The sequence below is a fragment of the Terrabacter sp. C0L_2 genome (genome assembly GCF_036352015.1).
Taxonomy (GTDB): Bacteria; Actinomycetota; Actinomycetes; order Actinomycetales; family Dermatophilaceae; genus Terrabacter; species Terrabacter tumescens.
This window is the reverse complement of record NZ_CP143557.1, coordinates 3862735-3919803: the sequence shown is the minus strand read 5'-3', so window position 1 is coordinate 3919803 and position 57069 is coordinate 3862735. Positions and strand designations below refer to the sequence as shown.

The window sequence follows — 57069 nt, the reverse complement described above, 5'->3', positions numbered from 1 at the left end:
CTGGGGTGAGTCGATGTCCCGTCAGGCCGGTGGCCGTGTCGCCGGTGGTGAGGGCATCGGCTCGCGTGGACCCGGTGAGACGAAGATCGAGCTCGACCGACGCCGCATCAACACCAAGATCGCCAAGCTGCGCCGCGACATCAAGGGCATGAAGACGAGCCGCGACACCCGTCGTCACTCCCGCCGTGCGGGCGGCGTCCCGTCGGTCGCCATCGCCGGCTACACCAACGCCGGCAAGAGCTCGCTGCTCAACCGCCTGACCGGCGCCGGTGTGCTCGTCGAGAACCAGCTCTTCGCGACCCTCGACCCGACGGTGCGCCGCACCGAGACCGAGGACGGCCGCGTCTACACGCTGGCCGACACCGTCGGCTTCGTGCGCAGCCTGCCGCACCAGCTCGTCGAGGCTTTCCGCTCGACGCTCGAGGAGGTCGGCGACTCCGATCTGCTCCTGCACGTCGTCGACGGCTCGCACCCCGACCCCGAGGGTCAGATCTCGGCCGTCCGTGAGGTGCTGGCCGAGGTCGGTGGCGACCAGATCAAGGAGATCATCGTCGTCAACAAGGCCGACATCGCCGACCCCGAGGTGCTCGACCGCCTCCAGCGGCACGAGAAGCACTGCATCACGGTCTCGGCGCGCACCGGCGCCGGGCTCGCGGAGCTGCGTGCGCTCATCGACCACGAGCTGCCCAAGCCCGACATCGAGGTCGAGGTGCTCGTGCCCTACGACCGCGGCGACCTCATCTCGCGCCTGCACGAGGAGGGCGAGATCCTCGAGAGCGAGCACGTGGCCGAGGGGACCCGGCTGCGCGCCAGGGTCACGCCGACCATGGAGCCCGACCTCGCGGCCTACGCGGTCGTCGCCAGCTGACTTCGACCGCTCGAAGGGCCCCCACCGTGGGGCCCTTCGGCATGTCGGGCCCGGGGCTGTCGGCGGTCTCGGGGAGGATGAGTGGCATGGCCCTCGAGATCCCGTGCCCCTACTGCGGCACCCAGATGTACGCCGAGCAGGCGCACAACCGCTGCCCGAAGTGCCTCTACATCGAGCCCTGCTGCGACGGCGCCCCGCTCGCCGCCTGCGAGACGCGTGCGCCCGAGCGACAGGTGCCGTGACCGCTCCTGCCGGCGAAGGCTCCGTCTGGCTGACGACCGAGCGGCTCGCGCTGCGACGCCCTCGTCCCGAGGACCTCGACGACTACGTGCGCGTGCACAACGACCCTCGCACGTACGCGCACTCGCCGGCAGGCATGCCGAGCCCGGAGCAGTGCCGCGAGCGACTGGCGGCCGACCTCGTCGACTGGCAGCGCGACGAGCTGGGGTATGCCGTCGTCGTCGACCGTGCCTCGGGTGACGTCATCGGGTGGGCGGGCTTGCGACACAAGGACTCCGACCACGAGAGCCTCAACCTCTACTACCGGCTCGAGCACGACCGACTCGGTGCGGGCCTCGGTCGGGAGATCTCCCGTGCCGTCGTCGCGTGGGCGGTCGAGCACCGGCCCGACGCCCTGGTGACGGCGATGGTCGACGAGGTCAACGCCGCCTCGCTGCGCACCGCGGCGTCCGCCGGACTGGTGCGGGTGGGCACCCGGCCCATGAGGGACGAGCCCGACGGCACGCCGATGGCGTACTTCGAGGCGCCGGGGGTCGCGTCCGTGCCACGCGGGACGGTCGCCGAGCTCCGGGACGCCGTCGTCGACCTCTGGGTGCGCGTCAACGACGCCGGCGGCTCGGTCGGCTTCCTGCCCGGTGCCGCGCGCCGGGACGTGGCGGCTGCGTGGGACCGGCACGTCGAGGACGTCCACGCCCGGCGCTCCCTGCTGTGCGTGCTGCGCGACCCCGACGGCGCCGTGCGCGGCATCGGCCTCTGGGAGCACTCCCGGGGCTTCCCCCACGAGCACGTCGCCGGCCTCAAGCGGCTCATGGTCGACCCGGACGCCCAGGGACGCAACCTCGGACGCATCCTGCTCGCCGGCATGGTCGGCATCGCGCGGCGCGAGCTGCCGTGGGTCGAGCTGCTCCGTCTCGACTACCGCGACGGCCTCGGGCTGGGGGAGTTCTACGACCGCGCAGGGTGGACAGAGGTCGGACGCGTGCCGCGCGGTCTGCGGCTCAGCGCGACGGACTACCGCGACGACGTCGCGATGGCGCGCCGTGTCGACGGGGCCCCGCTGTCGTGAGCGTCGAGCTGCCCGTCGCGGCCCTGGCGGTGACGGCGGCGCTGCACGCCGGCTTCCAGGTGACGGTCACGGCCCTCGTCTACCCGCCCCTGCTGGGGGACGGGTCGGACTGGTCCCGCCGCCACGGGCTGCACAGCCGGCGCATCGTGCCGCTCGTCGTCCTGACCTACGGAGCGGTCGTCGTGTCGATGGTCTGGGTCCTCGCGGCCGGGACGGTGCCTGCCAGCGCCTGGGTGGCCGGCGGGGCGTTCGCGCTCACCCTGCTGGTGACGGCGGCGGGCGCCGCGCCGCTGCACGGCCGTCTCGGTCGCGGCTTCGACCCCGTCGTCGCGCGTCGCCTGCTGGTCGTCGACCGGTGGCGCTGCGCCCTCGCCGTCCTGGCGTCGGTGGCGGCCGTCGTGGCACTGCTGCAGGCGTGACGCGCTCGCGGGTCACGACAGGACGGGTCACGACAGGCCGGTGACCCGGCCGTCGTCGGTGATGTCGATGCGCTCGGCGTTGGGCGAGGTCGGCAGCCCGGGCATCGTCCGCATGTCGCCGCAGATCGCGTAGACGTAGCCGGCGCCGACCGCGGCCCGCACCTCGCGCACGGGCATCCGCCACCCGCGTGGCGCGCCCCGCAGGCTCGGGTCGGAGGAGATCGACAGGTGCGTCTTGGCGATGACGACGGGCAGGCCTCCGTAGCCGAGGCGCTCGTAGTCCTTGAGCGCCCGCGCCGCCGCAGGACTGACGTCGATGCCGTCGGCGCCGTAGATCTGCGTGGCGACGGCCTCGATCTTCTGCTCGAGCGGCAGGTCGAGGGGGTAGAGGAACTCGAAGGACGTGGGCTCGTGCGCCGCCTCGACCACGACCTGGGCCAGCTCCAGCGCGCCGGCGCCGCCCTCGGCCACGTGACGGGTCACGGCCGACCGCACGCCGAGGCTGTTGCAGTACCGACGGATGACGGCGTGCTCTGACTCGTGGTCGTCGGGGAAGGCGTTGATCGCGACGACGGGCTGCACGCCGAAGCGCCGCACGATCTCGATGTGCTTGCGCAGGTTGGGCAGGCCGGCCTCGACGTCCTTGGGGCGCTCCTCGAGCAGGCCCGCGGGCAGCGGCTTCCCGGCCTTGACGGCATGTCGGCCCGAATGGGTCTTGAGCGCGCGGACCGTGGCGACGATGACGGCGACGTCGGGCTTGAGGCCACTGACGCGGCACTTGACGTCGAAGAAGCGCTCGGCGCCCATGTCGGCACCGAAGCCCGCCTCGGTGATCGCGTAGTCGCTCCCGCGCATGGCGATGAGGTCGGCCGTGACGGACGAGGTGCCGGTCGCGATGTTGCCGAAGGGGCCGCAGTGGATGATCGCGGGTCCGCCCTCGAGGGTCTGGAGGAGGTTGGGCTTGATGGCGTCCTCGAGGATCGCCGTCATGGCGCCCGCCGCGTGGAGGTCCTCGGCGGTCACGCCCTTGCCCTCGGTCGTGTAGCCGATGACGATGCGCCCGAGCCGCGCCCGCAGGTCCCGGAGAGAGGTCGCGAGGGTGAGCAGCACCATGATCTCACTCGCCGCGGTGATGTCGAAGCCGGTCTCGCGGGCCAGCCCGTCCTGACGCGCGCCGAGACCGATGACGATGTTGCGCAGGGCCCGGTCGTTGACGTCGAGCACCCGGCGCCACGTGATGTTGCGGACGTCGATGCCGAGCGCGTTGCCGTGGTGGAGGTGGTTGTCGATCATGGCGGCGAGCAGGTTGTGCGCGGACGTGACGGCGTGGAAGTCACCGGTGAGGTGCAGGTTGAGCCGCTCCATGGGCACGACCTGGCTGTAGCCGCCGCCGGCCGCTCCGCCCTTGATGCCGAAGGTCGGGCCCATGGACGGCTGGCGCAGCGCGACGACGGCGCGCTTGTCGAGGCGCTGCAGCGCCTGGGCCAGCCCGACCGAGGTCGTCGTCTTGCCCTCGCCGAGCGGGGTCGGCGTGACGGCGGTGACGACGACGTACTTCGCCGTCTGCCCCGGTGCGGGCTCGTCGAGCACCGCGAGGTCGATCTTGGCGACGTCGCGGCCGTAGGGCTCGAGGTGGTCGGGTCCGACTCCGAGGTCGGCGGCGACGTCGGAGAGCGGACGCAGGGTCGCCGCGTTCGCGATCTCGAGGTCGGTGGGCAGGGGTGCGCTCATACCCCGATCAAACTCCGGTCGGCGCGGCTGCGCCCGGCAAACGTCGTGCGACCTCGGGTGAGTTCGGTCCCACGGAGCACGCCTTCACCCGGTCCTCGACACCCGTCGTCCGCGTGCGATCCACAGGGCGGGGCCCGCGGGCGCGGAGCCCGGGCCCGGCGGCATACGCTGATCCAATGCCCCAGCGACCCGCGCTCGACGACCTCCTCCACGCCGCGGTGTCGGGGGTCGGCGGTGCCGAGCGGCCCGGACAGGTCCAGATGGCCAAGGCCGTCGCCCACGCCATCGACGACGGCGAGCACCTGCTCGTGCAGGCCGGCACCGGCACCGGCAAGTCGCTGGCCTACCTCGTGCCTGCGGTTGCCCACGCCTTCGAGGCGGGCAAGCCTGCCGTCGTGGCGACGGCGACCCTGGCCCTCCAGGCGCAGATCGTCGACCGCGACATGCCGCGCGTGGCCGACGCCCTGGCGCCGGTCCTCGGCCGGCGTCCCACCTACGCCCTCGTCAAGGGGCGCCGCAACTACGTGTGCCTCAACAAGCTCGAGGGCGGCTTCCCCGACGACGAGGACGGGCTGCTCTCGGTCGGTCAGGTCGACGCCTCTGTCGGGCGACTCGGCCAAGAGGTCGTCCGGCTCCGCGAGTGGGCGGGCGCCACGGAGTCCGGCGACCGCGACGAGCTCGTGCCCGGCGTCTCCGAGCGGGCCTGGCGCCAGGTCTCGGTCTCGGCCCACGAGTGCCTGGGCGGCAAGTGCCCGCTGGTCGCGGAGTGCTTCGTCGAGCGCGCCCGCGAGGCCGCCAAGGACGTCGACGTCATCGTCACGAACCACTCCTTCATGGCCATCGACTCGTTCGAGGGGCGCCAGATGCTGCCCGAGCACGACGTGCTCGTCGTCGACGAGGCCCACGAGCTCGTCGACCGCGTCACCGCGACGATCACCGACGAGCTGACCGGCACCATGGTCATGACGGCCGCCAAGAAGGCCGGCCGCATGTCGGAGAACACCGCCGCGATGGACGAGGCGGGGGAGCTGCTCGCGCAGGCGCTCGAGCCGCTCGAGGAGGGCCGGATGCTCGGCATCCCGGAGTCCGTCGGGATGGCCCTCGCGCGGGTGCGCGACACCGCGCGCACGGTCCAGAGCGACCTCAAGCCCCCGCCCGGGCAGGAGGTCGACGGCGCTCGCCAGATCGCCCGCGCGGCGGTCGACGAGGTGCACGAGAACGCCGAGCGCATCCTCGAGGAGCGCGAGCTCGACGTCGTGTGGCTGAACCGCGACCAGCGCCGCGGGCCGGTCCTGCGCGTCGCGCCGATGAGCGTCGCCATGCTCGTGCGCGACAAGGTCTTCGAGGAGCGCACGGTCGTGCTCACGTCGGCGACGCTCGAGCTCGGCGGCACGTTCGACTCCGTGGCCGGCACCATCGGCCTGCGGGGCGAGGGCGCACCGAAGTGGCAGGGCCTCGACGTCGGCAGCCCCTTCGACTACCCCAAGCAGGCCATCGCCTACGTCGCGGCCCACCTGCCGCCGCCCGGCCGCGACGGAGCGGGCGACGACACCCTCGACGAGATCGAGCAGCTCGTCCGTGCCGCCGGTGGCCGCACGCTCGGCCTCTTCTCGTCGATGCGTGCGGCGCAGACGGCTGCAGAGATCATGCGCGCCCGCTTCGGCGACGACATCCCCGTCCTGTGCCAGGGCGAGGACCAGATCACCACGCTCGTGCGCCAGTTCGCCCGCGACCCGCGCACCTGCCTCTTCGGCACCCTCACCCTCTGGCAGGGCGTCGACGTGCCCGGCTCGTCGTGCCAGCTCGTCATCATCGACCGCATCCCCTTCCCGCGCCCCGACGACCCGCTCGCCTCGGCGCGGTCGCAGGCCATCGCGCGGATGGGCGGCAACGGCTTCATGGCCGTCTCGGCCACCCACGCCGCGCTCCGGCTCGCCCAGGGCGCCGGCCGCCTCGTGCGCCGGGCCGACGACCGCGGCGTCGTGGCCTTCCTCGACTCCCGGATGATGACGGCGAGGTATGCCGGGTTCCTCCAGCGCTCGCTGCCGCCCTTCTACCCGACGACCGACAAGAAGATGGTGCTCGCCGCGCTCGCCCGCCTGGACGCGATGGCGCCCCCGCCCGTCGCCGTCGAGGAGCCGGCGCTGCGCTCCCTGACCGGGGCGCGCGTCGACGCCGACGGCACGGAGCACCCGAGGCCGGTCGCCGTGGCGCCTCCCGCGCCGGCCTCGTCCCGCAGCGCCGTCACCTCCGGACACGCGTGGACCGACGAGCAGGACGAGGAGCTGCGCGACGCGGCCGAGGCCGGCATGCAGCTCGACGAGCTCGTCGACCACTTCGAGCTGCCCGAGGAGACCATCGGCGCACGCGTCGAGCAGCTCGGTCTCACCATCGCCACCGGCGCCCTCTTCGACTGAGCACGGCCGGGCTCGCCCGCCGGCTCTCGGGTCCGCCCGCGCGCACCACCCGGACGCGTCGGGGTCGGGTCCTGCTGTCGGGCCCTCATGGCAGAGTTGAGCCATGACCGACCCGGCCGTCCCGCCCTTCGTGCTCGTGACCGGCCCGGAGGGTGTGCTCGTCGAGCGCGCCGTCGCCGCGGTCCTCGTCGGGGCCACGGAGGCCGACGTCGAGGTCATCCGGATCGACCCGTCGACCTACGAGGCCGGGGCGCTGCAGATGCACGCGAGCCCCTCGCTCTTCGGTGGGGCCAAGACGATCGTCGTGCGCGACCTGCACGAGTCGTCCGACGAGCTGCAGCTCGACCTGCTCTCGCTCCTCGTGGCGCCCGACCCCGACCTCGGCCTCGTCGTCGCCCACGGCGGCGGCATGAAGGGCAAGAAGATCCTCGACACGATGAAGAAGGCCGGTGCCCGGGTCATCGAGTGCCCGGCGGTCAAGACCGATCGCGACAAGACCGACTTCGTCATGAAGGAGTTCGCGGCCGCCCGACGCAAGATCACGAGCGACGGTGTCCGGGCCCTCATCGAAGCGGTCGGCAAGGACGTGCGCGAGCTGGCCGCCGCGTGCTCACAGCTCGTCTCCGACACCGAGGGCACGATCGACGACGCCGTCGTCGACACCTACCACGGGGGCAAGGTCGAGGCCACGGGCTTCCGGGTCGCCGACGCGACCGTGGCGGGACAGTCGGGGGAGGCCCTGCGCCTCCTGCGTCACGCCATCGCCACCGGCGTCGACCCGGTGCCGATCGTGGCCGTCATCGCCTCGCAGCTGCGCCAGCTCATCAAGGTCGGCGCCGCCGGTCGCGGCAGCTCGGCCCAGCTGGCCAAGAGCCTCGGCATGGCACCCTGGCAGGTCGACAAGGCACGCCGCGCCGTCGGGCACTGGAGCGCCGACGGTCTCGCCGTCGCGGTCCAGGCCGTCGCCGCCGCCGACTTCGAGGTCAAGGGCGGCGGACGCGACCCGGTCTATGCCGTCGAGCGGGCGATCCTCACCATCGCCCGGGCCCGCGCCGCCCGCTGACGCGCGTCGACCGGCGCTGACCGGCGTCTGGCCGGCAGTGTCTGTCCGGCGGCTCCACTGCCTGCGGGAGGACGCCGATCCCTCGGTCACGAGGAGGGGCGTCACGGCATACGGCCGGTTTGGTCGTGCGCGCCGGGCGCTGGTAACTTTGACCCTTGCGTGCGCGCTCAGGTCGTGCGCGCATGCATGCTCCACCCAGAGCTGTTCACGCAGGGTGTCCCCACTCCCGGTCCCGAGCAGCTTTGCCGCCCTCTAACGGCAACCATCCGACCGAACGAAAGAAACCATCAACGTGGCAAACATCAAGTCGCAGCTCAAGCGCATCAAGACCAACGCGACGCGCACCGAGCGCAACAAGGCCGTCAAGAGCGAGCTTCGCACGTGGGTCCGCAAGGTCCGCGAGGCCACGGCCTCCGGCGACAAGGACGCAGCTGCCGAGGCCCTCAAGACCGCCTCGAAGAAGCTCGACAAGGCTGTCAGCAAGGGTGTCATCCACCAGAACCAGGCCGCCAACAAGAAGTCGGCCATGGCGAAGAAGGTCGCGTCGCTCTGACGCACACCCTGCACGCGTGAGCGGGCCCGTCACCTCGTGGTGACGGGCCCGATCTGCGTCCCGGGGCGTCCCGGGGCGTCCTGGAGCGTCCCGGAGCGTCCCGGGACGCTCAGCCGTGCAGGGCGCGTGCTGCCGCGACGACCTCGTCGTACCGGTCGCGGGGGAGCACGGCGCCCTCCCGGCGCACCCCGTCCGGGTCCACCCGGACGAGGCGGTTGACGCGCACCTCGCTGGGGCGGCCCTGCCGGTCCCAGGCGCCGGAGCCGATGTCGACCCACTCGCGGCCCGAACGGCGCTCCTGCTCCTCGTCGCGGTCGTGGTCCTTGCTCGTCAGGGGCAGCGCCACGAGCCAGTCGCCCTCGTGCCCGACGACGAGCACGGGGCGGTCCTTGCCCTGGCTGTGGTCCTCCTCGTAGGGCACCCACGTCCAGACGATCTCGCCCGGGTCGGGGCGGCCGTCCCGTCGCGGGGCGTACGTCGTGTCCGGCAGGCGCGTCGCGTCACCGGGGTAGGCGCCGGCCGGCCCGCCGGCGGGGGTGGCCGGGGTCGTGGAGGTGGCGGCCCCCCGGCCGGCGCTCGTGCGCGGGGCGGGTCGCCGGTCGGTCGCGGTGGAGCCGCTGCGCACGAGGCCGCGCAGCCGGCCGAGGAGTCGCTCGAAGGTGCTGGACATGGGAATCACCGTAGCCGCGCCGCCGTTACCGTTGGAGTCCGAGACCGGGTCGACGGCGATCCGCACCATGCCACCACGCCATGCCGCCGGTGCCACCACCGCTGGACGCCGCCGCACGACCGAACCCGGAGAGACCTCTTGAGCCCCGCCAGACGTCGCACGACCCTCGCCATCCTGGCCATCGCCGTCGGCGGCTTCGCCATCGGCACGACCGAGTTCGTGACGATGGGCCTGCTGCCGCAGATCGCCGAGGGCACCGGTGTCGACATCGCGACCGCGGGTCACTACGTGTCGGCCTACGCGCTCGGCGTCGTCGTCGGCGCGCCGCTCATCGCGGTCGCCGCCGCGAAGGTCCCCCGCAAGGGCCTGCTCATGGGGCTCATGGCCTTCTTCGCCATCGCGCACCTGGCCGTCCTCGCCGCCGACACCTACCCCACCGTCATGGCCGCCCGCTTCCTGGCCGGCCTCCCGCACGGCGCCTTCTTCGGCATCGGGTCGGTCGTCGCGGCCTCCCTCGTGTCGCACCACCGGCGCACGGCCGCCGTGGCCGCCATCCTCGGTGGCCTCGGCGTCGCGAACGTCGTCGGCGTCCCGGTGGCGACGCTGCTGGGTCAGCGCTTCTCGTGGCACCTGCCCTACGTGCTCGTCGGCCTCATCGCGGTGGTCACCGTCGTCGCCATCGGCCTCTTCCTGCCGCACCAGGCGCCGAGCGGCGACGAGTCCATGCGCGCCGAGATGCAGGCCCTGCGGCGGGTGCAGGTCTGGCTGGCCCTGCTCATCGGCGTCGTCGGCTTCGGTGGCATGTTCGCGATGTACTCCTTCATCACCCCGACGATGACCGAGCTCGCCGGCCTCGACGAGCGCTACATCCCGTGGGTGCTCGCCGCCTACGGCGTCGGCATGGTCGCGGGCATGGTGCTGAGCGGCCGCGTCGCCAACCGCGTCGGTGTGCTCAAGGGCATCATCGGTGCGCTCGGCCTCATCGCCGTCCTGCTCGCCGTCTTCGGCTGGGCCGCCCAGACGCTCTGGCTCGCCGTCGTCATGGTCTTCGTCCTCGGGCTGCTGCCCTCCATCGTCGTCCCGCTGCTCCAGACGCGGCTCATGGACGTCGCGCACGAGGGTCAGTCGCTCGCGGCTGCCCTCAACCACTCGACGCTCAACACCGCGAACGCGCTCGGTGCCTGGCTCGGCTCGCTCGTGCTGGCCGCGGGCTGGGGCTACGGCGCGCCGAGCCTCGTCGGCGCCGGGCTCGCGGTGCTCGGCGTCGGGGTGGCCGTCCTGTCGGCGGTGGTCGAGCGCCGTTCGCGTGCCGCGCACCCACCCGAGGCACAGAGCCGGCCGGCGCCCGTCACGTCGGCCCGGGCCTGACAGGGCGCCGGCCCGGCCGGGCCGGTCCGGCCGTCAGGCGAGCCACTCCGTGACGAAGCGCTCGGCGGCGTGGATGTGCACGGCCTCGTAGCCGTCCGGACCGGTGCGGAAGCAGTGCGGGGTCCCGGCGGGCACGACGAGCACCTGGCCGGCGTGGCCCACGACCTCGCGTGCCTCTGCGCCGGAGCCCACGGTGAAGGTGGCCGAACCGCGCCGGATGATGAAGGTCTCGGCGTACGGGTGCCGGTGCAGGCGCGGCCCGGCGCCCTCCCGGGTCGTCGACTCGAGGATGATGCTGATGCCCGCGCCGCCGGGCAGCTCCTCGTAGTTCTCGGTCCAGTCCTCGCCGTCCTGGCGTCCGTCGGCTCGGTCGATCAGGGTCTCCATCGGTCGTCCTCCCTGGTGGGGTCGCGGTGCTCGGGTGCGGTCGGGTCGCCGCCCTCACCCTCACGTCGAAGGGGAGCACCGTCGCTCGACACCGCGTCGACGGGCGACGCGGCATACGCTCCGTAGGTCTGCTGGACGGCGGCGTAGGCCGGGGGCTCGGCCACGGACGGGGCCGCCACCTCGAGCGGGGTCGGGACGAAGCCGACCATCGCGGGCAGGGCGTAGGCACCGGGAGCGGCCGGCGTGCCCCAGAGCCAGGGCTCCTTGGGGCGCCAGAGCAGGCGACCCGGACGGCGCCGGTCACGCAGGGCGTGCATGCGCCACAGCAGCACGGGGTGGCTCGCGGCCGCGTTGGTGACCCAGACGAAGAAGCCCGGCTCGGTGACGGCGCGGTCGGCCATGGCGTCGACGTCGACCGACCGGCCGAGGTACTTGCCGCCGGCGAGCGTGGCCATGGCCGAGCGGGCGCCCTGCGGCGCGAGGGCGTGGCCGTAGTTGTCGGCGGTGTACTCCTGTGCGCGGCTGAGGGTCGAGCCGATGAACGGGATCCACTGCGAGGCGAACGTGCCGAGGATGCGCCAGTAGCTGACGTGCCCGGCGGCGATGTGCCCGACCTCGTGGGCGATGACGAAGCGCAGCGCGTCCGGCTCGCGCGCCGCGCCGCCGACCTCGAGCAGGTCGCTGTTGACGAAGACGAAGCGACGGAAGCCGTGGCCCGACGCGGCGGCGTTGATGATGCCGTTGCCGAGCACGACGTAGGCGTCGGGGACGTACGACAGGCCCGACCGAGAGGCCGCGTCGACGAGCATCCCGTAGGCCTCGGGGAACTGCTCCGGTGTCAGCTTGATGCCGCTCAGGCGCTGCTGGGCCCACAGCTGCCCGCGCGCGAACCAGACGAGCACCGGGGCGAAGACCAGCGCCAGGGCGTAGACGTCGGGCGTGCGCCGCTGGTCGATCGCGACCGACACCTCCGAGACGGCCACCACGAGCAGCAGCACCGAGGTGACGATGGCGACGACGAGCGTCACGATCTCGCGGGGGTGCCGCACGTAGCGGCGCAGCGGCAGGTGCGACCCGGGGGCCACGGGCAGGACCTGCATGGGTTGGGCGCGCATGGCGGCCATTGTGCGTCACGACGGCGACCCTCGTCGGGTGCGAGGCACGACGGCGTGAGCGGCGGACCCCCAAAGCATGGGAGACTGTGGTGGTTGTGGCGGCACCAGGGCCGCTCGAGCGAGCCGATCGCCTCGGACGCCCGGCCCCGCCGACCAGCACCATCCCCGTCACCCTGACTCTGCGAGGTTCGTCCCACGTGTCGCCCATGGCCCGATCCGCGTTGGCACCCAACGCAACGCCGCCGGACCTGATCCGCAACTTCTGCATCATCGCGCACATCGACCACGGCAAGTCCACGCTGGCCGACCGCATGCTGCAGCTGACCGGCGTCGTCGACTCGCGCGCCATGCGCGCGCAGTACCTCGACCGCATGGACATCGAGCGCGAGCGCGGCATCACGATCAAGAGCCAGGCCGTGCGCATGCCGTGGGAGCTCGACGGCACGACGTACGCCCTCAACATGATCGACACCCCGGGCCACGTCGACTTCACCTACGAGGTGTCCCGCTCGCTCGCCGCGTGCGAGGGCGCAGTGCTCCTCGTCGACGCCGCGCAGGGCATCGAGGCGCAGACGCTCGCCAACCTCTACCTCGCGATGGAGAACGACCTCACCATCGTCCCGGTGCTCAACAAGATCGACCTGCCGGCGGCCCAGCCGGAGAAGTACGCCGAGGAGCTGGCCAAGCTCATCGGCTGCGAGCCCGAGGACTGCCTCAAGGTGTCGGGCAAGACCGGTGCGGGCGTCGAGCCGCTGCTCGACACGATCGTGCGCGACCTGCCGGCCCCGGTCGGCGACCCCGCCGCTCCCGCCCGCGCGATGATCTTCGACTCGGTCTACGACACCTACCGCGGCGTCGTCACCTACGTCCGCGTCGTCGACGGCAACCTCAGCCCGCGCGAGAAGATCGTCATGATGTCGACCCGGGCGACGCACGAGCTGCTCGAGATCGGCGTCATCAGCCCCGAGCCGGTGCCCTCCAAGGGCCTCGGGGTCGGCGAGGTCGGCTACCTCATCACCGGCGTCAAGGACGTGCGCCAGTCGCGCGTCGGCGACACGGTGACCAACGCGAGCAAGCCGGCGACGAAGGACCTCGGCGGCTACCGCGACCCCAAGCCGATGGTCTTCTCCGGCCTCTATCCCATCGACGGCTCGGACTATCCCGACCTGCGCGACGCCCTCGACAAGCTCAAGCTCAACGACGCCGCTCTCGTCTACGAGCCCGAGACGTCGGCCGCGCTCGGCTTCGGCTTCCGCGTCGGCTTCCTCGGGCTGCTGCACCTCGAGATCGTCCGCGAGCGCCTCGAGCGCGAGTTCGGCCTCGACCTCATCTCGACCCAGCCCAACGTCGTCTACGACGTGACGATGGACGACGGCAAGGCCGTGCACGTCACCAACCCGAGCGAGTACCCCGACGGCAAGATCCGCGAGGTCAGCGAGCCCGTCGTGCGTGCCACGATCCTCGCGCCGAGCGAGTTCGTCGGCGCGATCATGGAGCTGTGCCAGCAGAAGCGCGGCAACCTGCGCGGCATGGACTACCTCTCCGAGGACCGCGTCGAGATGCGCTACACCCTGCCCCTCGCCGAGATCGTCTTCGACTTCTTCGACCAGCTGAAGTCGCGCACCCGCGGCTACGCCTCGCTCGACTACGAGCCCGACGGTGAGCAGGTCGCCGACCTCGTCAAGGTCGAGATCCTCCTGCAGGGCGAGACCGTCGACGCCTTCTCGGCCATCGTGCACCGCGACAAGGCGTACGCCTACGGCGTCATGATGGCGAGCAAGCTCAAGGACCTCATCCCGCGCCAGCAGTTCGAGGTGCCGATCCAGGCGGCCATCGGCTCGCGCATCATCGCCCGCGAGAACATCCGCGCCATCCGCAAGGACGTGCTCGCCAAGTGCTACGGCGGCGACATCAGCCGCAAGCGCAAGCTCCTCGAGAAGCAGAAGGAGGGCAAGAAGCGCATGAAGATGGTCGGTCGGGTCGAGGTGCCGCAGGAGGCCTTCGTCGCTGCGCTCTCGAGCGACGGCGACTCCGGCAAGAGCAAGAAGTAGCCGTCCTCGGAGGCACGCGCGGTCGTACCGTGGTGCCGTGGAGGCGGACTCCCTGGACGGTGAGCGGGCCACCCGCATCGGAGCGACGCGGGTGGAGCACCACGAGCACGTGCCCACCGCTCGGCTGTCCGGACTCGTCGAGCGTGCCGTCGGCTACCGCCTGTCGGGCTTCCCTGCGGGGATCCACGTCGGTATGCCGTCCCGCACCGTCACGCTGGTCGTGCCCCTGGGGCAGCCGCTGACGGTCGCCGACGGTGGTGGGCTGCCCCGGAGCCACAGCTCGGTCGTCGCCGGCCTGAGCGCGGCGCCGTCCCACATCCACCACGACGGCGCCCAGCACGGTGTCCAGCTGGCCCTGCGACCGGAGGCGGTCCGCGCCCTGTTCGGGATGCCGGCCGCGGAGCTGGCCTCGCGCTCCTACGACCTCTCGGACGTCGTCGGGGCGCAGGCGGAGACCCTGCGCGACCGGGTCCATGGCGCCGAGGCGTGGCCCGACCGCTTCGGGCTCGTGGACGACTGGCTGGTCGGGCTGCTCGACCGCGCACCACGTCTCGGCACGCCGGACCCCGAGGTCCTGGAGGCGTGGCGACTCATCGGCGTCTCCGGGGGATCGGTGCCGGTCCGCGACGTGGCCGCGCGGGTGGGCTGGTCGATGCGGCGGTTGCAGTCGCGGTTCCGGCACGAGTTCGGGGTCAGCCCCAAGACCGTGGCGGTGCTCCGTCGGTTCGAGCGGTCCGTGCCGCTCGTCGCCGGTCGCCGGCACGCCCTGACCGACGTCGCGCTGCGCTGCGGGTGGACCGACCACGCGCACATGGACCGGGACTGGCGCGCGCTGGCAGGCACCTCGCCGACGCGGTGGCGGACAGAGGACGTGCTCGCCGCCCACTGAGCGCCCGCGAGTGTCGCGCGCATTCGTCCAAGACAGGCCTGTCGCAGTGGCCGCAGGGTGGGGCCATGGACAACGAGATGAGCTCAGGCAGCAGGACCACCATCGGGACGGACGGCGAGGCGGCAGAGGGTGTCGGAGCGGGAACCATTGCGGCACAGGCGCGCCCGGACCACAACGTCTGGGTCGGTCTCAGCTACGAGGACCCGCTCGCCGCGCGCGAGTGGCTGCGCGCCCTCGGCTTCGTCGACGGCGTCGTCGTGCCGGGGGAGGCTCTTGGCGAGATCAGGCACAGCGAGATGCTCTGGCCGGAGGGCGGCCGCGTCATGGTCAGCAGCCGCGCGCGGACCGACCCCACCTTCGTGTCGGGACCGGGGGCGGCGACGGTCTACGTCGTCGTCGACGATCCCGACCTGGTCTGGGAGCGGGGCCGGCGCCTCGGCGCCGTCGTGCAGCGTCCGCTCGAGGAGACGGACTACGGGTCCCGCGGCTTCTCGGTGGTGGACCCGGAGGGCACGAGCTGGAGCTTCGGCACCTACGCCGGGTGAGGGCATACGACAGCGCGTGACGGGTCCCGGACGGCTCAGTCGTCGAGGAGCTTGTGGTGCATCCGGTCCGTGTCGGCCGACGTCCAGCCCTGCGTGCGGAGCCAGCCGTGCACGCCCCCGTGCCGCTCGTCGAGGGCGTCGAGGAGCAGGCGCATCGTGTCGGTCGTGGGGGACTGCTGCGCCACCGTCTTGTCGGCGAGGTTGCGGGCGTAGGCCGGCCGCGAGCGCAGGCGCTCCATGATGGCCGCGACCCGCTCCGCGGAGGCCGCGAAGTCGGCGATGACGAGATCGTCGGGCACGTCGACGACCTTGAGCGCGAGGCCCACCACGGTGCCGGTGCGGTCCTTGCCGGCGGCGCAGTGCACGACCGCGGCGCCTTCGCTCGAGGCGATGGCCTGCAGGGCTGCGACGACGGAGTCGGGACGGCTGGCGAGGTAGGAGAGGTAGTGCTCCGACCAGAACCGGTCGTGCGCACGGTCCTGGTCCGGGTCGCGCCTCGCGGCCGTGAGCTCGCGTCGCTCGTCGGTCTCCCACGGCAGGGCACGCTCGGCGGCCGGGATGCCCGACTCGTCGGTGTCCTCGCGGTAGAGCGTGTGGTGGTGGTGGGTCACGCCCTCGACCGCGCGGAGGGGGCCGTCACCCTCCTTGGCCAGCTCGACGTGGGTGCGCAGGTCGACGATGTCGGTGACGCCGTAGTCGCCCACGAGCGTCTCGACGGCGGCGGGGGAGAGGTCCTGGAGGTTGTCCGAGCGCAGCAGCCGGCGAGGGCGGACGGTGTCACCGTCGGCTGTCACCATGCCTCCGAGGTCACGCATGTTGACGACGCCGTCGATCTCGATCCAGTGGGGGAGGTACACGTCAGAAGCCTATGCGACCTCAGTAATTCCGTTGCGGCGACCTGCCTACCGTCAGATATCTTGACGTCGAGACAGATTGAGCGAGGGAGACGAGCGTGACGTCCAGCACCACTCCACCCGTGGTAGCACCCCTGACCCGGCGGGGCGTCCCGGTGGACCACGACCTGCGCATCCTCGCCGTCGGGTCGTTCGCCAACCGGTTCGGCGCCGGCGCCGTCCTCACGACGAGCGCGCTCTACTTCACCCGGCAGGTCGGCTTCAGCGCCACCGAGGTGGCGCTCGCGATGTCCGTGTCGGCGATCGTCGGCATCGTCGTCCAGGTGCCCGCCGGGCACCTCGGCGACACCCTCGGGCCGCGCCGGGTGCTCACCGCGTTCATGGTCGGCGCCGCGGTCTTCAGCGCACCGCCGGTCCTCGCGACCACCCCCTGGGCGCTCGCCCTCCTGCTCGGCGTGCTCGCCTTCTTCGAACGGGGCGCGGGCGCCGTCAACCAGGGCGTCATCGCCCAGCTCGCGACCGGCGGCCGCGGGGTGCTCTTCAAGGCCTACCTGCGCGCCGTCACCAACACCGCCCTCGGGCTCGGCTCCGTCTTCGGTGGTGCGGCCCTCATCATCGACGAGCGCTGGGCCTACGTTGGCGTCTTCGTCCTCAACGCCGTCTTCACCGGGTTCGCGGCCTGGAACACGACGCGGCTGCCCGACATGGCGCCCCACGCCCGGGCGGCCGGGGAGCCACGCCTCGCCGTCGTGCGCGACTGGCCCTACGTCGTCATCACCATCCTCACCGGGCTCTTCTCCCTCCACTTCTTCGTCATGGAGCTCGGGCTCGCGCTCTACGTCTCCGCACGCACGGCCGCGCCGACCGTCATGGTGGCGATCCTGCTCATCCTCAACACCGCTGCCGTCGCGCTCTTCCAGGTGCGTCTGTCGCGCCGCGCGGACTCGGTGGAGGCCGGTGCGCGGGCGCTCGTGCGCGGGGCCTGGTGGATCGCGGCCGGCTTCGCCGTCGTCGCGCTCGCCGACCGGGGGAGCCGCTGGCTCGCCGTCGGTGCCCTCGTCGTCGGGTCCCTCGTGCACGTCGTCGGCGAGATGATCGGCTCGGGCGGCCAGTGGGGGCTGCAGATGGGGCTCGCGCCGCACGAGCGGCAGGGGCAGTACCAAGGCTTCGCCGGGCTCGGCTTCAGCGTGCTCGCGGTCGTCGCGCCTCCGGTCGTCACCTACTTCTGCGTCGACCTCGGCGAGACGGGCTGGCTCATCCTCGCCGCCTTCATGGTCGTCATCGCGCTCGTGTCGGTCCCGGCGGCCCGGTGGGCGCTCGCGTCCCGGGCCCGCTACGGCGTCACGACGCACTCCGGCTGACGGCGGACCGACGTGGCGCGGCCCGACGCCGTCGCGTGGGTCAGCGTGGCCGGACGTCGATGCGGAGGATGCTGATCGACTGCCAGGGCGGCCCGTCGTCCCTGAAGTCCTCGCCGCCGACGGCTGCGACGTGCTCGACGACCGCGAGTCCCGAGGTGACCCGCCCGATGAGCGAGTAGACGGGCGACCCGGACGCCACGGTGAAGGCGTGGTGGACGATGAAGAACTCACCCGACGTGCTCGGGAAGCCGTCGCCGCGCGCCACGCCGACGTCACCGACCCGGTAGGTGCGATCGGCCGGGACGTTCTCGAGCGGCAGGCCGTAGCCGGGCTCGGCCGTGCTGCGCCCCGTCGGGTCGCCGCACTGCAGGAACGCCGTCGGTGCCGGTGCCGAGGTGAGCCGATGGCAGACGCTCGGGCTCCAGTAGCCGGACCGCGCCAGTGTGACGAACGAGGCCACGCTCCTCGGGGCCCGCTTCCCGTCGAGCACCAGTGACACGTCCCCGCACGTCGTGTGCAGGACGGCGCTCCACTCGGCGCCGAGCGCGACCGACGCGGGCGGTGGGGTCGCGAACGTCGGGTAGGTCGAGGGCGCGACCGGCGGAGGTGCGCACGTGCCGGCCGAGGTCCGCGCCGGAGGACCGGTCTCGCCCGGTCGGGGCTGGGAGGTCGCGGTGGAGCACGCGGCAGCCGCCAGGGCGAGCGCGGCCGACACCATGCCCGCGACGACGCGCGACGCCCTGGGTCGTGACGGCTGCCCACCAGCCATGAGGGCAGCGTACGTCGTGGACGGGACACCGCTCCGGGGCTGGGACAATGGAGGTATGCCGCCCTCCGCCCTGCCCGACGGCGACCCCGCTCCCGCCACGGGTGAGCTGCCACCCGCAGCCCTCTCCGACGTCTCGCGGACCGACCTCGGCATCTACGTCCACGTCCCGTTCTGCACGGTGCGCTGCGGCTACTGCGACTTCAACACCTACACCCTGACCGAGCTCGGCGGTCCCGGCGCCAGCATCGGCATCGACACCTACGCCGACGCGGCCGTGCGCGAGCTCGACCTCGCCCGAACCGTCCTGGGCGACGAGGCGCCGGCCGTGTCGACGGTCTTCGTCGGCGGTGGCACTCCCACGATGCTGAGGTCACGCTACCTCGTGACGGTGCTCGACGGCATACGCGACCGTTTCGGGCTGGCGCCGGACGCCGAGGTCACGACGGAGGCCAACCCCGACTCCGTGACGCCCGAGTCGCTGCGCGAGCTCGCCGACGGGGGCTTCACCCGCGTCTCCGTGGGCATGCAGTCGGCGGTGCCGCACGTGCTGCACACGCTCGAGCGCACGCACGACCCCGAGAACGTCGCGCGCGCCGTGGCGGCCACCCGCGCTGCCGGCATGCAGGTCAGCGTCGACCTCATCTACGGCACGCCGGGGGAGTCGCTCGAGGACTGGCGCCGCAGCCTCGAGGCCGCGATCGCGCTCGAGCCCGACCACGTCTCCGCCTACGCGCTCGTCGTCGAGGACGGCACGAAGCTGGCCGCTCAGGTGCGTCGTGGTGTCGTGCCCGCGCCCGAGGACGACGACGAGGCGGACAAGTACGAGCTCGCCGACGAGCTGCTGACGGCCGCGGGCTTCGGCTGGTACGAGGTGAGCAACTGGGCCCGCTCCGAGCGGCAGCGGTGCCGCCACAACGTCGCGTACTGGGCCGGCACGAACTGGTGGGGCGTCGGGCCGGGCGCGCACAGCCACGTCGGCGGTGTGCGCTGGTGGAACGTCAAGCACCCGAGCGCGTATGCCGGCCGGCTGGCTGCCGGACAGTCGCCCGCCCACGCACGTGAGACCCTCACCGACGACCAGCGCTACGACGAGCGTGTGCTGCTCGGCACACGTCTCGTCGAGGGACTGCCCGTCTCGGATCTGCGAGGATCAGGCCGCACCGCGGTGGCCGGCCTCATCGCCGACGGTCTCGTGGACGGGTCTGCGGCCCTGCGGGACTCGCGGCTCGTCCTGACCCGCCGGGGGCGGCTGCTCGCCGACACCGTGGTGCACCGGCTCCTCGCCGCCTGAGGGGCCCCGACGAAGAAGGGCGCCATGAGCGAGACCGTGTCGACGACGACCCCCGGTGAGATCCCCGACGAGACCTCCGGCGACGGGACGAGCCACCCCGAGCAGGTCGGAGCCGTCGCAGACAGCGCGCCGGCGGACCGCGTCCCGGCGGACGCGGTGGCGGCGGCACGCCGCGCCTTCGAGCAGGACGTCACCAAGCCGCGCCCGTGGCGGGTCGCCCAGCTGCGGGCGCTGCGAACCCTGCTCGTCGAGCACGAGCACGAGCTCGCGCAGGCCCTGCACGCCGACCTCGGCAAGAGCGCGACCGAGGCCTGGGTCACCGAGACCGGCTTCGTCGTGCGGGAGATCGACCACACGCTGCGCCACCTGCGGGCCTGGACCGCGCCCCGTCGGGTCCGGGTCCCCTTGTCGCTCAAGCCGGGACGGGCAAAGATCGTGCGCGAGCCGCTTGGTGTCGTGCTCGTCATCGCGCCGTGGAACTATCCCGTCCAGTTGTGCCTGGCGCCGCTCGTCGGGGCGCTCGCCGCAGGGAACGCCGTCGTGCTCAAGCCGAGCGAGGTCGCCCCGGCCACGTCCGCGCTCCTCGCGCGGCTCCTGCCGATGTACCTCGACACCTCCGCCGTGCACGTCGTCGAGGGAGGGGTCCCGGAGACGACGGAGCTTCTCGCGCAACGCTTCGACCACATCTTCTACACCGGCAACGGCGCGGTCGGGCGGATCGTGCTCGAGGCGGCGACCAAGCACCTGACGCCGGTGACGCTGGAGCTCGGGGGCAAGTCGCCGGCCTACGTCTCCGACGACGCCGACCTCCCGATCGCGGCGCAGCGTCTCGTATGGGGCAAGTTCACCAACGCGGGCCAGACCTGCGTCGCGCCGGACTACGTCATCGCGAGCCGGCAGACGCTCGAGGCGCTGAAGCCCCTGCTCGTCGACGCCATCCGCGCGGCCTTCGGCCCCGATCCGTCGACCTCGCCCGACTACGGACGCATCATCGGCGCCCGGCACTTCGACCGCCTCGCCGCACTCGTCGACCCGGCGCGGGTCGTCACCGGCGGCCGGTCCGACGCCGCGACCCGCTACCTCGAGCCGACGGTCGTCGACGTGGTGGACGCCGACGACCCGCGCGAGCTGGTGATGCGCGAGGAGATCTTCGGGCCCGTCCTCCCGCTCGTGCCCGTCGACGGGCTCGACGTCGCCATCGACTTCGTGAACCGCCGCGACAAGCCTCTCGCCCTCTACGTCTTCACCACCTCCGACGCCGTGCGACGACGCTTCGAGCGCGACACCTCCTCGGGCGCGCTCGCCTTCAACGTCCCCCTCGCGCACCTGGCCGTGCCGGGCCTTCCCTTCGGGGGCGTCGGGGCGAGCGGGACTGGCGCCTACCACGGCGAGCGGTCCATCGAGCTCTTCTCCCACGCCAAGTCGGTGCTGTCGCTGCCGACCCGGCCGGACACGACCGTGTTCGTGCGGCCGCCGTTCTCCTCTGCCAAGCAGCAGGTGATCCGTCGGGTCGCCGTGCCGGGCCGGCGTCGGGGTGGACGGGGCGCCTCCCGCGGCGCCGCACCGGGCGCTGAATGACAGCGGTGTCATTAGCACTACATTGAGCGGATCGGGGGGATTTCTCGTTCGTGTCGCGTGGGATTTCTGGGAAAGGAGTGTGCTCCTGGCGGGAATGTCCTAGATTGCGGGTGGCATTCACGGCGATCACGGGAGACTCACATGCCTCTGGCCACCGACGACCAGGCAGGTCGGGTCCCGGACCTCCCCGCCTTCCCAGCGGCCCCTGTGGGCCCGGTAGCCCCGGTCGCGCCCGCAGCGCACCGACGCGGGCGCGCTGCCACCGTCCTGCTCGGCATCGTCGCGATGCTCGTGGCCGCCGTCGGCCTGGCCGCCCCGGCCCGGTCGTCCGAGTGGACCGTCCTGTGCACCGGCTACGACGCGTGCGCCAAGGCGGGCTACTTCAACGCGGGCTACAAGGAGCACGCGAGCACGAGCTACTGGAGCCAGTCCACGGGCCACAACTGCACCAACTACGTCGCCTACCGCCTCGTGACCAACGGCCTGCCCAACAAGCGCCCGATCCAGCTGACGGGCAACGCCTACCGGTGGGGGAGCGCCTTCGCGTCCCAGACCGACGACGCGCCGGCCGTCGGCTCGGTCGCCTGGTGGGGCACGGCCTTCTCGGGCACCGGCCACATCGCCTACGTCGAGAAGGTCGTCTCGGCCAACCAGATCCTCGTCTCCGAGGACAACTGGGGCGGTGACTTCCGGTGGCGCTCGATCACCCGCTCGGGTGGCCTCTGGCCCGCAGGCTTCATCCACCTCGCCGACCAGGGCCCGAAGGTCGCCGCACCGGCCGACTACCCGACCTACCGCCCCGTGACACCGACCCGGATCGTCGACACCCGCAGCTCGCTCGGAGCCGCAGGTCCGCTCGCGGCGGGCAGCGACACGAGCATCCTCGTCGGCGGCCGTGCCGGGCTGCCGAAGACGGCCGTGGGAGCCGTCGTCGTCAACGTCACGGCCGTGCGTCCGCAGGCGGCGGGCTGGATGCTGACCTACCCGTCGGGCACCTCACCTGCCGCCTCGTCGACCCTCAACTACGACGCCGGGTCCACCGTGGCCAACCAGGCCGTCGTCGGCGTCGGCAGCGACGGCCGCATCCGGCTCAAGGTGAGCCAGCGCACCGACGTCCTCGTCGACGTCGTCGGGTGGTACCCCGCCTTCGGCAACCTCTCCACGACGACGCCGACGCGCATCCTCGACACCCGCTCCGGCCTGGGAGCGCCCACAGGCCGACTCGTGCCGGGTGGCCGCATCGACCTCGCGGTCACGGGCAGCGACGTGGTCCCGGCGGCGGGCGTCGACTCCGTGCTGCTCAACGTCACGGCCGCGCGGCCCACCAAGGACGGCAACCTCGCGGTCTGGCCGACGGGCACCACGATGCCCAACTCGTCCTCTCTCAACTTCTCGACCGGGTCGTCCGTCTCCGGGCTCGTCGTCGCCAAGGTCGGCAGCAACGGCCGGGTGAGCATCCGCACGTCGGCCGCCACCGACGTCGTCGCGGACGTCGTCGGGTGGTACCCGTCCGGGACCGACTACGAGGGCCTGACGCCGGCCCGGCTCCTCGACACGAGGAACGGCACCGGTGCCGCGTCGGCCGGCGCGCTCGCCGCGGGCAGCGTGCAGCGCCTCAAGGTGACCGGGCGCGGAGGCGTCCCGACGACCGGGGTCAAGGCCGTGGTGCTGACCGTCGTCGTGACCGGGCCCCAGCAGCCGGGCTACCTCACGGCATACCCCTCGGGGACGAGCCGGCCCACGACCTCGAACATCAACTACGTCGCCGGCCAGACCATCGCCAACACCGCGGTCGTCACCCCGAGCGCCGACGGCTACGTCGACCTCTACGTCTTCGCGTCCACCCAGGTCGTCGCGGACGTCCAGGGCTACCTCAGCCGCTAGGTCGGCGGCTACGCCCCGGGTTCGGTGACGAAGTCGATGAGCTCCTCGACGCTCGCGAGGAGCGTGGGCTCGAGGTCGGCGTAGGACCGCACCGTCCCGAGGATGCGCTTCCACGCCTGCGCGATGTCGGCCTGGCTGGAGTGGGCCCACCCGAGCTCGGCGCAGATGCCGTGCTTCCACGAGGTGCCGCGCGGAATGACCGGCCACTGCTGCCAGCCGAGCCGCTCGGGTCGCACGGACTGCCACACGTCGACGTAGGGGTGGCCGAGGACCTTCACGTGGCGGCTGATCCCGGGCAGCGCGCGCGCCTGCTCGACGATGCGGGCCTCCTTCGTGCCGGGCACGAGGTGGTCGACGAGGACGCCCATCCGGCGTCCGGGGCCGGGCTGGAACTCGGCGATGATGCCCGCGAGGTCGTCGACGCCGTCCATGAGCTCCACGACGACGCCCTCGACCCGTAGGTCGTCGCCCCAGACCTTCTCGACGAGCTCGGCGTCGTGACGACCCTCGACGTAGATCCGCGAGCCGCTCGCCACGCGGGCTCGCGCCCCCTCGACGGCCACCGAGCCGCTCGCGGTCCTCGAGGCGGCACGCCGGGCCTCGGCGAGGGCGGCGCCGGCGGCTGCCTTCGGCGGGGTGAGCGTCACGGGAGCCCCGTCGAGGAGGAAGCCCGGTCCCAGGGGGAAGGCCTTGGTGCGTCCGCGGCGGTCCTCGAGGTGCACGACGTGCATACCGCCCGCCTTCTCGACCCGAACGACCGCGCCGACCCAGCCCGTCTCGACCTCCTCGACGACGAGGTCGGGCTCGGCGGGGGTGGGGGTGGACCGGCCGCGCCTCGGGGCACGCCAGTCGCCGCTGAGCACGTCGGATCCGTAGCGATCGTTGGGGGACACGACAAGCGAGCGTATGCCGCGTGCCGGCGCTCGGCGGGACGCCACGCTGGGTGCCCCTCGGGTCCACCGCGCAACGGCTCCGGGGCCGCATACGGTTGGATGAAATCGGAGATCCGCGGGGCACGACGTAGACTTGGCACTCGTCGATCGAGAGTGCCAGACCGACAGCGACAGCCAGAGCCGGCCAGAGCGACAGCAAGAGTGACAGGCCGGGAGCGCCGGACCGTGGAGGAGGGAAGACGATGAGCGAGGACCGCAGGCTGATGGTGCTGCGCGCGATCGTGCAGGACTACGTCCAGACCTCCGAGCCCGTCGGCAGCAAGGCCCTCGTCGAGCGTCACCACCTCGGCGTCAGCGCCGCGACGGTGCGCAACGACATGGCCCTGCTCGAGGAGGAGGGCCTGATCCACGCGCCGCACACGTCGGCCGGCCGGGTGCCCACCGACGCCGGCTACCGCGTGTTCGTCGACCGGCTCAGCGCCGTCAAGCCGCTGGGCCAAGGCGAGCGCCGGGCCATCGGGCAGTTCCTGCAGGGCGCGGTGGACCTCGACGACGTCGTCGACCGCACCGTGCGCCTGCTGGCCAGCCTGACGCGCCAGGTCGCCGTCGTGCAGTACCCCTCGCTGACCCGGTCGACCGTGCGCCACATCGAGCTCGTCCCGATGGGCTCCTCGCACCTGATGATCGTCCTCATCGTCAACACCGGCCGCGTCGAGCAGCGCGTCGTCGACACCAGCCGCGTGCTGAGCGACGCCACCGGTGAGGCCCTCGTCGCCTCGATCCGGTCGCGCATCAACGAGGTGGCGGCCGGCGTGCCGTTCACCGTCGCCGCGACGCGGCTGCGCCGTCTCGTCGGCGAGGCCGACGAGACCGACCGCGCTGCCTTTGAAGCCGTCGTGTCGGCCCTCGGCGACGCCCTCGTCGAGGAGCGCGAGGAGCGTGTCGTCCTCGCCGGACAGGCCAACCTCGCCCGGGCCGGCGCGGACTTCCCGCGCAGCATCGGACCCATCCTCGAGGCCCTCGAGGAGCACGTCACCCTGCTGCGCCTGCTCGGCCAGCTCGGCGACGACCCCGAGCTCGTCTCGGTGCGCATCGGGTCGGAGAACCCCGTGACCGGGCTCCAGTCGACCTCGCTCGTCTCGATGGGCTACGGCTCCGGCTCCGAGCGCGTCGCGAGCCTCGGGGTGCTCGGCCCCACCCGCATGGACTACCCCACGACGATGGCGTCGGTCCGGGCCGTCGCGCGCTACGTCTCCGAGATCCTCGACGAGAACCAGGCCACCTGACCCAGCACGACCTCGGCCAGTCCGCCGGCGCATCGCCGCGCCGGAACCGAAAGCACCACGTACCAAAGGAATCCCAGCTTGAACGACTACTACGCCGTCCTCGGTGTCTCGCGCGACGCGAGCCAGGAGGAGATCAAGAAGGCCTACCGTCGACTCGCCCGCAAGCTGCACCCGGACGTCAACCCCGGTGCCGAGGCCGAGGAGGAGTTCAAGCGCGTCTCGCAGGCCTATGACGTGCTCTCCGACCCGCAGAAGCGCCAGTCCTTCGACATGGGCTCCGACCCGTTCGCGTCGGGCGGCGGAGCCGGCTTCGGGGCGGGACAGGGCTTCTCGTTCAGCGACGTCATGGACGCGTTCTTCGGAGCCGGGGCCCAGGCGGGCACGCGTGGTCCCCGCTCGCGCGTGCAGCGCGGCCAGGACGCCCTCGTGCGACTCGACATCGACCTCTCCAAGGCCGTCTTCGGCTCCGAGGAGGAGCTGACGCTCGACACGGCCGTCGGCTGCACCCGCTGCGACGGTGACGGCGCCGAGCCGGGCACCGGTCGCCAGACCTGCCCGATCTGCAAGGGTGCCGGCGAGGTCCAGCAGATCCAGCGCAGCTTCCTCGGCCAGGTCATGACCTCGCGGCCGTGCGTCAACTGCCAGGGCTACGGCTCGACCCTGACCGACCCGTGCCACGACTGCTCGGGCGACGGCCGCGTGCGCACGCGCCGCTCGCTCACGCTCAAGGTCCCGGCCGGCGTCGACACCGGCACGCGCATCCAGCTGACCGGCGAGGGCGAGGTCGGGCCCGGCAACGGCCCCAAGGCCGACCTCTACGTCGAGATCCGGGTCATCAACCACGACACCTACACCCGCCGGGGCGACGACCTGCACTGCAGCGTCGAGCTCCCGATGGCGGCGGCCGCGCTGGGCACGAGCTTCAAGCTCTCGACCTTCGACGGCATGCAGGACCTCGAGATCAAGGCCGGCACGCAGAGCGGCGACGTGCTGACGCTGCGCGGTCTCGGCGTGACGCACCTGCGCCACGGTGGGCGCGGCGACCTGCTCGTCCACGCGACGGTGCAGACGCCGACGCGCCTGACGGAGGAGCAGCAGGAGCTGCTGCGCCAGTTCGCGGCCCTGCGCGGCGAGGAGAGCCCCCAAGGACGGCTCCAGCCGGCCAACAAGGGCCTCTTCGGCAAGCTGCGCGACGCCTTCAAGGAGAAGTGACCCTCCTGTGAGCGCCCGGTGACGCACCAGCTGTTCCTCGGCGACCCGTCGGCGGTCGCGGGGGCGGTCGTCGGGTCGTCGCTGCTGCTCGACGGCGACGAGGGCCGCCACGCCGCGGCCGTCGTGCGCCTGCGTGCGGGCGAGCGCTACTTCGTCGCAGACGGAGCAGGCCGACGCGTCCTGCTCGAGGCGACCGACGTCGAGCGCGGCTGGGTGCGGGGGCGCGTGCTCGATGTGACCGACGAGCCGAAGCCCGCACCGCGTCTCGTCCTCGTCCAGGCCCTCGCCAAGGGCGACCGCGACGAGCAGGCCGTCGAGGCCGCCACCGAGCTCGGCGTCGACGAGGTCGTGCCGTGGCAGGCGGAGCGCTCCGTCGTCGTCTGGCGCGGTGACCGCGCCGCCAAGTCCCTGGCCAAGTGGTCCGCGGTCGTGGTCCGGGCGACCAAGCAGTCCCGACGGGCCCGTCTGCCGGTGACGTCCCCCGCGGTCGGGCTCGCCCCGCTCGCCGCACGCGTGGGGGAGTCCGCGCTGACGCTCGTGCTCCACGAGGACGCGACTGAGCCGCTGGCCTCGGTCGACCTACCCCCGTCCGGCGACGTGCTCGTCGTGGTCGGTCCCGAGGGTGGCATCACCGACCGTGAGCTGGAGACCCTGACCGGTGCCGGGGCCCGGGCCGTGCGACTCGGCTCGACGATCCTTCGCGCGTCGTCCGCCGGTCCTGCGGCGCTCGCGGTCCTCAGCGCGCGCACCCGCTGGACCTGACGGCATACGCCCCCACCCCGTGGGTCGAGGTGATGTCGACGACGGGGTGGGCGCCGCGATCACCTCGAACGGGTGGCCGGCCGACGTTCAGCGGGCCGTCACGGTGAGGGTCTGCTCGGCGGCCGTCGAGCCGTCCTTCGCGCTGCTCTCGAAGACGCGCAGCGTGTAGGTCCCGGAGGCGAGGGGCTTCTTCGTCGTGAACCGGTAGGTCGCGCGGGCCGGGGCCGCCTCGGTGGCGGTCGTGAACCCGCTGTCGACGCGCCGACCGTCGCGGAGCAGCTCCCACTCGACGTTGGCCTCGAAGGTGCTGGCCACCCCCTTGACGGAGAGCGGCCGCCCGACAGGGACGGTGGTGCCGCGCGCGGGCTCGTCGACCCAGATCGGCGCCACCTGGTCGAGGACGGCGATGGGGTCGGAGGGCCGGGTGTAGGTCGCCGACGCCGGGTGGCCGGGGGAGACCTCGGTGCCGCCGTCGGCGAGCTCGAAGCGGACCGGGAGAGCGGCGCCGAGCGCGGCCTGCACCGTCCACACGAGCTGCTCGGTCGCGAGGGGAGAGGCGTCCTGCGTGCCCTTCGACAGGCGCACCGTGATGAGGCGCTCGCCCCGCGTCACGGCGTCTGCGGTGACCCCGGTCCAGGCGGAGTGGTAGCGCGACCCGGCGGGGGCGGGCCCCATGGCCAGCCGCAGCGCAGCCAGCGCGTTGCCCGACGGGGCCGAGGGCGAGGGCACCTGCGCGGCCACGAACTCGCGGAACAGCCGGAGCGGCCCGCTCGCCCCCGCCACGGGGCCGAGGTAGTAGACGGGCACGCTCGCCGACGCCGTCACCGGGGCGCCTGCGCCCTTCGTGGGAGGCGCCGGGGTGGAGGTCGCCGACGGGGCCGACGGCCTCGGGGCGGTCTGGGTCGGGACGCTCGTCGCGGCGCTCGAGCGGGCCGAGGGTGTCGGGGCCGATGTGCCGACGGCGGTCGACGCGCCGATCACCAGGGGCGTCTGCGACGGGGGACGGTTCACCGCCCACACGGTGCCGGCCACGAGCACGGCGGCAGCGGCTGCCGCAGCCGGGAGCACCCAGCGGTGGTGGCGGTCCGGCGCCGACCCGGCGGTGGTGCCGGGTCCGGAGTGCGCGTCCGTGAGGATCGCGGCGAGCCGGTCGCCGGGGGCGATGGAGCGGGCGTCCGCGTCGAGCGCGCGGCGGAGCCGGTCCTCGACGGGCGCCAGGCCCTCACCGATGGGCGTCGGCTGGTCGGTGGGTCGGCTGGTGGTCCCGCCGGTCGGCTCCTCTGCCGGCGTCTGCCCCGGTCGGGTCGGGTCGGTGTTCATGACAGCTCCAGGAGTTCGACGGTGCGGCGCAGGGCCGTCAGGCCGCGGTGCGCATGGGTCTTCACGGCGCCGGGGGAGATCTCGAGGGCCTGGGCGATCTGGGCCTCGGACAGGTCGGAGTAGTAGCGAAGGACGAGCACCTCGCGCTGGCGCTCCGGCAGCGTGCGGAGGGCACGGAGGACCGCGTCACGCTCGGCGGATCGGAGCACCTGGGTCTCGGCGCTGCCGTGGCTGCCCCGGCCGGGCGCGTCCGCCGCGGCCGCCTCGCGCGCGTTCTGCCGGTCGACGACGACGCTGTGGCGCTGCACGGACCGGCACCCGTTGACCACGGCGGTCTGGAGGTAGCCGACGACCCGGCCGCTGTCGCGGATCGAGGACCAGCTGCGGTGGGTCGCCACGAAGGCGTCCTGGACGACGTCCTCGGCGGCGAGCTGGTCGCGCAGCAGGAGCCATGCGAGACGGACGAGCCGGTGCCAGTGCGCCTCGTAGAGGACGGTGACGGCGGCGTCGGGATCGGTCGGCAGCTCGGAGGGCCCAGGGGCCTCGGAGGAACCAGAGGCACTGAGCTGGCCGGCCGGCATACCCAACGTTCTCACGCAGACATGACGCGCAGGTGGCGTCGCCGGTTGACACGGCATCGTGTCGCCCTGAGCACATCCCCGCGCACGTCCCGTGCGCGAGGGCTCACGACGTGCCCAGGCCCATGGCAGCCGGCGGGGGCTGCCATGGGCCTGGGCGCAGTCGTGGCGTCGCTGTCGCGTCGCCGGTGGGGTCAGCCGGCCGACTTGGCCATGACCTCGACCTCGCTGACCGTCATGTAGCTCGACGCCGTCATGACGACGCGCACGGCCGAGGTGCGGGTCGGCGTGACCGGCACCGACACGACCGGGGCGGCCGGACCGCTGGCCGCCACCGTGACCTCGCCGGACACCGGGGTCCACGAGCCGCCCACGAGGGCCTCGACGTGGAGGGTGCGGGCGTAGCTGACGTTGCCGCCGTCCTGGTAGAAGCGGGTGACGACCTTCGTCACGTCGCGGGGTGCGGGCAGGGTGACGGTGAGCGTGTCACCCGGACGCTGTGTGCCCGACCGCCAGTTCGACCAGGCCTTGTCCGTGAGGACGCCGTTGACGATGCCCTGCACCGAGTAGCCGGGCTCGGTGAACGTCGCCGAGGCCGTCGTGCCGGGCGTGAGGGCGGCATTGGCCTCGACGGGCTCGGTCACCGTGACGACGAGCGTGGCGGGCGCGGTCGACCCGTCCGGCAGCGTGGCCGTGCCGGACAGGCGGACCGTGCCCACGGAGTCGTAGGCCGCCCCACTCGTGTCCCACGTGACCGGCAGCGTCGCCGTGGCGCCGAACCGGTCCGACGTCGCGGTCACCGTCGCCGGGAGGTCGGGAGTCCCACCGACGTAGGTGCGCCCCGTGGCCGGGTCGGTGGCCGAGATCGTGTCGACGGTGACGACGGCGCGCACGGCGAACTCACGCCCGGTGGCCGGGTCGGTGGCCGTGCCGAAGACGAAGACGCGACCGGTGTGGGCCCAGCGTGCTGCGGGGACGGGACGCCACGTCACGGGCAGCGCTCCGGCCCCGGCACCGACGCGGTCGGGGGTGACGGTGCTCGGCAGGGTCGGTGCCACGCCCGGCATGGTGAAGACGGGCACCTCGGCCACGCCGCGGACGGTCTCGTCGACGAGGGTCCAGCGCTGGTTGGGCGCGGCGTTCGGCTGCCAGACGCCTACCGGAGAACCATCCGCCGTGGCCTGGCCGCCGACCTCGATGTTGCCCGGGCCGGTCGCGCTCGAGATGGTCCAGGAGCCGTCGCCGGTCGTCGAGAGGTACCACTGTGCCGCGGCGTCAGGAGCCGCCTGTGCCGTCTCCAGCACGAGGGACCCGGACCGCAGGGCGACCTGCCGACCGTCGAGCGCCCGCAGCTGGTAGCGCTCGCGGTTGGTGTCACCGCTCGTCAGCTTCGTGACGGTCCAGAGCTGGTCGGCGCTCGCCGCGTCGGTCGTGCGGATCGCGAGGCCGGGCTGCTCGGCGTCGAGCGAGCGTCCGCTCTGCACGCCGACGAAGCGGTAGGCGTGGCCCTCCTGGAAGGTCGGGGCGTCCGCCGCGACGCCGCGCACGTCGGAGACGACGAGGGTCGTGACCGACTGCGCCGGCACCCGGACGGTGGCCGAGCTGTCGTCGACCGCGACGGGAGCCTGCGACCTCAGGGCGCCGGACGCGTCGGTGACCACGGCGGTGACGCTCGCCTTCGGGCCGATCTTGCCGAACTTCGACAGGTCGACCGACAGGTCCTGCGCGGCTGACCCGCCGTTGGTGTGCACGAGGGTGGCGGTCCGGGCGTCCGGCCGGATGGCGGCGACGGTGCTCGGGTCGTCGACCTTGACGAGGTGGTCGCCCGGGCGGATGTAGTGGGTGAAGTTGCGGACCGTGTTGAACTTCTGGTTCGTGCGGATCGGGCAGCTCTCGAGCGTGTCCTCGGCCGTGCAGTCGAAGCGCATCTGGATGCTGCCCCAGTTGGCGCCGGCGGCGCTCTCGCCTCCCGGCTTCATGTTGTCGTAGTCCTCGACGGGCTGCCAGAACACCCAGGCCGACGGCTCGAGCTCGCGCAGGTCGTCGGTCATGTGCTGGGCCATTCCGATGCCGGGCTCCATGGAGGTGAAGCTCTGGCCGTTGCCCCAGCTGCCCTCGACCTCGGACATCCACAGCGGCTTGGCGTCGGACTTGCTGAGGTCACGCACGGCGGTGCGCTGGGACGTGCCGTAGGTGTGGACGTTCATCCGGCTGATCGCGGCCTTGACGTCGGCGGGGTAGGTCATCCAGTTGGTGACGAACGTGCCCGGGTTGGTCTCGTCCATCGCCGAGATCTTCGCGTCGGTGCCGGAGGCGGCGAGCGCGGGCGCCAGGGCGCGGACCACCTGCTGCTGCAGCTGCGGTCCGATGTGGGCTCCCTCCTGGCGGCCACCCGTCGGGCGGCCGTCGGCGCCGACCTGGGTGCCCCAGTAGCTCGTGTTGGGCTCGTTGAACGGGTCGATGGTGGCGACCTTGATGCCGTGCGTCTGCTCGAGGCGCTCGGTGACCTTGACGAGGTAGGCCGCGAAGTCGGCGACGCTGCCGGGCTTGAGCTGGTCCTGGGAGGCGTTGAAGTTGCCGGAGACGTAGCCGCTCTGCGTCATGAACCACGGCGGGGAGTTGCTGAACGTCTCCCACGTGGTGACGTCGCCCTTGATGCGGTCGACCCACCAGCGCTGGGTCCGGTCGGCGTCCCAGTTCCAGTCGGCCGGGTCATCGGGTGACCACCAGTCGACGTCGGTGCGGGTCGTGCCGGCCGGGGCCTTCCACCAGCCCTCGACGGCTCCGCCGGGGCGCAGGTAGTCCGCGACGTCGGGTGCGTTGCCGCCGCCGATGTTGTAGCGGGCGATGTTGAGCGCGAGGCCGTCCTTGCCGAAGACGAGGTCGGCGAGCCTGTTGCGCACCGCGTCGGGGTAGTCGCCCGTCGCGTTGGCGAACCACACGAGGCTCGTGCCCCAGCCCTCGAAGGCGGGCTGCTGGTAGGAGGGGTCGGGGGTGATGCGGACGGTGGGGACGCCGTCGGCAGCTGCGGCGGGTGGGGGAGCGGTCGCCGGCGCGGCGGGTGCGGCCGTGGCCGCGGGGCCGGCCAGCAGCGAGCCGACGGCGACCGTGGCGGCGGCCAGCGCGCCCGAGGCGGCGCGGGTGGGGCGGGGTCTCATGGTGGTGCCTTCCTGGAGCGACGGCGGTGGCGGTCCCGTTCGAACGTGCAGCCCGGTGTCCGAAATGGAGGTATGTTTGCGCAAACATTCGAACCTCGGTCACCGTCCCAGCCCAGCGGGACGGGTGTCAAGGGCCCGTCTCGCGGATGCTGGCAGGATGAGCCCGGACGCACCCGGCATACGCGGACGGCAGGCACGCACGGCAGGCACGCACGGGGTTCGGCGAGGCGACAGTGGTCGGGGACGAGGAGGCACGGGTGGGGCAGCGGCGAGCGGTCTCGATGGCCGACGTGGCGCGCCTGGCCAACGTGTCGGCGCAGACGGTCTCGCGCGTCTCGAACGGCGAGAGCAGCGTCGTCGAGAGCACGCGGCTCTCCGTCCTCCGGGCGATGGAGGAGCTCGGCTACCGCCCCAACAGCGCCGCTCGCGCCCTGAAGCGCGGGGAGTTCCGGGCGATCGGGGTCATGACCTTCACCCTGTCGACGACCGGCAACGTGCGCACCCTCGAGGGCATCGTGGCGGCCGCTGCCGCCCAGGACTACGCCGTGACGCTCATCCCCGTCGGGGCCCCGTCGCAGGACGCCGTGCGCGGAGCGTTCACGCGCGCCGGCGAGCTCGCCGTCGACGCGGTGGTCGCCATCATGGAGACCCACCTCGCGAGCGACGCGCCAGCGCCCTACCCGCCCGGCTTCAAGGTGGTCGTGGCCGACTCCGACGACGCCGGTGACCGGCACCCCGTCGTCGACACCGACCAGGCTGCCGGCGCCGTCTCGGCCACCCGGCACCTGCTCGACCTCGGGCACCGCACCGTGTGGCACGTGGCAGGGCCGGAGAGCTCGTATGCCGCGCAGCGCCGTCGCGACGCCTGGCAGGCGCAGCTCGTGGCGCGGGGTCTCCAGGTGCCGCCCGTCCAGCACGGCGACTGGACGCCCCGGTCCGGCTACGAGATCGGTCTCCGGCTGGCCGAGGAGCCCTCGTGCACAGCGGTTTTCGCGGCGAACGACCAGATGGCTCTCGGGCTCCTGCGGGCTTTTCACGACAGTGGCCTCCGGGTGCCCGAGGACGTCAGCGTCGTCGGTTTCGACGACGTGCCGGAGGCGGAGTCCTACATCCCGCCACTGACGACGGTGCGCCAGGACTTCGAGCAGATCGGCCGGCTCTGCGTCGAGCAGGTGCTCGGACAGGTGCGGGGGACCGGGCCGACGACCGGCACCACCCTCGTGCCCACGCAGCTCGTCGTGCGCTCGAGCACCGCCGCGCCGGGGCGCACGGGTGCGCGGCGCCCACGACGTGCCTAGGGTGCAGTCATGACCTCGCAGACCCCCGATGACTGCCTCTTCTGCAAGATCGTCGCCGGTGAGATCCCGTCCGACCGGGTCGCCGAGAGCGAGCGGTCGATCGCCTTCCGTGACATCAACCCGGCCGCGCCGATCCACGTCCTCGTCGTGCCGCGGCGCCACGAGCCGACCGTCGGTGCGCTCGCGGCCGCGTCGGGCGAGGACCTGACGGACGTCTTCCGCCTGGCCTCCCGCGTGGCCGAGCAGGAGGGCGTGGCCGACGCCCACCGGATGATCGTCAACACCGGCAGCGACGCCGGCCAGACGATCTTCCACGCCCACGTGCACCTCATCGCCGGCGCGGCGTTCAGCGAAGGGCGGATGGTGTGAGCGAGGAGAGCGCGCCGTCTGGCGAGAACGTCTCTGCGACAACGGATCCCGCCGACGTCGAGGTCAAGGTGACCGGTGCGGAGGCCAAGCCCGTCGAGCCGGTCGACGACCTCGTCACGACGCACCACACGCTCAAGGTCGGGCGTCGCCGCCTGCGCTACACCGCGACGACGGGGCGCGTCGTGCTCCGTGAGGAGGAGCACAAGGACGGCACCTTCGGCGGCCACAAGGCGCGCGCCGAGCTGTCCATGACGAGCTACGTCCTCGACGACGCCGACGCCCGCACGCGCCCGGTCACCTTCGCCTTCAACGGCGGTCCCGGCAGCTCGAGCGTCTGGCTCCACCTGGGCCTGCTCGGCCCGCGCAGGGTCGTCAGCGGGGACGTCGGCGCCCTCCAGCCGCCGCCGTACGACCTCGTCGACAACCCCGAGTCGCTCCTCGCCGTCAGCGACCTCGTCTTCATCGACCCCATGTCGACGGGGTACTCCCGTGCCGTCGAGGGCGGCAAGCCGGCGGACTACCACGGCTACCAGAAGGACATCGAGTCCGTCGCCGAGCTGATCCGGCTGTGGACGTCGCGCAACGGTCGCTGGATGTCGCCGAAGTTCGTCGCCGGCGAGTCCTACGGCACGCTCCGCGGCGCGGCTCTCGCGGAGCACCTCCAGTCCCGCTACGGGATGTACCTCAACGGGCTCATCCTCATCAGCAGCGTGCTCGACCTCAGCTCGGTCGACTTCGAGAACCAGCGCAACGACCGCGCCCACGCGCTCTACCTGCCGACGTATGCCGCCGTGGCCCACTTCCACGGCAAGCACGGCCGCCGCTCGCTGCGCTCCGTCCTCGACGAGGCGGAGGCGTATGCCGCCCGCGACTACCCGTGGGTGCTGTCCCGGGGCAACCGCCTGACGAAGGGGGAACGGGCCGAGGCGGTGTCGACCCTGGCGCGGCTCTCCGGGCTGACCGAGGACTATGTCGACCGCGCCGACCTGCGCATCGAGCACTGGCGCTACTTCACCGAGCTGTTGCGCGACGAGCGCCTGTCGGTGGGGCGGCTCGACGCGCGCTTCACCGGTCCTGCCGCGGCAGCCATCGCCGAGAACATGGACGCCGACCCCTCGCACGACGCGATCGCCGGACCCTATGCCGCGGCCTGGAACCACTACGTGCGCGACGAGCTCGGCTACGGCAGCGACCTGCACTACGAGCAGATCTCGCGCCTCGTGCACCCGTGGTCGTTCAAGGACTTCGAGGGCCGGCCGATCGACGTCTCGCCCAAGCTCGAGCGGGCCATGCGCCAGAACCCGCACCTCAAGGTGCACATCGCCTACGGCTACTACGACGGCGCGACGCCCCACTTCGCCGCCGAGGACGTCGTGGCGCACCTGCAGCTGCCCGCCGACCGCCTCGCCAACGTCGAGCACGCCTACTACGAGGCGGGGCACATGATGTACGTCCACGAGCCGTCGCGCCTCCAGCAGAGCCGGGACCTCGCCGAATTCGTGGTGAGGAGCGCGGGCCGCGACACGTAGACTCGTGACCACGATGAATGACGCGCAACCTCGACCATCCGTGACCGACAGTCCCGACGACACGCAGGGCGCCGCGAGCGCCGGGACCGGCGGCGGCGCCCCGGTGCTGACCCGGCAGATCCCGCCGCCGATCGAGATGGTCACCCTCCTCGGTCCGCGCGACGAGCTGCTGCGCACCATGGAGCGCCAGTTCCCGCTCGTCGACACGCACGTGCGCGGCAACGAGATGACCTTCGCCGGCCCCGCCGGTGAGCTGGAGATCATCGACGCGCTGCTCGACGAGCTGCTCGTCATCGTCGAGACGGGCCAGCCGCTCAACCGCGACGCCGTCGAGCGCTCGATCTCGATGCTGCGCAGCCAGACGGTCGAGCGCCCCGCCGACGTGCTGACGATGAACATCGTCAGCAGCCGCGGCCGCACGATCCGCCCCAAGACGCTCAACCAGAAGCGCTACGTCGACGCGATCGACGAGCACACCATCGTCTTCGGCATCGGGCCGGCCGGCACCGGCAAGACCTACCTCGCCATGGCCAAGGCCGTCGCGGCGCTGCAGGCCAAGCAGGTCAACCGCATCATCCTGACGCGCCCGGCCGTCGAGGCCGGCGAGCGCCTCGGCTTCCTGCCCGGCACGCTCAACGACAAGATCGACCCGTACCTGCGGCCGCTCTACGACGCGCTGCACGACATGGTCTCGCCCGAGACCATCCCCAAGCTCATGGCGTCGGGCACGATCGAGGTGGCGCCGCTGGCCTACATGCGCGGACGCTCCCTCAACGACGCCTTCATCATCCTCGACGAGGCCCAGAACACCTCGAGCGAGCAGATGAAGATGTTCCTCACCCGCCTCGGCTTCGGCTCCAAGATGGTCGTCACCGGCGACATCACCCAGGTCGACCTGCCCGGTGGCACCCGGTCGGGCCTCAAGATCGTGCGCGACATCCTGGGCGACGTCGAGGACATCCACTTCGCCGAGCTGACCTCGCACGACGTCGTGCGCCACCGGCTCGTCAGCGCCATCGTCGACGCCTACGAGCGCGACGACCACCGCGCCGCCAAGCGCGCCCGACGCGCGGGCGGCGAGTCCGGCGCAGGCGCGGCCGGCGGCCGTCCGACCAAGGCGGCCACACGGCATACGCCATCGGTCCCGGGCGACCTCGCCCAGGAGGACCCGGCATGAGCATCGACGTCCTCAACGAGACCGACGCCGACGTCGACGAGCTCGAGCTGCTCGCCTGCGCTCAGTACGTCATGGAGCAGATGCGGGTGCACCCGCAGGCCGACCTCTGCATCAAGCTCGTCGACGAGGCCGCCATGGAGGTGCTCCACGTGCAGTGGATGGACCTCCCGGGCCCGACCGACGTCATGAGCTTCCCGATGGACGAGCTGCGGCCCGGCCGCGAGGGCCAGGAGCCCGAGGAGGGCACGCTCGGCGACATCGTGCTGTGCCCGTCCGTCGCGACGAAGCAGGCGGTCGAGGCCGGCCACGCCCCGATCGAGGAGATGCTGCTGCTGACCACGCACGGCATCCTGCACCTGCTCGGCTACGACCACGCCGAGCCCGACGAGGAGCGCGAGATGTTCGAGCTGCAGCGCCAGCTGCTCCTCACGTTCCTCGCCACGCGCAACCGACCGAGCGCCTGAGCGCGGACGAGAGACCGAGATGTTCCCGCAGTTCGCCCTCCCGGCGCTCGTCAGCATCGTCGTGGCGTTCCTGCTCTCGGCCGCCGAGGCCGCGATCTTCCGCATGTCCCGCGTGCGTGCCCAGGAGCTCTTCGAGGAGGGGCGCTCGGGCGCGAAGTCGCTCATGACCGTCGTCGGTGACTCACCGGCCTACCTGTCGGTGATCGCGTTCCTGCGCGTCGTCGCCGAGGCCACCGCGGCCGTGCTCGTGACCCTCGCCGTCGCCGGCCAGGTCGAGTCGACGTGGAGCCGGGCCCTGATCAGCATCGCGATCATGGCGGTCGTGTCGTTCGTCGTCGTCGGCGTCTCGCCGCGCACCCTCGGCCGCCAGAACTACGACACGGTGGCCCTGTGGAGCGCGCCGTTCGCCGTCGGGCTGCGGCGCGTGCTCGGCCCGGTGGCCAAGCTGCTCGTCGTGCTGGGCAACGCCGTGACGCCCGGCAAGGGCTACACCGACGGGCCCTTCCAGACCGAGTCCGAGCTGCGCGACCTCGTCGACATGGCCGGCGACTCCGACGTCATCGAGGCCGACGAGCGGGAGATGATCCACTCCGTCTTCGAGCTCGGCGACACCCTCGCTCGAGCCGTCATGGTGCCGCGCACCGACATGGTCGTGCTCGACGCGGACAAGACCCTGCGCAGCGCGATGTCCCTCTTCCTGCGGTCCGGCTTCTCCCGGATCCCCGTCGTCGGCGAGGACAGCGACGACGTGCGGGGGCTGCTCTACTTCAAGGACGTCGCGCGCCGGCTCAACGCGGCGCCGGAGGACGGTCGTCACCTCGCGACCGAGGTCATGCGTCCCATGCACTTCGTGCCGGAGAGCAAGCCGGTCGACGACCTGCTGCGCGAGATGCAGCGCGACCAGAACCACTTCGCGATCGTCGTCGACGAGTACGGCGGCACCGCCGGACTCATCACGATCGAGGACATCATCGAAGAGATCGTCGGCGAGATCGCCGACGAGCACGACCGCGAGGCGCCCGGCGTCGAGCAGCTCGAGGACGGCACCCTGCGGGTCCCGGCCTCGATGGACATCGACGACCTCGCCGAGCTCTTCGACGTCACCATCGACGAGGAGGACGTCGACACCGTCGGTGGCCTGCTCACGAAGGTCATCGGACGGGTCCCGATCGTCGGGTCGTCCGGTACGGTCGCTGGGCTGGAGCTGACGGCCGAGCGGATGGCCGGTCGACGCCACCGCGTCGCGTCGGTCATCGTGCACCGGGCGCCGGTGCCCGAGGACGACGCCGCGCACCACGAGACGGAGGACGCCCATGGCCACGCAGGACGCTGACCCCAAGGCCGGCAAGGCCGGCACGGCCGACACCCAGCTGTCCCAGGGAGGGCGCTCCGACGACTACCGAGCCGGGTTCGCCTGTCTCGTGGGCCGGCCCAACGCCGGCAAGTCGACGCTGACCAACGCCCTCGTCGGGCAGAAGGTCGCCATCACGAGCTCCAAGCCGCAGACGACCCGGCACACGATCCGCGGCGTCGCGACGACGCCGACGGCGCAGGTGATCCTCGTCGACACCCCGGGTCTGCACAAGCCGCGGACCCTGCTCGGGCAGCGGCTCAACGACCTCGTCCGCGAGACGCTCCTCGAGGTCGACGTCATCGGCTTCTGCCTGCCCGCCGACCAGCGCATCGGCCCCGGCGACACCTTCATCGCCAACGAGCTCAAGGAGCTGCGCTCGATGCGCCGCCGACCGGTCGCGGCCATCGCCACCAAGGCCGACGCCGTCGACCGCGAGCGGCTCGCCGAGCACCTCATGGCGATCGACCGGCTGGGGGAGTGGGACGCGATCATCCCCTGCTCGGCCGTCTCCGGCAGCCAGGTCGAGGAGGTGCGCGACGTGCTCGCGTCGTTCTTGCCGCGCTCGCCCCAGCTCTACCCCGACGGGGTGCTCACCGACGAACCCGAGATGGTGATGATCGCCGAGCTCGTCCGCGAGGCCGCGCTCGAGGGTGTGCGCGACGAGCTGCCGCACTCGCTGGCCGTCGTCGTCGAGGAGATGGTCCCTCGCGAGGACCGCCCGGAGGACAGCCCGCTGCTCGACGTGCGCGTCAACGTCTTCGTCGAGCGCCCCAGCCAGAAGGCGATCGTCATCGGACGTGGCGGGAGCCGGCTGCGCGAGGTCGGCACCAACGCCCGCAAGGGCATCGAGGCGCTGCTCGGCCAGAAGGTCTACCTCGACCTGCACGTCAAGGTCGCGAAGGACTGGCAGCGGGACCCGAAGCAGCTCCAGCGCCTCGGCTTCTGACCTGCGCCGCAACGGAATTCGTGGTGTCGTTGCAGTCGTCTAGCCTGCTCGGGTGAGCAGCCCCATCCAGTGCCGAGTCGGCCAGGTCTTCGTCCCCGTCCGTGACATGGCAGCCGCCATCGGGTGGTATGCCGCGTTGCTCGGCTTCGAGCCCGGCGCCGCGTCCCACGAGGGCACCATCTACGACATCCCCACCGACGGGGAGACGCGGCTGTCCCTCGACGCGAACCGCCCGGACTTCGAGGCGAGCGGCCCGCCGCGCTTCTTCCTCTGGACCGACGACATGGCGGCGACCGTCGCGCACCTCCGCGACCTGGACGTCACGATCACGTCCGACGTGGAAGACATCGGCAGCGTCTTCTTCGTCCAGTTCGAGGACCCCGACGGCAACGCGCTCATGGTCTGTCAGCGCGCCTGACGTCGCCTCCCCGTCCTAGACTCCGGCCAAGGAGGCAGACATGTCGGAGACTGCTGCACACGACCACGAGCTCGAGGTCCTCGAGGAGGACCAGACGCTCCCGCCGCGGCCTGAGGAGCAGGTCGCCGATGCCCGGGACGCCGATGAGGGGCCGCCCGTGGAAGACAGCCGGCCGGGGTGACGGCCGCTCACGACCCATGGGGTAGCGACGATGCTCCCCTCGTGGCTCCCGACGCCGTCGCGCCCTTGCCCCCACGACTGGCCGACCTGGCCCAGCTGGTCGCAAGCGGCAAGGCGCGAGAGCTCGCCTCGGGACAGGGCACCGGTGAGATGCCCCGGGCCGACGAGCTGCCGGAGGTCAGGGACCTGTCGCGGGCCGGCTGGGTGCCGCTCGATGCGTCCGGCTACGAGGTGTTGGCGCTGGCGGCCTGGCCTGCCGCGCAGCGCGGCTGGGTGGCGGACCGCCGCCCACGGGTGGTCTTCCGTCTCTGGATGGACGGTCGCCGGGAGATCGTGCCCGCATCGGGCGAGCGTGCCGACCCGCACCACGAGATGCGCGAGACCGCGGCCGCGTGCGGACTTCCTCCGCCGCCACGCGGACGACTCTGGATGGTGCGGTCGCCGTGGCCCGACCTGGGTGTCGGCGTCGCGCTCCGCATGATCTGGATGAGGCTCGGTCCGGAGGATCACGAGTCCGGTCCGCCCGCGTTCCTCGCCGCGGCGCGTGAGGTCCTGGCCATGGACTCGACACAGGTCTGGGAGGCGATGCCACCCGACATGCGCGCTGCAGCAACTGCGTGGCTGGCACACGGCAGGACCGGTGAGGACGTCGCAGACCTCGTCTGCCGCGGTCTGCATCCGTGGCACCTGGAGCGCCTCAGGGCGACGGGGCCGGAGGGCGTCGGTCTCAGCGACGCCGAGGCCGCGGACTGGGTCGGGATCGTCGGCTCCGCCGGGGTGGACACCGATACCGCGGTCGAGCGCGTAGCCCTCTGGCGAGAGCTCGGTGTGCCCGGTCCCGACGGTGACCGACGGCGCTCGCTGTTCTTGGAGATGGATCCCGTCGAGGCGCGGACGTGGCTCGAGGCCGGTTTCGACGTGGACGAGCTGGACACGTGGCTGGGCGTCGACCTCGCGACGGCGTCGGCGTGGCGTGGCGCCGGGTTCGAGGCGCGCGTGGCGCGCGACCTCCTGCTCGCTGACTCGACGCTGTCTCCGGCAGAGGCGTGCGAGTTCGACGCGGCCGGTATCGACACGTTGGTGCGGCACGGTTGGATCGCGGCAGGTTTCAGCGCTGCCGAGGCCCGGGCATGGATCGACCAGGACGTCGTGGCTTCCGAGGCGAGGGTGTGGCGTTCCCTCGGGCTGGGGCCCGATGACGCACGCGCGCAGCGTGACTCCGGCGTGGCGGGCCCGCTGCCGTCCGGCTGGGAGGGCGGATGGGCGACGATCGGACCGGACCGTGAGGACGTGTCCTTCGGCGTCAACGACCCGCCCGGCACGCGTGGCTCGGTCGCCGCCGAGCATGAGGCCATGCGTGACTTCCCGGATGACGAGGCGTTTTTCGGCGAACCCGACCCCGGCCCGGGTGCCGACCCCTAACGTCGTCTCGGCGATGGCGCCCGCGCGGGGCGCGACAGGGGAGGGGATCCGACGATGCCGACGAGCCAGTACGCGTACACCGACGTCACGGACCGCGCCGATCTCTCCTCGCCCTACCCCGAGGTGGTGGCCGCCTTCGAGGCGCTCGGCTGGCGCGCGGTCGGGCGCTACACCATGGAGTACCCGCCCCGGGTCACCGAGCGCATCGTGTCCGGCTACCGCGAACCGGCTCGCTCCGAGTTCCGGGCCCACCTGCCCGACGTCGCCACGGTCCTGCTGGCACCCGACGGCACGGCAGCGGCGTTCGTCTCGTGGTTCTGGGACCAGCCTGCGGTCCGGCTGTCCAGCCTGACGGCGGACGGCGCCCTGGTCGAGACCGCGCGGCTCTGGACGCGCAAGCCGCCGTGGCCCCGGGCCCTGCGCTCCGGCTGGGCCGGGATGGACCTGCGCGAGGAGGTGGAGCGCAGCAGCGTGCCGAGCCGGGGGCGGTCGGTCCGAGCGGTGGCCCTCGGCGACCCCGGCGAGCTCACCCGCCCGGCCGTCGTGGGAGCGCTCGCGGACGCGCACCTCGAGCACGTCGCCGAGCACGCATCCGCTCCGGTCGTGCTCGAGGACGTCCGCGACGGGATCGCGCTGCGACGCACCGCGTTCGAGCACGACCTTCGGGTGCGCAGGCGTGCGATCCGGGTCCTGTTCGCGCTGGTGCTCGTGGTTGCCGCCGTGCTGGGCCTGCTCTCCGGCCTCATCCCCCAGACGCGCCGCGCGACGGACGTCTGGCTCGTGGTCGAGCTGGTGGTCCTGGTGAGCGCCGTGGTGTGGGCGCAGGGATGGCTCCTGAGACACGTGTCCTACTGGCGATGGATCCGTCCCGCCTACCGCTGACGCGCTCCTCCGTCGCCCACGGATCGCGCAAGGGTCTCACGATGCGGGCACCGGTCCCGAGGGGTGGACGCGACGCAACGACCGGCATACGGTGAACAGGTGCGAGCGGTGAGCCTCCTTCTTCTCTGCCGCGACGAGGCCTGATCCCGGCCCTCCTCGTCGCGGAGTTCCTCGTGTCCGGCCGGACACCGAGCGAAACGCAGACGAAGAGAGTGCAGCGATGATCCACCCCCAGCAGACGTCGGGAATGCCGTTCCAGAAGTACGTCCCGTTCCACGAGCAGATCCCCTTCGAGCTCCCGGACCGCACGTGGCCCACGAAGCGCATCGAGCAGGCGCCCCGCTGGTGCGCCGTCGATCTGCGCGACGGCAACCAGGCGCTCATCGACCCGATGAACTCCGAGCGCAAGCTGCGGATGTTCCAGCTGCTCGTCAAGATGGGCTACAAGGAGATCGAGGTCGGCTTCCCGTCCGCGAGCCAGACCGACTACGACTTCTGTCGGGAGCTCATCGAAGGCGGCCACATCCCCGACGACGTGACGATCCAGGTGCTGACGCAGTGCCGCGACCACCTCATCGAGCGCACCTACGACGCGATCCGCGGCAGCAAGCAGGCCATCGTCCACTTCTACAACTCGACGTCGGCGCTGCAGCGCAAGGTCGTCTTCGGCCTCGATCAGGACGGCATCATCGACATCGCCGTCCAGGCGGCGCGGCTGTGCAAGAAGCTCGAGGAGACGATCCCTGACACGACGATCTACTACGAGTACTCGCCCGAGTCCTACACCGGCACCGAGCTCGACTTCGCGATGCGGATCTGCAACGCGGTCGTCGACGTCATCGACCCGACGCCCGACCACAAGATCATCGTCAACCTGCCGGCCACCGTCGAGATGGCGACGCCCAACGTCTACGCCGACTCGATCGAGTGGATGATCCGCCACCTCGAGCGTCGCGAGTCGATCGTCGTCAGCCTGCACCCGCACAACGACCGCGGCACGGGCGTCGCGGCGGCCGAGCTCGGCTACCTCGCCGGCGCCGACCGCATCGAGGGCTGCCTCTTCGGAAACGGCGAGCGCACCGGCAACGTCTGCCTCGTCACGCTCGGGATGAACCTCTTCAGCCAGGGCATCGACCCGCAGATCGACTTCAGCGACATCGACGAGGTGCGTCGCACTGTCGAGTACTGCAACCAGCTGCCGGTGGGGGAGCGCCACCCCTACGGCGGCGACCTCGTCTTCACGGCCTTCTCCGGCTCGCACCAGGACGCCATCAAGAAGGGCTTCGAGGCGATGGCCGCCGAGGCCAAGGAGAAGGGCACGAGCATCGACGACCTCGTCTGGGGAGTGCCCTACCTGCCGATCGACCCGCACGACCTCGGCCGCTCGTACGAGGCCGTCGTGCGTGTCAACAGCCAGTCCGGCAAGGGCGGCGTCGCCTACATCATGAAGACCGAGCACCAGATGGACCTGCCGCGCCGGCTGCAGATCGAGTTCTCCGGTGTCGTCCAGCGCGGCGTCGACCAGGACGGCGGCGAGGTCGCTCCCGCCGAGCTGTGGTCGCGCTTCCAGGACGAGTACCTGCCCGACCCGACGCGCGCCTGGGGCCGGTTCGAGCTCGTCAACGTCGTCACGGACTCGACCGTCGACGGCGCCAGCACCATCGAGGCCACGGTGCGCGACGGCTCCGAGTCCCTGACGATCACCGGGACGGGCAACGGCCCGATCGCCGCCTTCGTCGACGCGCTCTCGACCGTCGAGGGGACGCCCGACGTGCGCGTCCTGGATTACGCCGAGCACGCCCTGTCCGCGGGTGGTGACGCCCGCGCCGCGGCCTACGTCGAGTGCGCGGTCGGCGACCGGGTCCTCTGGGGCGTCGGGGTCGACCCGTCCATCGTCACGGCCTCGATCAAGGCCATCGTCTCGGCGGTCAACCGGGCCGAGCGCGACAGCGTCCCCAAGGCCTGAGCAGACGTCCGATCGGGCGCCCACTTCGGTGGGGTAGCGTCTGGCGCCATGGAGTCCCCGGTCGGTCGAGTGCTACTTCGACTGGCCGGGGTCTCGCTCGTCGCGGTCGCCGTCGTGGGGCTCGTCGCGCCGCGGGCGGTCAACGTCGCGCACCGCTGGCAGGTGGTCGTGCCCGTCACCGTCGCGCTCGTCCTGCTCGCCGCCGCGCTCCGGCTCCCGCGCTGGGCCAAGAGCCGCTGGACGCCGGCCGTCGTGGCTGTCGGCGGGGGCGCGGTGGCCACCGTCATCGGCCTCATGACGCGCTACCACTACGGGTGGGACGCGCGCGTCGTGCTGGACATTGCCCGGGCGCTGCAGGCCGGCCGTCCGCTCAGCCCGGCTGACTACGACTACCTCTCGCTCTACCCCAACAACCTGCCGTTGCTCGCCATAGATCGCATGGGCGCCGCTGTGGCACAGGCGTTCTCGCTCGCGCCGGACGCAATCCTCATCCCGCTGAACGGCATCTGCGTGGCCGCGACGCTGTATGCCGTGCACCTCCTCGTCGTGCAGGTTGCGGGCCGCGGGCCTGCCGTCGTCGCGCAGCTCGTGACGCTGCTGCTCGTCGGCACGAGCCCCTGGCTCGCCGTGCCCTACACCGACTTCTACGCCATGCCGTTCGTCGTGGGGGGAGTGGCCCTCGCCGTCCGGGCGCTGACCCCGCGTCCGCGCACCGGCCGGGCGGTCCTGTGGCTGCTCGCCATCGTGTCGGTGTCGATCGCCTACGCCATCAAGACGACGCCGGTCGTCATCGCCATCGCGGCGGTGCTGACAGCCGTCGTCGCGATGTTCGACCACGACCTCACCCCCGGCAGGCGGGTCGGGGTCATCGTCGCCTGCGCCGCGTCTGCCGTGGCCTTCGTCGCCCTCGGCACCGGGCTCTCGACTGCGGCAGCCACCGTGGCCGGCGTCGACTCCTCGCGCATCGACCCCTCGGTGACACCTCCGGTCCTGTGGTGGGTGGCCCTGGGTGCCGACGAGCAGCGCGCGTCGAGCGGCGTCGTCAACTACGGCGCCTACTCGCGGGACATGGTCGATGCCGTCACCGGCCGCACCCCGGACGAGATGAGGGCGTATGCCGCCGACTTCCTCGGCGACCGATGGGCCGAGCGCGGCCTCGGGGGCACCCTCGCCTTCTACGGCAACAAGGCGGCGTGGAACTGGGGCGACGGGATGTTCTGGGCCTGGGGCGAGGGGCCGGACTCGCTGCCCGGCACCCTCGCGCCGGCGACGGGCGTCACCGGGATCGTCCACGACCTCAACGGCTTCCAGGGCGCCGGCTACCAGCTGCGCGCCGACCTCACCCAGGCACTGTGGCTCGCCGTCCTGCTCGTGGCCGGGCTGGGGCTGCTCCGCGCGCCGTACCGCCGCGAGACCCTGCTCGTCGCTGCGTCCGTGCTCGGCATCGCGGCGTTCACGTTGGTGCTGCAGGGCCGTTCGCGCTACCTGTTCGCGTTCGTCCCCCTCGTCGGGGCGCTGGCCGCGATGGTGCACGCCTCGCTGCCGCGGCTCGGACGCCGCGCGCGCTGAGCCCCGGCACCGAGGCAGCGATCAGTCGATCGAGTCGGCGAGCACCGCGTCGACCGCCGAGAGGGCCGCTGCGTCCCCGTCGCGGACGATCTCGCCCTCTGTCGGGCGGTTCCACAGCCAGCAGTCGATGTCGGCGGCTGACCCGCTGATCTCGGCGGTCGCCGCTGCATCCGGTCCGTCTCTGACGAGGAAGCGCTGCACGTCGATCTCGCGGCCGTTCCAGGTGCCGGTGATCCGCACGGGGGTCACGGTCCACGCGTGCATGGCATCGACGGTGGCGATGGTGACGGGCGTGGAGACCGGGACGTGCGTCAGGTCCGGGTCGGGCTCGTGGCCCCGCATGATGCGCAGCGCCTCGTCGATGCCGTCGGCCGCGAGCCGGCAGTCGATCGGGGTGCGCGCGCCGACGGTGAGCTCGGCGTCGAGCCGGTGGATCAGCGCCTCGTGGGCCTGACGGCGCCGGATGTAGCCGGCACTCTTGTCGTCGGACCACATCCAGAGCGGGGTCTGAGGCGGCAGCGCCGCCAGCTGGCGCTGCAGTCGCTCGCTCGCGCGGTCGAAGAAGGCGAGCAGCCCGGCGCGGTCCGAGGGGCGCTCCTCGCGCGTGTCGTTCATCGCGTCGACCTCGTCCTCGTCGGTGAGCCCGCGCTCGGCGATCTCGCCCCAGAACCACTGCACGCCGCCGAGGTGCCACAGCAGGTCGTCGGCATCCCACTCGGGGCACGAGGGGACGCGCGCGTCAGCGGGTGCGGTCGCGAGGACCTCCCGGAAGCGCGCCGAGTCGGCCGCGAGGTGGTCGAGGAAGGGCAGGGGGCCACCTGAGCGGCTGAACGGCATACGAGAGTCTCCTGTCAGCGAACGCCGGGTACGCGGAACTGCACGGAGATGCGCGGTCCCATCGGCTCGGACGTCTTCGGGACCGCATGGTCCCACGTCCGCTGGCACGAGCCGCCCATCACGACGAGGTCACCATGCCCGAGGGGATAGCGCAAGCTCTTTGCCGTCGAGCCGGGGATGGAGCCACCGTCCCGGGGTCGCAGGGCGAGCGTGCGTGCCGACCCGAGCGAGAGGATGGCGATCATGGTGTCGCTGTCGCGGGACCTGCCGATCCGGTCGCCGTGCCAGGCGACGCTGTCGCGTCCGTCGCGGTAGAGGCACAACCCGGCGGTGACGAAGGGTTCGCCGAGCTCCGGCGCGTAGTGGCGGCTCAGCGCCTCACGGGCCTCGACGAGCATCGGGTGGGGGAGCGTCTCGCCGGCCCCGTAGAACTTCGTCAGCCGGGGCACGTCGACGACCGAGTCGTACATCTGGCGGCGCTCGGCGTGCCACGGCACGTCGCGCAGCAAGGCCGTGAAGAGCTCGTCACCGGCAGCGAGCCAGCCCGGGCGCACGTCGACCCACGCGCCGCGGGTCAGCTGGTGACGGGTCTTCCCCGCGCCGACGTCGCGCAGTGTCATCGCGTCCGTGAGGTCGAGGAGCGAACCCTGGAGAGAGAGGTCCATGACCCCACGATAGCCCACGGAGTCGAACGCGTGTTCGACTGTCGGACTCGATTCCCGTCCCGTAGTCACGCACCGGCGCGTGCGGTGCGGCGGCGGTGGCGCGGAGGGGGAGAATGAGTCCATGCCCCTCTACCGTGACGAGGCGATCGTCCTGCGCACCCACAAGCTGGGCGAGGCCGACCGCATCATCACGATGCTGACGCGCACGCGGGGCCGGGTCCGCGCCGTCGCCAAGGGCGTGCGGCGCACGAAGTCGCGCTTCGGCTCCCGGCTCGAGCCCGGCATGGTCGTCGACGTGCAGTGCTACGAGGGGCGCAACCTCGACACGGTGACACAGGTCGAGACGCTCGCGCCCTATGGCGACGCGATCGCGCGCGACTACACGGCCTACACGTGCGCGACCTCGATGCTCGAGACGGCCCTGCAGCTCACCGAGGAGCACGAGCCGCAGACCCAGCAGTACCTCCTGCTCGCCGGGGCGCTCCGCTCGCTCGCCGAGCGCTCCCACGACCCCGGCCTCGTCCTCGACGCCTACCTGCTGCGTTCGCTGGCCGTCGCCGGCTGGGCGCCGAGCTTCGTCGACTGCGCCAGGTGCGGCGCGCCGGGTCCGCACCGCGCGTTCAACGTGCAGGCCGGTGGCGCCGTCTGTTCCGTATGCCGTCCGCCCGGGTCGAGCGCGCCCGCACCGGAGACCTTCGAGCTGCTCGCCTCACTGCTCACCGGTGACTGGGGCGTCGCCGACGCGAGCGACGAGCGGCACCGGCGCCAGGGCAACGGCATGGTGTCCGCGTTCCTCCAGTGGCACATCGAACGAGGGCTCCGCTCGCTGCGCCTCGTCGAGCGTGCCTGAGCAGCCCCAGACCGCCTGAGCCGCAAGCGAACCCGATCCCGACCGACCGGAGACCCATGTACGCCAAGCCTTTCCCGCACCCGTCCGGCGCGACGGCCCCGGTCATCCCGGCCGAGCTGATGCCCAAGCACGTCGCGATCGTCATGGACGGCAACGGCCGCTGGGCCAACGCCCGAGGTCTGCCTCGGACCAAGGGTCACGAGGCGGGGGAGGCCTCGCTCCTCGACGTCGTCGCCGGCGCCATCGACGTCGGCGTGACCCACCTGTCGGCGTACGCCTTCTCGACGGAGAACTGGCGCCGCTCACCCGACGAGGTCCGCTTCCTCATGGGCTTCAACCGCGACGTCATCCGTCGGCGCCGCGACCAGCTGCACGAGTGGGGAGTCCGCATGCGCTGGGTCGGGCGCGCGCCGCGGCTGTGGCGCTCGGTCATCAAGGAGCTCGAGGTCGCCCAGGAGCTGACCCAGCACAACACCGGGCTCACGCTCTACTTCTGCGTCAACTACGGCGGACGCGCCGAGATCGCGGACGCCGTTCAGCGGATCGCCCACGACGTCAAGGACGGTCGGCTGCGCCCGGGGTCGGTCGACGAGAAGACGATCAAGCGCTACCTCGACGAGCCGACGATGCCGGACGTCGACCTCTTCGTCCGCAGCTCAGGCGAGCAGCGCACGAGCAACTTCCTGCTGTGGCAGTCGGCGTACGCCGAGATGGTCTTCCAGAACCAGCTGTGGCCGGACTACGACCGCCGTGACCTCTGGGCCGCGATCGAGGAGTACGTCGCGCGCGACCGCCGCTACGGCGGCGCGGTCGACACCCCGACCCCCACCCCCTGACGCCACCTGACCCGCCGCTCATCTGCCTGAACAGACCGAACGCCGCGTTCGGTCTCGAACGCGCTGTTGGAGCACGGCTTTCGAGACCGAACGCGGCGTTCGGTTGAGAGGGCGGGGGGCGTCAGGCGTCGGCGGCGGTGCAGTCGGCACAGGTGCCGAAGATCTCGAGGGTGTGCGTGACGCCGGTGTAGCCGTGCTCGCTCGCCACCTTGTCGGCCCACTTCTCGACCGCAGGTCCCTCGACCTCGACGGTGCGACCGCAGCTGCGGCACACGAGGTGGTGGTGGTGGTGCGTCGAGCACGCGCGGTAGACGGCCTCGCCGTCGTCGGTGCGCAGCACGTCGACCGTGCCGGCGTCGACCATCGACTGCAGCGCCCGGTAGACGGTGGCCAGGCCGACCCCGGCACCTGCCTCGCGCAGCCGCGCGTGCACCGTCTGCGCCGACGTGAAGTCGTCGGAGCGCTCGAGCAGCTCGGCGACGGCGGCCTGCTGGCGGGTCGGCTTGCGTGAGGGCGCGGAGGAATTGGTGCCGCTCGTCATGGTCTCGCTCCTGTGGTCGGGCCGGATGTCGGGCCAGTCGTCGGGCCGGATGTCGCGGCGGGTGGGCCGGATGTCGTGCCGGCTGGCTCGGGCACGCCAGCGTGGTGCACGCCGTGCTCGTCGTAGTGCCCCTCGTGGGCGGCGTGCAGGTGCCCGTCGTGGACGTAGTCGACGTGGTCCCCGTGGGTGACGGCGGGGTGGCCGCACTCGGCGCCGTGCTCGTGCGGGTGCGTCTCGGCGACGTCGTGCCTCCTGCCGCCGACCCTCGCCATGACGCCGGTGACGACCGCGGTGACGACGAAGAGCGCCACAGCGAGCAGCACGATGGTGCCGCCCGACGGCGTGTCCAGCGGGTACGACAGTGCGACGCCGCCGACCGAGGAGACGAGGCCGAAGGCGATCGCCCACCGCAGCCCTCCGCTGAAGGACTTCGCGACGAGCTGGCTCGCAGCGTTGGGCACGATCATGAGCGCGCTGATGAGGAGCAGCCCGACCACCCGCATCGCGACGACCACGGTGGTCGCGGTGAGCACGGCCAGCACGATGTTGAGCGGCAGCACCGGCAGGCCGACGGCGCGGGCGTACTCCTCGTCGTTGGCCACCGCGAAGAGGCGCGGGCGCAGGGCCCAGGTGGTGAGGGAGATGAGCAGCGCCAGACCCGCGAAGACATAGAGGTCGGTGCGCTGGGTCGTGAGGATCGACCCGAAGAGGTACTTCATGAGGTTCGCCGGCGTGCCGCTGGAGGACTTGCTGATGATGACGACGCCGCCGGCGATGCCGCCGTAGAAGATGACGGCCAGGGCGACGTCGCCGTTGGTGCGGCCCCGGGCGCGGAGCAGCTCGATGACGACGGCGGCGATGACCGCGGCCACGAGCGCGGTCAGCACCGGCGCGGTGCCGGAGACGAGACCGATCGCGACGCCGGCCAGGGCCACGTGGCCCATGCCGTCGCCGATGAGCGAGAGCCGTCGCTGGACGAGGAAGATCCCGACCATCGGTGCGACGGTGCCCACGAGCAGGGCGGCGATGAGCGCCCGCTGCATGAAGTCGACGGAGAGCAGGTCGATCACGGTCGTCTCCTGTCGTTCGGGGTGGCGTCGAGCGGGCCCTGCGCCAGCGAGGCGCGATGGCTGAGCTCGAGGTCGTGGTGGTGGCTGTCGTGGTCGTGGTGCACGTCGGCGCGCTGGGCGAGGTAGGCGGCGGGTGTGCCGTCGAAGCGGATGCGTCCGCCGTCGACGACGACGATGCGCGTCAGGAGCCGCTCGAGCGCCCCGAGCTCGTGCGTGACGATGACCATGGTGACGTCGCGCTCGACGAGCCGGTCCAGCACGTCGGCGAGCACGTGCTGGTTCGCGGCGTCGACGCCCGCGGTGGGCTCGTCCATGATGAGGACCTCGGGCTGCCCGGCAAGAGCACGCGCGATGAGGACACGTCGCTGCTGGCCGCCGGAGAGCGTGCTCACCTCGGTGGCGGCGCGGTCGGCCAGGCCGACGACGTCGAGCGAGCGGGCCACGATCTGCCGGTCGGTGGCGCGCAGCCGCCCGAGCCAGCCGATGCGGGGGAGCCGTCCGGTCGCGACGATCTCCTCGGCCGTGGCCCTGACAGAGGCCGAGAGCGTATGCCGTTGGGGCACGTAGCCGAGCCGGGCCCGGTCGTGGAAGTCGGCGCTGTCGGTGCCGAAGAGCGTGACGGTGCCGGCGACGCGTTCGTTGAGGCCGAGCAGGCCCTTCATCAGCGTCGACTTGCCCGAGCCGTTGGGGCCCACGATCGCGACGATCTCGCCCTTGCGGATGGACAGGTCGACGTCACTGAGGACGGCTCCGTCGCCGTAGCCGAAGCTCGCACCACGCAGGCTCACGACCTCGTCGGCCGCTGCCGGGTCGAGGGGGACCAGGGCTGCCGATCTCATGAGCACTCCTGACCGACGCGGAGGGTGGAGAGGTTGCTCCGCATCACCTCGAAGTAGTCGGCGCCGGCCGACTCCGTCGTGATGCCTTCGATGGGGTCGAGGGTCTTGACCTCGGCGCCCGTCGAGCTCGCGACGGTCTCCGCGAAGTGCGGCTCCACGAGGGTCTCCTGGTAGATCGTGGTGACGCCGGTGGACCTGACGAGGTCCCCGACCGCCTTGAGGGCCGCGGCGCTCGGCTCGGCCTCGGGGGAGACGCCGGTGATGCCGCGCTGCTGGAAACCGTAGCGGGATGCGAGGTAGCCGAAGGCGGCGTGGCTGGTGACGAGCTCCTTGACCCGGCACTGGCGCAGGCCGACCCGCATCTCGTCGTCGAGCGCGGACAGCTTCTCGACGAACTGCGCGGTGTTTTTCGCGTACGTCGCGGCGTTCGCAGAGTCGTCCTTCGACAGGCGCGCACTGATGGCCTGCGCCACGGCGGCGTAGCGCGAGGGGTCGAGCCAGAAGTGGGGGTCGTCGGCGCCGTGGTCGTGCTCGTCGTGCCCGGCGCTCGCATCGGCCGACTCGGCCGACTCGCCCGACTCGGCCTCGTGGTCGGCCCCGTCGGCGGCTGCCGGCACGAGCTTCGCGACGTCGGCGACGTCGAGCACCTTCGAGGCGTCGACGAGCCCGACGGCCTCGTCGACGGCCGGCTGGAACCCGTCGGAGTAGACGACGAGGCGTGCCTTCGTCATGCCCCCGATGTCCTGGGGCGCCAGCTCGAGGTCGTGGGGCTCGGCGCCGGGCTTGGTCAGCACCGTCACCGGCAGCTTCCCGCCCGTGATCTGCTGAGTCGCGAACTGGAGGGGGTAGAACGACGTCACCACCGACCCGTCGGCCGCGCCGGAGCCGGAGCCGGAGTCGCTGCCGCAGGCGGCGGTGCTGAGCACCAGGGCGGTCGCGGCGACGACGGCCGACAGGGTGCGGCGCGCAGGAGGGGAGGTCATGACCACCATCATTCTCAAACTGAGAATGATTGTCAAAACCGTTCTCGCGACGAGCGCCACTGCGTCGTCACGGCCCAGTCAGCCGCCCGGGACGATCCTCACGATTGCGACCGCCACGGCGAGCACGAGGACGGCCGTGCGCATCAGCCGCTCGGGCATCGTCAGGCGCTGCCACGTCAGGAAGAGGAGCCAGGCCACGAAGGCCGCGACGAGCAGGAAGGCGATGCCACCCCACGGTCGCGGGGCGAGGATGCCGACGGCGAGCAGGACGACGAGCACGCCCAGCCCGACGGGACGCGGGACGGCGTTGAGCCGCTCCACCCAGGGGACGGAGGCGTGCTCGAGACGGGAACGGAAGCTCAGGGCCACTCGACGAGCCTAGGGGACGCCACGGCATACACCGGACGCGTGGCAAAGTACTGGCGCCGGCCCGATAACCTGTCCCGCATGGCCAAGCAGACATCCATCGTGGACACCGTCGTCAGCCTCTGCAAGCGCAGGGGCTTCGTCTTCCCGAGCGGTGACATCTACGGAGGCACCAGGTCTGCCTGGGACTACGGCCCCCTCGGCGTGGAGCTCAAGGAGAACATCCGCCGCCAGTGGTGGAAGTCGATGGTCACGAGCCGCGACGACGTCGTCGGCCTCGACTCCTCGATCATCCTCCCGCGCGAGACGTGGGTCGCCTCGGGCCACGTCGGCACCTTCACCGACCCGCTGGTCGAGTGCCTCAGCTGCCACAAGCGCCGCCGCCAGGACCACCTGCAGGAGGCGTACGCCGAGAAGAAGGGCATCGAGGACCCGGACACCGTGCCGATGTCCGAGATCGTGTGCCCCGACTGCGGCACCAAGGGCCAGTGGACCGAGCCCCGTGACTTCCAGATGATGCTCAAGACCTACCTCGGCGTCATCGAGGACGAGTCGGGCCTGCACTACCTGCGCCCCGAGACGGCCCAGGGCATCTTCGTCAACTTCAACAACGTCATGCAGGCCTCGCGCAAGAAGCCGCCGTTCGGCATCGCCCAGACCGGCAAGAGCTTCCGCAACGAGATCACGCCGGGCAACTTCATCTTCCGCACGCGTGAGTTCGAGCAGATGGAGATGGAGTTCTTCGTCAAGCCGGGCGAGGACGAGGAGTGGCTGCAGTACTGGCTCGAGGAGCGCACCAAGTGGTACGTCGACCTCGGCATCAACCCCGAGAACCTGCGCCACTACGAGCACGCCCCCGAGAAGCTCTCGCACTACTCGAAGCGCACCGTCGACATCGAGTACCGCTTCCGCTTCGCCGGGTCCGAGTGGGGCGAGCTCGAGGGCATCGCCAACCGCACCGACTTCGACCTGTCGACGCACAGTTTGCACTCGGGCACCGACCTCGTCTACTTCGACCAGCAGACGGGCGAGAAGTACACGCCGTACGTCATCGAGCCGGCGGCCGGACTGTCGCGCTCGCTCATGACCTTCCTCGTCGACGCGTACCACGAGGACGAGGCGCCCAACACCAAGGGCGGCGTCGACAAGCGCGTCGTGCTGCGCCTCGACCCGCGCCTCGCGCCGGTCAAGGCCGCGGTGCTGCCGCTCTCGCGCAACGCCGACCTCTCGCCCAAGGCGCGCGACCTCGCGGCGACCCTGCGCAAGCACTGGAACATCGACTTCGACGACGCCGGCGCCATCGGCAAGCGCTACCGCCGCAACGACGAGATCGGCACGCCCTTCTGCATCACGGTCGACTTCGACACCCTCGAGGACCACGCCGTGACGATCCGCGAGCGCGACTCGATGGCGCAGGAGCGAGTCGCGCTCGACCAGGTCGAGGGCTACCTCGCGCAGCGCCTCATCGGCTGCTGAGCCTCCGAACAGACCGCTGACGTATGCCGTCCGCCCACCCGGGCGGGCGGCATACTGCGTCTGTGGTCGAGGACGACGTGCTGCGGGCTACGCCCGGGGATCGCGCGCGTGCCGCGGCCGACGCCCTGGGCGACGACGCGCTGACCGCGTGGTGCGCCGACCTCCTCGCGGGGCGGGCATCCTGGGGAGACCCGGCCGACCCGGACCCGCGCTGGGTCGGTGGCGCCGTGGTGGACGGCTGGGGCGCACCGGACCTTCTCGACGAGCGGACGGCGTACTGGGCACGGGTCTGGGCGGCGCGGACCCTGCTCTACGTCTGGGACGAGCAGTGCAGCGTGGATGTCGTTGCCGGACTGGGCGATCCGGCGTGGCGGGTGCGAGAGATATGCGCCAAGGTGGCTGGCCGCTGGGAGGTCGCGGGCGCGGCCGACGCGTGCCTCGCGCTCGTCGACGACGCGGTGCCACGAGTGCGTGCGGCCGCGGCGCGGGTCCTCGGTGCGATGGGGGACTCGGAGCACACGGCGGCAGCGGTCCGGCTGCTCGACGACGCCGACGTGTCGGTGCGCGCGGCAGCCGAGCGTGCGCTGGGTCGTCGAGACCGGTAGGCGCACGTCAGATACCGCCCCGGCCGAGCGTCCGCGTCAGGGTCTTTCTCGGGCAGTGATCGCGCCCGTGCGCGACGGTCAGCCGGGCTGGTGACCCAGGGCGACCGGGCGCGCGGGGTCGCGGATCCACTCGCTCCACGAACCGGGGTAGAGCACGGTGTCGATCCCGAGCTCGGCGAGCGCGAGCATCTCGTGGGCTGCCGTGACGCCCGACCCGCAGTAGACGCCGACCCGTCCGTCGCCGGGGTCGACGCCCTCGGTGACTGCGGCCCAGTGCTCGGCCAGGTCGCGGCGGAACGTCCCGTCGTCCGTGACCCACGCCGTGGTGGGGCTGTTGACGGCGCCGGGGACGTGGCCCGCGACCGGGTCTATCGGCTCGGTCTCTCCGGCGTAGCGCTCCGGGGCCCGCGCGTCGAGGAGCAGGCCGTCGCGCGCCAGCGCAGCCGCGCCGTCGGCGTCGAGCGTCGGCAGGGCGCCCGGCCGCACGACGACGTCGCCGTGCCGGTCCGGGGGCTCTTCGGTGGAGACGGGCAGCCCTGCGGCCAGCCAGGCGGCATACCCGCCGTCGAGGACACGGACGTCGGACACCCCCACCCAGCGCAGCACCCACCAGGCCCGCGCGGCGGCATACGACTCCTTGCCGTCGTACACGACGACCCGGGTGTGCTCGGTGATCCCCGCCCGGCGCAGCAGCGCCTGGACGACGGTGGGGTCGGGCAGCGGGTGGCGCCCACCCTTGCCCGGGGGAGCCGCGAGCTCGGCGTCCAGGTCGACGAAGAAGGCGCCCGGCACGTGGCCGGCGTCGTAGTCGGCCCGGCCGGCAGGGGTGTTCGCCGTGGTCAGCGCCCACCGGACGTCGAGGACGACGACGTCCTCGATCTCGTGGGCGAGCTCGTCTGCGCGGATGAGGTGGGTCACCGGGCCATCGTGGCATCCTCGCGGTGTGCGTGCTCACCTGGTCCTCGTGCACGGGTCGCGCCTGTCGAGCACCCAGTGGGCGCCCCAGGTGCCGCTGCTGCGCGACCACGTCGACCTGACGCTCGTCGACCTCCCGGGCCACGGCGCGCGTGCCACCGAGGAGTTCACGCTCGCCCGCTGCGTCGAGGTCATCGACGACGCCGTGCGGGCGGTCCCCGGGGGCGTGCCCGTCGTCCTCGTCGGCCACTCGCTGGGCGGGTACGCCGCGATGGCGTATGCCGCGTCGCACCCCGACGCGCTCGACGGCCTCGTCCTCGCCGGGGCGAGCGCCACCCCGACCGGGCCGGGTGCTGCGATCTACCGCGGCGTCGCGGCGCTGACCGATCGGCTCGGCCCGGAGCGCATGACGCGCGTCAACGACCGCGTGCTGCACCGGCTCTACCCGGCCGAGCGGGTCGACCCGGTCATCGCCGGCGGCTACTACTTCACGCCAACCGCCGCCGCGTGGCGCGAGGTCATGGCGCACTGCAGGCCCGCCATGCTGCGCGGCGTGCACTGTCCGGTGCTGCTCCTCAACGGACGGTTCGACCAGTTCCGCGTCGGTGCCAGGGCCTACCTGCGGGCCTGCCCCGGCGCCCGCGTCGAGATCGTTCCGCGCGCGAGCCACTTCGCCAACCTCGACCAGCCGGAGGCCTTCGCCGACGCCCTCCTGCGCTTCGCCCGGGCCGTCGCCGATTCGGCCTCGCGCGCCTGATCGGGGACAATCGAGCGCGTGACCGACGTGATGACCCCCGTGACCGACACCCCGGGCGCCGTGCTGCCGCCGCTGCGCATCGGCCGCCACGTCATCGGCTCACCCGTCGTGCTGGCGCCGATGGCCGGCATCACGAACCGCGCCTTCCGCCGCCTCTGCCGCGAGTACGGCAACGAGGGGCGGGCCATCGGCGGCGCGAGCGGCGCGACGAGCCTCTACGTCAGCGAGATGATCACCTCGCGCGCGCTCGTCGAGCGGACGCCTGAGTCGATGCGGCTCATCGAGCACGACCCCGACGAGAACCCGCGCTCGATCCAGCTCTACAGCGTCGACCCCGCGACGGCGCGCGCCGCCGCACGGATGCTCGTCACCGAGGACCGTGCCGACCACATCGACCTCAACTTCGGCTGCCCGGTGCCCAAGGTCA

General features: G+C 72.2%; 55 protein-coding genes (2 of these 55 cut by a window edge). 37 read left to right on the top strand and 18 right to left on the bottom strand.

The window, feature by feature from the left end:
* The 4 genes from hflX to U5C87_RS18245 form a co-directional block, all read left to right on the top strand.
* Positions 1–868, top strand: the 3' portion of a protein-coding gene (gene hflX, locus U5C87_RS18260; RefSeq protein WP_330473906.1) for a GTPase HflX. 638 nt of this gene lie to the left of the window's left edge; only the last 868 of its 1506 coding nucleotides appear in the window; its start codon lies off the left edge, out of view; it ends in the stop codon at positions 866–868.
* 86 nt (positions 869–954) lie between these two features.
* Positions 955–1110, top strand: coding sequence for a hypothetical protein (locus U5C87_RS18255; RefSeq protein ID WP_156035057.1), 156 nt, complete (start codon positions 955–957; stop codon positions 1108–1110).
* Positions 1107–2174, top strand: coding sequence for a GNAT family N-acetyltransferase (locus tag U5C87_RS18250; protein ID WP_330473905.1), 1068 nt, complete (start codon positions 1107–1109; stop codon positions 2172–2174). The genes U5C87_RS18255 and U5C87_RS18250 overlap by 4 nt, the downstream gene beginning before the upstream one ends.
* Positions 2171–2593, top strand: a complete 423-nt coding sequence (locus U5C87_RS18245) for a hypothetical protein (RefSeq protein WP_330473904.1) — start codon at positions 2171–2173, stop codon at positions 2591–2593. The genes U5C87_RS18250 and U5C87_RS18245 overlap by 4 nt, the downstream gene beginning before the upstream one ends.
* 27 nt (positions 2594–2620) lie before the next feature.
* Here U5C87_RS18245 and U5C87_RS18240 read toward each other — a convergent pair whose 3' ends face one another.
* Entirely contained in the window at positions 2621–4324 is a 1704-nt protein-coding gene (locus U5C87_RS18240) for a formate--tetrahydrofolate ligase (RefSeq protein ID WP_330473903.1), read from the bottom strand.
* 176 nt (positions 4325–4500) lie between these two features.
* Here U5C87_RS18240 and U5C87_RS18235 point away from each other — a divergent pair, with 176 nt between their 5' ends.
* The 3 genes from U5C87_RS18235 to rpsT all read left to right on the top strand — a co-directional run bounded on the left by U5C87_RS18235 (position 4501) and on the right by rpsT (position 8357).
* Positions 4501–6741 carry an ATP-dependent DNA helicase gene (locus U5C87_RS18235; protein ID WP_330473902.1) on the top strand — a complete coding sequence of 747 codons (2241 nt, stop codon included), beginning with the start codon at positions 4501–4503 and terminating at the stop codon, positions 6739–6741.
* A gap of 103 nt (positions 6742–6844) precedes the next feature.
* The gene (holA, locus tag U5C87_RS18230; protein WP_330473901.1) at positions 6845–7804 is read left to right on the top strand and encodes a DNA polymerase III subunit delta; all 960 of its coding nucleotides are present in this window, start codon (positions 6845–6847) and stop codon (positions 7802–7804) included.
* Positions 7805–8096: 292 nt separating this feature from the next.
* The gene (gene rpsT, locus U5C87_RS18225) at positions 8097–8357 is read left to right on the top strand and encodes a 30S ribosomal protein S20 (RefSeq protein ID WP_030146502.1); all 261 of its coding nucleotides are present in this window, start codon (positions 8097–8099) and stop codon (positions 8355–8357) included.
* Positions 8358–8466: 109 nt separating this feature from the next.
* Here the strand turns inward: rpsT and U5C87_RS18220 are convergent, their stop codons facing one another.
* Positions 8467–9027, bottom strand: a complete 561-nt coding sequence (locus U5C87_RS18220) for a type II toxin-antitoxin system PemK/MazF family toxin (RefSeq protein ID WP_330473900.1) — start codon at positions 9025–9027, stop codon at positions 8467–8469.
* A 138-nt stretch (positions 9028–9165) separates the two neighbouring features.
* On the opposite strand from U5C87_RS18220, the gene U5C87_RS18215 reads away from it, so the two are divergent.
* The gene (locus tag U5C87_RS18215) at positions 9166–10395 is read left to right on the top strand and encodes an MFS transporter (protein WP_330473899.1); all 1230 of its coding nucleotides are present in this window, start codon (positions 9166–9168) and stop codon (positions 10393–10395) included.
* A gap of 33 nt (positions 10396–10428) precedes the next feature.
* Here the strand turns inward: U5C87_RS18215 and U5C87_RS18210 are convergent, their stop codons facing one another.
* Both U5C87_RS18210 and U5C87_RS18205 read right to left on the bottom strand, forming a co-directional pair.
* Positions 10429–10782, bottom strand: coding sequence for a cupin domain-containing protein (locus tag U5C87_RS18210; RefSeq protein ID WP_330473898.1), 354 nt, complete (start codon positions 10780–10782; stop codon positions 10429–10431).
* Entirely contained in the window at positions 10770–11897 is a 1128-nt protein-coding gene (locus tag U5C87_RS18205; protein ID WP_330473897.1) for a M48 family metallopeptidase, read from the bottom strand. The genes U5C87_RS18210 and U5C87_RS18205 overlap by 13 nt, the downstream gene beginning before the upstream one ends.
* 206 nt (positions 11898–12103) lie before the next feature.
* Between U5C87_RS18205 and lepA the strand changes: the two genes are divergently transcribed.
* The 3 genes from lepA to U5C87_RS18190 all read left to right on the top strand — a co-directional run bounded on the left by lepA (position 12104) and on the right by U5C87_RS18190 (position 15382).
* Positions 12104–13948: a translation elongation factor 4 gene (lepA, locus tag U5C87_RS18200; protein WP_330473896.1), complete on the top strand. Its 1845-nt coding sequence runs from the start codon at positions 12104–12106 to the stop codon at positions 13946–13948.
* Positions 13949–13985: 37 nt separating this feature from the next.
* Positions 13986–14837 carry a helix-turn-helix domain-containing protein gene (locus U5C87_RS18195; protein WP_330473895.1) on the top strand — a complete coding sequence of 284 codons (852 nt, stop codon included), beginning with the start codon at positions 13986–13988 and terminating at the stop codon, positions 14835–14837.
* A 65-nt stretch (positions 14838–14902) separates the two neighbouring features.
* Positions 14903–15382 carry a glyoxalase gene (locus tag U5C87_RS18190; RefSeq protein ID WP_330473894.1) on the top strand — a complete coding sequence of 160 codons (480 nt, stop codon included), beginning with the start codon at positions 14903–14905 and terminating at the stop codon, positions 15380–15382.
* A 35-nt stretch (positions 15383–15417) separates the two neighbouring features.
* Here the strand turns inward: U5C87_RS18190 and U5C87_RS18185 are convergent, their stop codons facing one another.
* Positions 15418–16239 (bottom strand): tyrosine-protein phosphatase, encoded by an 822-nt coding sequence (locus U5C87_RS18185; RefSeq protein WP_330473893.1) that lies wholly within the window; start codon positions 16237–16239, stop codon positions 15418–15420.
* Positions 16240–16334: 95 nt separating this feature from the next.
* On the opposite strand from U5C87_RS18185, the gene U5C87_RS18180 reads away from it, so the two are divergent.
* Entirely contained in the window at positions 16335–17597 is a 1263-nt protein-coding gene (locus tag U5C87_RS18180) for an MFS transporter (protein ID WP_330473892.1), read from the top strand.
* 40 nt (positions 17598–17637) lie between these two features.
* On the opposite strand, the gene U5C87_RS18175 is transcribed toward U5C87_RS18180, so the two are convergent.
* Positions 17638–18366: a peptidylprolyl isomerase gene (locus U5C87_RS18175; RefSeq protein ID WP_330473891.1), complete on the bottom strand. Its 729-nt coding sequence runs from the start codon at positions 18364–18366 to the stop codon at positions 17638–17640.
* A gap of 55 nt (positions 18367–18421) precedes the next feature.
* On the opposite strand from U5C87_RS18175, the gene hemW reads away from it, so the two are divergent.
* From hemW to U5C87_RS18160, 3 genes are all read left to right on the top strand, one after another.
* Positions 18422–19657: a radical SAM family heme chaperone HemW gene (gene hemW / locus U5C87_RS18170; RefSeq protein ID WP_330473890.1), complete on the top strand. Its 1236-nt coding sequence runs from the start codon at positions 18422–18424 to the stop codon at positions 19655–19657.
* Positions 19658–19681: 24 nt separating this feature from the next.
* Positions 19682–21235 (top strand): aldehyde dehydrogenase family protein, encoded by a 1554-nt coding sequence (locus U5C87_RS18165; RefSeq protein ID WP_330473889.1) that lies wholly within the window; start codon positions 19682–19684, stop codon positions 21233–21235.
* 141 nt (positions 21236–21376) lie between these two features.
* The gene (locus U5C87_RS18160) at positions 21377–23119 is read left to right on the top strand and encodes a CHAP domain-containing protein (RefSeq protein ID WP_330473888.1); all 1743 of its coding nucleotides are present in this window, start codon (positions 21377–21379) and stop codon (positions 23117–23119) included.
* An 8-nt stretch (positions 23120–23127) separates the two neighbouring features.
* Here U5C87_RS18160 and U5C87_RS18155 read toward each other — a convergent pair whose 3' ends face one another.
* The gene (locus tag U5C87_RS18155; RefSeq protein WP_330473887.1) at positions 23128–24012 is read right to left on the bottom strand and encodes a DUF3097 domain-containing protein; all 885 of its coding nucleotides are present in this window, start codon (positions 24010–24012) and stop codon (positions 23128–23130) included.
* Positions 24013–24254: 242 nt separating this feature from the next.
* Here U5C87_RS18155 and hrcA point away from each other — a divergent pair, with 242 nt between their 5' ends.
* From hrcA to U5C87_RS18140, 3 genes are all read left to right on the top strand, one after another.
* Positions 24255–25298, top strand: coding sequence for a heat-inducible transcriptional repressor HrcA (gene hrcA, locus U5C87_RS18150; RefSeq protein ID WP_330473886.1), 1044 nt, complete (start codon positions 24255–24257; stop codon positions 25296–25298).
* Between the two features lie 78 nt (positions 25299–25376).
* Positions 25377–26510, top strand: a complete 1134-nt coding sequence (gene dnaJ / locus U5C87_RS18145) for a molecular chaperone DnaJ (RefSeq protein ID WP_330473885.1) — start codon at positions 25377–25379, stop codon at positions 26508–26510.
* A gap of 18 nt (positions 26511–26528) precedes the next feature.
* Entirely contained in the window at positions 26529–27272 is a 744-nt protein-coding gene (locus U5C87_RS18140; protein WP_330473884.1) for a 16S rRNA (uracil(1498)-N(3))-methyltransferase, read from the top strand.
* Between the two features lie 87 nt (positions 27273–27359).
* Here U5C87_RS18140 and U5C87_RS18135 read toward each other — a convergent pair whose 3' ends face one another.
* The 3 genes from U5C87_RS18135 to U5C87_RS18125 all read right to left on the bottom strand — a co-directional run bounded on the left by U5C87_RS18135 (position 27360) and on the right by U5C87_RS18125 (position 32328).
* Positions 27360–28592, bottom strand: a complete 1233-nt coding sequence (locus U5C87_RS18135) for a Gmad2 immunoglobulin-like domain-containing protein (RefSeq protein ID WP_330473883.1) — start codon at positions 28590–28592, stop codon at positions 27360–27362.
* Complete coding sequence (locus tag U5C87_RS18130) at positions 28589–29173, bottom strand: SigE family RNA polymerase sigma factor (RefSeq protein WP_030146485.1); 585 nt, start codon at positions 29171–29173, stop codon at positions 28589–28591. Before U5C87_RS18130 ends, U5C87_RS18135 begins: the two co-directional genes overlap by 4 nt.
* A 191-nt stretch (positions 29174–29364) precedes the next feature.
* Entirely contained in the window at positions 29365–32328 is a 2964-nt protein-coding gene (locus tag U5C87_RS18125; protein ID WP_330473882.1) for a glycoside hydrolase, read from the bottom strand.
* A 257-nt stretch (positions 32329–32585) separates the two neighbouring features.
* On the opposite strand from U5C87_RS18125, the gene U5C87_RS18120 reads away from it, so the two are divergent.
* From U5C87_RS18120 to U5C87_RS18060, 13 genes are all read left to right on the top strand, one after another.
* Positions 32586–33626 (top strand): LacI family DNA-binding transcriptional regulator, encoded by a 1041-nt coding sequence (locus U5C87_RS18120; RefSeq protein ID WP_330473881.1) that lies wholly within the window; start codon positions 32586–32588, stop codon positions 33624–33626.
* A gap of 9 nt (positions 33627–33635) precedes the next feature.
* Positions 33636–33995 (top strand): histidine triad nucleotide-binding protein, encoded by a 360-nt coding sequence (locus U5C87_RS18115; RefSeq protein WP_030146482.1) that lies wholly within the window; start codon positions 33636–33638, stop codon positions 33993–33995.
* Positions 33992–35524, top strand: a complete 1533-nt coding sequence (locus U5C87_RS18110; RefSeq protein WP_330473880.1) for a S10 family peptidase — start codon at positions 33992–33994, stop codon at positions 35522–35524. The genes U5C87_RS18115 and U5C87_RS18110 overlap by 4 nt, the downstream gene beginning before the upstream one ends.
* 40 nt (positions 35525–35564) lie before the next feature.
* Complete coding sequence (locus tag U5C87_RS18105; protein WP_081920277.1) at positions 35565–36701, top strand: PhoH family protein; 1137 nt, start codon at positions 35565–35567, stop codon at positions 36699–36701.
* Positions 36698–37165 carry an rRNA maturation RNase YbeY gene (gene ybeY / locus U5C87_RS18100; RefSeq protein ID WP_030146479.1) on the top strand — a complete coding sequence of 156 codons (468 nt, stop codon included), beginning with the start codon at positions 36698–36700 and terminating at the stop codon, positions 37163–37165. Before U5C87_RS18105 ends, ybeY begins: the two co-directional genes overlap by 4 nt.
* 19 nt (positions 37166–37184) lie before the next feature.
* Positions 37185–38498, top strand: coding sequence for a hemolysin family protein (locus tag U5C87_RS18095; RefSeq protein WP_030146478.1), 1314 nt, complete (start codon positions 37185–37187; stop codon positions 38496–38498).
* On the top strand, positions 38479–39465 hold the full coding sequence (gene era / locus U5C87_RS18090; protein ID WP_330473879.1) for a GTPase Era: 987 nt from the start codon (positions 38479–38481) through the stop codon (positions 39463–39465). The genes U5C87_RS18095 and era overlap by 20 nt, the downstream gene beginning before the upstream one ends.
* A 52-nt stretch (positions 39466–39517) precedes the next feature.
* Positions 39518–39883: a VOC family protein gene (locus U5C87_RS18085; protein ID WP_330473878.1), complete on the top strand. Its 366-nt coding sequence runs from the start codon at positions 39518–39520 to the stop codon at positions 39881–39883.
* Between the two features lie 40 nt (positions 39884–39923).
* Positions 39924–40064, top strand: coding sequence for a hypothetical protein (locus U5C87_RS18080; RefSeq protein WP_330473877.1), 141 nt, complete (start codon positions 39924–39926; stop codon positions 40062–40064).
* Positions 40065–40105: 41 nt separating this feature from the next.
* Positions 40106–41485, top strand: coding sequence for a hypothetical protein (locus tag U5C87_RS18075; protein WP_330473876.1), 1380 nt, complete (start codon positions 40106–40108; stop codon positions 41483–41485).
* Between the two features lie 54 nt (positions 41486–41539).
* A complete protein-coding gene (locus U5C87_RS18070; RefSeq protein ID WP_330473875.1) occupies positions 41540–42367 on the top strand; it encodes a hypothetical protein in 828 nt (275 codons plus the stop codon).
* A gap of 220 nt (positions 42368–42587) precedes the next feature.
* Positions 42588–44333, top strand: a complete 1746-nt coding sequence (gene leuA / locus U5C87_RS18065; RefSeq protein WP_330473874.1) for a 2-isopropylmalate synthase — start codon at positions 42588–42590, stop codon at positions 44331–44333.
* Between the two features lie 48 nt (positions 44334–44381).
* Positions 44382–45902: a hypothetical protein gene (locus U5C87_RS18060; RefSeq protein ID WP_330473873.1), complete on the top strand. Its 1521-nt coding sequence runs from the start codon at positions 44382–44384 to the stop codon at positions 45900–45902.
* 21 nt (positions 45903–45923) lie between these two features.
* Here the strand turns inward: U5C87_RS18060 and U5C87_RS18055 are convergent, their stop codons facing one another.
* Together U5C87_RS18055 and U5C87_RS18050 are read right to left on the bottom strand one after the other, a co-directional pair.
* Positions 45924–46739, bottom strand: coding sequence for a maleylpyruvate isomerase family mycothiol-dependent enzyme (locus U5C87_RS18055; RefSeq protein WP_330473872.1), 816 nt, complete (start codon positions 46737–46739; stop codon positions 45924–45926).
* A 14-nt stretch (positions 46740–46753) separates the two neighbouring features.
* On the bottom strand, positions 46754–47404 hold the full coding sequence (locus tag U5C87_RS18050) for an alpha-ketoglutarate-dependent dioxygenase AlkB (protein ID WP_330473871.1): 651 nt from the start codon (positions 47402–47404) through the stop codon (positions 46754–46756).
* 121 nt (positions 47405–47525) lie between these two features.
* On the opposite strand from U5C87_RS18050, the gene recO reads away from it, so the two are divergent.
* Complete coding sequence (gene recO, locus U5C87_RS18045) at positions 47526–48254, top strand: DNA repair protein RecO (RefSeq protein WP_030146469.1); 729 nt, start codon at positions 47526–47528, stop codon at positions 48252–48254.
* Positions 48255–48310: 56 nt separating this feature from the next.
* Positions 48311–49090, top strand: a complete 780-nt coding sequence (locus U5C87_RS18040; protein WP_330473870.1) for an isoprenyl transferase — start codon at positions 48311–48313, stop codon at positions 49088–49090.
* 121 nt (positions 49091–49211) lie between these two features.
* Here the strand turns inward: U5C87_RS18040 and U5C87_RS18035 are convergent, their stop codons facing one another.
* The 5 genes from U5C87_RS18035 to U5C87_RS18015 all read right to left on the bottom strand — a co-directional run bounded on the left by U5C87_RS18035 (position 49212) and on the right by U5C87_RS18015 (position 52892).
* Positions 49212–49631, bottom strand: a complete 420-nt coding sequence (locus tag U5C87_RS18035; protein WP_330473869.1) for a Fur family transcriptional regulator — start codon at positions 49629–49631, stop codon at positions 49212–49214.
* On the bottom strand, positions 49628–50701 hold the full coding sequence (locus U5C87_RS18030) for a metal ABC transporter permease (protein ID WP_330473868.1): 1074 nt from the start codon (positions 50699–50701) through the stop codon (positions 49628–49630). Before U5C87_RS18030 ends, U5C87_RS18035 begins: the two co-directional genes overlap by 4 nt.
* A complete protein-coding gene (locus U5C87_RS18025; RefSeq protein ID WP_330473867.1) occupies positions 50698–51540 on the bottom strand; it encodes a metal ABC transporter ATP-binding protein in 843 nt (280 codons plus the stop codon). Before U5C87_RS18025 ends, U5C87_RS18030 begins: the two co-directional genes overlap by 4 nt.
* Positions 51537–52523: a metal ABC transporter substrate-binding protein gene (locus tag U5C87_RS18020; protein WP_330473866.1), complete on the bottom strand. Its 987-nt coding sequence runs from the start codon at positions 52521–52523 to the stop codon at positions 51537–51539. Before U5C87_RS18020 ends, U5C87_RS18025 begins: the two co-directional genes overlap by 4 nt.
* Positions 52524–52601: 78 nt before the next feature.
* Positions 52602–52892, bottom strand: a complete 291-nt coding sequence (locus tag U5C87_RS18015) for a DUF6703 family protein (protein WP_030146463.1) — start codon at positions 52890–52892, stop codon at positions 52602–52604.
* 78 nt (positions 52893–52970) lie between these two features.
* Between U5C87_RS18015 and U5C87_RS18010 the strand changes: the two genes are divergently transcribed.
* A complete protein-coding gene (locus U5C87_RS18010; protein ID WP_330473865.1) occupies positions 52971–54365 on the top strand; it encodes a glycine--tRNA ligase in 1395 nt (464 codons plus the stop codon).
* Between the two features lie 62 nt (positions 54366–54427).
* The gene (locus U5C87_RS18005; protein ID WP_330473864.1) at positions 54428–54970 is read left to right on the top strand and encodes a HEAT repeat domain-containing protein; all 543 of its coding nucleotides are present in this window, start codon (positions 54428–54430) and stop codon (positions 54968–54970) included.
* 78 nt (positions 54971–55048) lie between these two features.
* Here U5C87_RS18005 and U5C87_RS18000 read toward each other — a convergent pair whose 3' ends face one another.
* Positions 55049–55888: a sulfurtransferase gene (locus tag U5C87_RS18000; protein WP_330473863.1), complete on the bottom strand. Its 840-nt coding sequence runs from the start codon at positions 55886–55888 to the stop codon at positions 55049–55051.
* Between the two features lie 25 nt (positions 55889–55913).
* Here U5C87_RS18000 and U5C87_RS17995 point away from each other — a divergent pair, with 25 nt between their 5' ends.
* Both U5C87_RS17995 and dusB read left to right on the top strand, forming a co-directional pair.
* Positions 55914–56642: an alpha/beta fold hydrolase gene (locus U5C87_RS17995; RefSeq protein ID WP_330473862.1), complete on the top strand. Its 729-nt coding sequence runs from the start codon at positions 55914–55916 to the stop codon at positions 56640–56642.
* A gap of 30 nt (positions 56643–56672) precedes the next feature.
* Positions 56673–57069: the 5' portion of a tRNA dihydrouridine synthase DusB gene (dusB, locus tag U5C87_RS17990; protein WP_330476714.1), read on the top strand. The gene runs 812 nt beyond the window's last position; the window shows 397 of its 1209 coding nt (coding positions 1–397); its start codon is at positions 56673–56675; its stop codon lies beyond the right edge, outside the window.

Bases quoted from the DNA above. Each gene is read 5' to 3' on its own strand.
- U5C87_RS18060 (WP_330473873.1), top strand. From the start codon at position 44,382: ATGGAGTCCCCGGTCGGTCGAGTGCTACTTCGACTGGCCGGGGTCTCG.
- U5C87_RS18115 (WP_030146482.1), top strand. From the start codon at position 33,636: ATGACCTCGCAGACCCCCGATGACTGCCTCTTCTGCAAGATCGTCGCC.
- U5C87_RS18055 (WP_330473872.1), bottom strand. From the start codon at position 46,739: ATGCCGTTCAGCCGCTCAGGTGGCCCCCTGCCCTTCCTCGACCACCTC.
- U5C87_RS18010 (WP_330473865.1), top strand. From the start codon at position 52,971: ATGGCCAAGCAGACATCCATCGTGGACACCGTCGTCAGCCTCTGCAAG.
- holA (WP_330473901.1), top strand. From the start codon at position 6,845: ATGACCGACCCGGCCGTCCCGCCCTTCGTGCTCGTGACCGGCCCGGAG.
- leuA (WP_330473874.1), top strand. From the start codon at position 42,588: ATGATCCACCCCCAGCAGACGTCGGGAATGCCGTTCCAGAAGTACGTC.
- U5C87_RS18095 (WP_030146478.1), top strand. From the start codon at position 37,185: ATGTTCCCGCAGTTCGCCCTCCCGGCGCTCGTCAGCATCGTCGTGGCG.
- U5C87_RS18210 (WP_330473898.1), bottom strand. From the start codon at position 10,782: ATGGAGACCCTGATCGACCGAGCCGACGGACGCCAGGACGGCGAGGAC.
- era (WP_330473879.1), top strand. From the start codon at position 38,479: ATGGCCACGCAGGACGCTGACCCCAAGGCCGGCAAGGCCGGCACGGCC.
- U5C87_RS18135 (WP_330473883.1), bottom strand. From the start codon at position 28,592: ATGAACACCGACCCGACCCGACCGGGGCAGACGCCGGCAGAGGAGCCG.
- U5C87_RS18240 (WP_330473903.1), bottom strand. From the start codon at position 4,324: ATGAGCGCACCCCTGCCCACCGACCTCGAGATCGCGAACGCGGCGACC.
- U5C87_RS18160 (WP_330473888.1), top strand. From the start codon at position 21,377: ATGCCTCTGGCCACCGACGACCAGGCAGGTCGGGTCCCGGACCTCCCC.
- U5C87_RS18235 (WP_330473902.1), top strand. From the start codon at position 4,501: ATGCCCCAGCGACCCGCGCTCGACGACCTCCTCCACGCCGCGGTGTCG.
- U5C87_RS18220 (WP_330473900.1), bottom strand. From the start codon at position 9,027: ATGTCCAGCACCTTCGAGCGACTCCTCGGCCGGCTGCGCGGCCTCGTG.
- U5C87_RS18125 (WP_330473882.1), bottom strand. From the start codon at position 32,328: ATGAGACCCCGCCCCACCCGCGCCGCCTCGGGCGCGCTGGCCGCCGCC.
- U5C87_RS18130 (WP_030146485.1), bottom strand. From the start codon at position 29,173: ATGCCGGCCGGCCAGCTCAGTGCCTCTGGTTCCTCCGAGGCCCCTGGG.
- U5C87_RS18255 (WP_156035057.1), top strand. From the start codon at position 955: ATGGCCCTCGAGATCCCGTGCCCCTACTGCGGCACCCAGATGTACGCC.
- hemW (WP_330473890.1), top strand. From the start codon at position 18,422: ATGCCGCCCTCCGCCCTGCCCGACGGCGACCCCGCTCCCGCCACGGGT.
- U5C87_RS18025 (WP_330473867.1), bottom strand. From the start codon at position 51,540: ATGAGATCGGCAGCCCTGGTCCCCCTCGACCCGGCAGCGGCCGACGAG.
- U5C87_RS18205 (WP_330473897.1), bottom strand. From the start codon at position 11,897: ATGCGCGCCCAACCCATGCAGGTCCTGCCCGTGGCCCCCGGGTCGCAC.
- U5C87_RS18020 (WP_330473866.1), bottom strand. From the start codon at position 52,523: ATGACCTCCCCTCCTGCGCGCCGCACCCTGTCGGCCGTCGTCGCCGCG.
- U5C87_RS18070 (WP_330473875.1), top strand. From the start codon at position 41,540: ATGCCGACGAGCCAGTACGCGTACACCGACGTCACGGACCGCGCCGAT.
- recO (WP_030146469.1), top strand. From the start codon at position 47,526: ATGCCCCTCTACCGTGACGAGGCGATCGTCCTGCGCACCCACAAGCTG.
- U5C87_RS18080 (WP_330473877.1), top strand. From the start codon at position 39,924: ATGTCGGAGACTGCTGCACACGACCACGAGCTCGAGGTCCTCGAGGAG.
- U5C87_RS18050 (WP_330473871.1), bottom strand. From the start codon at position 47,404: ATGGACCTCTCTCTCCAGGGTTCGCTCCTCGACCTCACGGACGCGATG.
- hrcA (WP_330473886.1), top strand. From the start codon at position 24,255: ATGAGCGAGGACCGCAGGCTGATGGTGCTGCGCGCGATCGTGCAGGAC.
- U5C87_RS18165 (WP_330473889.1), top strand. From the start codon at position 19,682: ATGAGCGAGACCGTGTCGACGACGACCCCCGGTGAGATCCCCGACGAG.
- U5C87_RS18175 (WP_330473891.1), bottom strand. From the start codon at position 18,366: ATGGCTGGTGGGCAGCCGTCACGACCCAGGGCGTCGCGCGTCGTCGCG.
- U5C87_RS18035 (WP_330473869.1), bottom strand. From the start codon at position 49,631: ATGACGAGCGGCACCAATTCCTCCGCGCCCTCACGCAAGCCGACCCGC.
- lepA (WP_330473896.1), top strand. From the start codon at position 12,104: ATGGCCCGATCCGCGTTGGCACCCAACGCAACGCCGCCGGACCTGATC.
- ybeY (WP_030146479.1), top strand. From the start codon at position 36,698: ATGAGCATCGACGTCCTCAACGAGACCGACGCCGACGTCGACGAGCTC.
- U5C87_RS18040 (WP_330473870.1), top strand. From the start codon at position 48,311: ATGTACGCCAAGCCTTTCCCGCACCCGTCCGGCGCGACGGCCCCGGTC.
- U5C87_RS18190 (WP_330473894.1), top strand. From the start codon at position 14,903: ATGGACAACGAGATGAGCTCAGGCAGCAGGACCACCATCGGGACGGAC.